Origin of the sequence: Bacillus sp. WMMC1349, from assembly GCF_013155385.1 — a bacterium.
Lineage (GTDB): Bacteria > Bacillota > Bacilli > Bacillales > Bacillaceae > Bacillus.
In genome coordinates this window covers 27,501-71,600 of the sequence record NZ_JABJUQ010000001.1, presented here as the reverse complement: position 1 = coordinate 71,600, position 44,100 = coordinate 27,501, and the positions used below count along the sequence as shown (strand labels likewise).

The 44,100-nt window shown below is 36.7% G+C and carries 51 protein-coding genes, 7 tRNA genes, 1 rRNA gene and 4 pseudogenes (1 of these 63 cut by a window edge); 50 read left to right on the top strand and 13 right to left on the bottom strand.

Annotated elements, in window-relative coordinates; translation table 11 throughout:
* The 13 genes and pseudogenes from HOO54_RS00460 to HOO54_RS00400 form a co-directional block, all read left to right on the top strand.
* Positions 1-699, top strand: a pseudogene (locus HOO54_RS00460) (outer membrane lipoprotein carrier protein LolA); the annotation flags it as partial.
* A 426-nt stretch (positions 700-1,125) separates the two neighbouring features.
* Entirely contained in the window at positions 1,126-2,298 is a 1,173-nt protein-coding gene (gene alr / locus HOO54_RS00455; protein WP_172291972.1) for an alanine racemase, read from the top strand.
* Positions 2,299-2,392: 94 nt separating this feature from the next.
* Positions 2,393-2,674, top strand: coding sequence for a CopG family ribbon-helix-helix protein (locus HOO54_RS00450; protein WP_172291970.1), 282 nt, complete (start codon positions 2,393-2,395; stop codon positions 2,672-2,674).
* A 4-nt stretch (positions 2,675-2,678) separates the two neighbouring features.
* Positions 2,679-3,029, top strand: a complete 351-nt coding sequence (gene ndoA, locus HOO54_RS00445) for a type II toxin-antitoxin system endoribonuclease NdoA (RefSeq protein WP_172291968.1) — start codon at positions 2,679-2,681, stop codon at positions 3,027-3,029.
* 119 nt (positions 3,030-3,148) lie between these two features.
* The gene (locus tag HOO54_RS00440; protein WP_309244850.1) at positions 3,149-3,961 is read left to right on the top strand and encodes an STAS domain-containing protein; all 813 of its coding nucleotides are present in this window, start codon (positions 3,149-3,151) and stop codon (positions 3,959-3,961) included.
* A gap of 2 nt (positions 3,962-3,963) precedes the next feature.
* Positions 3,964-4,329, top strand: coding sequence for an STAS domain-containing protein (locus HOO54_RS00435; protein ID WP_172291966.1), 366 nt, complete (start codon positions 3,964-3,966; stop codon positions 4,327-4,329).
* A 2-nt stretch (positions 4,330-4,331) separates the two neighbouring features.
* Positions 4,332-4,730 carry an anti-sigma regulatory factor gene (locus HOO54_RS00430; RefSeq protein ID WP_172291964.1) on the top strand — a complete coding sequence of 133 codons (399 nt, stop codon included), beginning with the start codon at positions 4,332-4,334 and terminating at the stop codon, positions 4,728-4,730.
* Between the two features lie 13 nt (positions 4,731-4,743).
* Positions 4,744-5,751 carry a PP2C family protein-serine/threonine phosphatase gene (locus HOO54_RS00425; RefSeq protein ID WP_172291962.1) on the top strand — a complete coding sequence of 336 codons (1,008 nt, stop codon included), beginning with the start codon at positions 4,744-4,746 and terminating at the stop codon, positions 5,749-5,751.
* 58 nt (positions 5,752-5,809) lie between these two features.
* Complete coding sequence (locus HOO54_RS00420) at positions 5,810-6,139, top strand: anti-sigma factor antagonist (RefSeq protein WP_172291960.1); 330 nt, start codon at positions 5,810-5,812, stop codon at positions 6,137-6,139.
* Complete coding sequence (gene rsbW / locus HOO54_RS00415) at positions 6,136-6,618, top strand: anti-sigma B factor RsbW (RefSeq protein ID WP_172291958.1); 483 nt, start codon at positions 6,136-6,138, stop codon at positions 6,616-6,618. Before HOO54_RS00420 ends, rsbW begins: the two co-directional genes overlap by 4 nt.
* On the top strand, positions 6,584-7,375 hold the full coding sequence (gene sigB, locus HOO54_RS00410) for an RNA polymerase sigma factor SigB (RefSeq protein WP_172291986.1): 792 nt from the start codon (positions 6,584-6,586) through the stop codon (positions 7,373-7,375). Before rsbW ends, sigB begins: the two co-directional genes overlap by 35 nt.
* Complete coding sequence (locus tag HOO54_RS00405; protein WP_172291956.1) at positions 7,372-7,971, top strand: PP2C family serine/threonine-protein phosphatase; 600 nt, start codon at positions 7,372-7,374, stop codon at positions 7,969-7,971. The genes sigB and HOO54_RS00405 overlap by 4 nt, the downstream gene beginning before the upstream one ends.
* Positions 7,972-8,033: 62 nt before the next feature.
* Positions 8,034-10,196 (top strand): Tex family protein, encoded by a 2,163-nt coding sequence (locus HOO54_RS00400; protein WP_172291954.1) that lies wholly within the window; start codon positions 8,034-8,036, stop codon positions 10,194-10,196.
* A 6-nt stretch (positions 10,197-10,202) separates the two neighbouring features.
* Here the strand turns inward: HOO54_RS00400 and cmpA are convergent, their stop codons facing one another.
* Positions 10,203-10,316: a cortex morphogenetic protein CmpA gene (gene cmpA / locus HOO54_RS00395; RefSeq protein WP_172291952.1), complete on the bottom strand. Its 114-nt coding sequence runs from the start codon at positions 10,314-10,316 to the stop codon at positions 10,203-10,205.
* Positions 10,317-10,409: 93 nt separating this feature from the next.
* Here cmpA and HOO54_RS00390 point away from each other — a divergent pair, with 93 nt between their 5' ends.
* From HOO54_RS00390 to HOO54_RS00355, 8 genes are all read left to right on the top strand, one after another.
* Positions 10,410-10,871, top strand: coding sequence for a SprT family protein (locus HOO54_RS00390; RefSeq protein WP_172291950.1), 462 nt, complete (start codon positions 10,410-10,412; stop codon positions 10,869-10,871).
* Positions 10,872-10,984: 113 nt separating this feature from the next.
* Positions 10,985-11,059 (top strand) — tRNA-Asn (locus HOO54_RS00385).
* Between the two features lie 2 nt (positions 11,060-11,061).
* Positions 11,062-11,152 (top strand) — tRNA-Ser (locus HOO54_RS00380).
* A gap of 17 nt (positions 11,153-11,169) precedes the next feature.
* Positions 11,170-11,241, top strand: a tRNA-Glu gene (locus HOO54_RS00375).
* A gap of 14 nt (positions 11,242-11,255) precedes the next feature.
* Positions 11,256-11,330, top strand: a tRNA-Gln gene (locus HOO54_RS00370).
* 452 nt (positions 11,331-11,782) lie between these two features.
* Positions 11,783-11,858: transfer RNA gene (locus HOO54_RS00365), tRNA-Lys, on the top strand.
* Between the two features lie 8 nt (positions 11,859-11,866).
* Positions 11,867-11,948 (top strand) — tRNA-Leu (locus HOO54_RS00360).
* 16 nt (positions 11,949-11,964) lie between these two features.
* Positions 11,965-12,048 (top strand) — tRNA-Leu (locus HOO54_RS00355).
* A gap of 84 nt (positions 12,049-12,132) precedes the next feature.
* Here the strand turns inward: HOO54_RS00355 and HOO54_RS00350 are convergent.
* The gene (locus tag HOO54_RS00350) at positions 12,133-12,696 is read right to left on the bottom strand and encodes a site-specific integrase (protein ID WP_375335793.1); all 564 of its coding nucleotides are present in this window, start codon (positions 12,694-12,696) and stop codon (positions 12,133-12,135) included.
* A 254-nt stretch (positions 12,697-12,950) separates the two neighbouring features.
* Positions 12,951-13,052 (bottom strand): annotated as a pseudogene (locus HOO54_RS23925) (hypothetical protein); the annotation flags it as partial.
* Positions 13,053-13,361: 309 nt separating this feature from the next.
* Between HOO54_RS23925 and HOO54_RS00345 the strand changes: the two are divergent.
* The 7 genes and pseudogenes from HOO54_RS00345 to HOO54_RS00320 all read left to right on the top strand — a co-directional run bounded on the left by HOO54_RS00345 (position 13,362) and on the right by HOO54_RS00320 (position 18,349).
* On the top strand, positions 13,362-13,841 hold the full coding sequence (locus tag HOO54_RS00345) for a DUF4944 domain-containing protein (protein WP_172291948.1): 480 nt from the start codon (positions 13,362-13,364) through the stop codon (positions 13,839-13,841).
* 567 nt (positions 13,842-14,408) lie between these two features.
* Positions 14,409-15,314: a S8 family peptidase gene (locus HOO54_RS00340; protein WP_172291946.1), complete on the top strand. Its 906-nt coding sequence runs from the start codon at positions 14,409-14,411 to the stop codon at positions 15,312-15,314.
* Between the two features lie 21 nt (positions 15,315-15,335).
* On the top strand, positions 15,336-16,187 hold the full coding sequence (locus HOO54_RS00335; protein WP_172291944.1) for an SAR2788 family putative toxin: 852 nt from the start codon (positions 15,336-15,338) through the stop codon (positions 16,185-16,187).
* An 18-nt stretch (positions 16,188-16,205) separates the two neighbouring features.
* Positions 16,206-16,559: a hypothetical protein gene (locus HOO54_RS00330; RefSeq protein WP_172291942.1), complete on the top strand. Its 354-nt coding sequence runs from the start codon at positions 16,206-16,208 to the stop codon at positions 16,557-16,559.
* A 514-nt stretch (positions 16,560-17,073) separates the two neighbouring features.
* Positions 17,074-17,337 (top strand): annotated as a pseudogene (locus HOO54_RS23775) (SAR2788 family putative toxin); the annotation flags it as partial.
* Between the two features lie 32 nt (positions 17,338-17,369).
* A complete protein-coding gene (locus HOO54_RS00325) occupies positions 17,370-17,732 on the top strand; it encodes a hypothetical protein (RefSeq protein WP_172291940.1) in 363 nt (120 codons plus the stop codon).
* Between the two features lie 233 nt (positions 17,733-17,965).
* On the top strand, positions 17,966-18,349 hold the full coding sequence (locus HOO54_RS00320) for a hypothetical protein (RefSeq protein WP_172291938.1): 384 nt from the start codon (positions 17,966-17,968) through the stop codon (positions 18,347-18,349).
* Between the two features lie 38 nt (positions 18,350-18,387).
* On the opposite strand, the gene HOO54_RS00315 is transcribed toward HOO54_RS00320, so the two are convergent.
* Entirely contained in the window at positions 18,388-18,738 is a 351-nt protein-coding gene (locus HOO54_RS00315) for a lipoprotein (protein WP_172291936.1), read from the bottom strand.
* A 155-nt stretch (positions 18,739-18,893) separates the two neighbouring features.
* Here HOO54_RS00315 and HOO54_RS25010 point away from each other — a divergent pair, with 155 nt between their 5' ends.
* Positions 18,894-19,085: a DUF4944 domain-containing protein gene (locus HOO54_RS25010; protein ID WP_172291934.1), complete on the top strand. Its 192-nt coding sequence runs from the start codon at positions 18,894-18,896 to the stop codon at positions 19,083-19,085.
* A 507-nt stretch (positions 19,086-19,592) separates the two neighbouring features.
* On the opposite strand, the gene HOO54_RS00305 is transcribed toward HOO54_RS25010, so the two are convergent.
* Positions 19,593-20,504: an arginase family protein gene (locus HOO54_RS00305; protein WP_172291932.1), complete on the bottom strand. Its 912-nt coding sequence runs from the start codon at positions 20,502-20,504 to the stop codon at positions 19,593-19,595.
* 105 nt (positions 20,505-20,609) lie between these two features.
* Between HOO54_RS00305 and HOO54_RS00300 the strand changes: the two genes are divergently transcribed.
* The gene (locus HOO54_RS00300) at positions 20,610-20,951 is read left to right on the top strand and encodes a winged helix-turn-helix transcriptional regulator (RefSeq protein WP_172291930.1); all 342 of its coding nucleotides are present in this window, start codon (positions 20,610-20,612) and stop codon (positions 20,949-20,951) included.
* Between the two features lie 414 nt (positions 20,952-21,365).
* Positions 21,366-21,842: a DUF4944 domain-containing protein gene (locus HOO54_RS00295; RefSeq protein WP_172291928.1), complete on the top strand. Its 477-nt coding sequence runs from the start codon at positions 21,366-21,368 to the stop codon at positions 21,840-21,842.
* 215 nt (positions 21,843-22,057) lie between these two features.
* Here the strand turns inward: HOO54_RS00295 and desA are convergent, their stop codons facing one another.
* On the bottom strand, positions 22,058-23,086 hold the full coding sequence (gene desA, locus HOO54_RS00290; protein WP_172291926.1) for a Delta(5) desaturase DesA: 1,029 nt from the start codon (positions 23,084-23,086) through the stop codon (positions 22,058-22,060).
* A gap of 598 nt (positions 23,087-23,684) precedes the next feature.
* Between desA and cspC the strand changes: the two genes are divergently transcribed.
* Positions 23,685-23,888: a cold shock protein CspC gene (gene cspC, locus HOO54_RS00285; RefSeq protein ID WP_172291924.1), complete on the top strand. Its 204-nt coding sequence runs from the start codon at positions 23,685-23,687 to the stop codon at positions 23,886-23,888.
* Between the two features lie 881 nt (positions 23,889-24,769).
* Here the strand turns inward: cspC and HOO54_RS00280 are convergent.
* A complete protein-coding gene (locus HOO54_RS00280) occupies positions 24,770-25,231 on the bottom strand; it encodes a CarD family transcriptional regulator (RefSeq protein ID WP_172291982.1) in 462 nt (153 codons plus the stop codon).
* A gap of 333 nt (positions 25,232-25,564) precedes the next feature.
* On the opposite strand from HOO54_RS00280, the gene HOO54_RS00275 reads away from it, so the two are divergent.
* Positions 25,565-25,786: a hypothetical protein gene (locus HOO54_RS00275; protein WP_172291922.1), complete on the top strand. Its 222-nt coding sequence runs from the start codon at positions 25,565-25,567 to the stop codon at positions 25,784-25,786.
* 171 nt (positions 25,787-25,957) lie between these two features.
* Here HOO54_RS00275 and HOO54_RS00270 read toward each other — a convergent pair whose 3' ends face one another.
* Together HOO54_RS00270 and HOO54_RS00265 are read right to left on the bottom strand one after the other, a co-directional pair.
* Positions 25,958-26,623: a YczE/YyaS/YitT family protein gene (locus HOO54_RS00270; protein WP_172291920.1), complete on the bottom strand. Its 666-nt coding sequence runs from the start codon at positions 26,621-26,623 to the stop codon at positions 25,958-25,960.
* The gene (locus HOO54_RS00265; protein WP_172291918.1) at positions 26,620-27,045 is read right to left on the bottom strand and encodes a GNAT family N-acetyltransferase; all 426 of its coding nucleotides are present in this window, start codon (positions 27,043-27,045) and stop codon (positions 26,620-26,622) included. Before HOO54_RS00265 ends, HOO54_RS00270 begins: the two co-directional genes overlap by 4 nt.
* A gap of 193 nt (positions 27,046-27,238) precedes the next feature.
* Here HOO54_RS00265 and HOO54_RS00260 point away from each other — a divergent pair, with 193 nt between their 5' ends.
* The 4 genes and pseudogenes from HOO54_RS00260 (at position 27,239) to HOO54_RS00245 (ending at position 29,850) form a co-directional block, all read left to right on the top strand.
* On the top strand, positions 27,239-27,946 hold the full coding sequence (locus tag HOO54_RS00260; protein ID WP_172291916.1) for a B3/B4 domain-containing protein: 708 nt from the start codon (positions 27,239-27,241) through the stop codon (positions 27,944-27,946).
* A gap of 260 nt (positions 27,947-28,206) precedes the next feature.
* On the top strand, positions 28,207-28,659 hold the full coding sequence (locus HOO54_RS00255) for a MarR family winged helix-turn-helix transcriptional regulator (protein ID WP_172291980.1): 453 nt from the start codon (positions 28,207-28,209) through the stop codon (positions 28,657-28,659).
* Between the two features lie 19 nt (positions 28,660-28,678).
* Positions 28,679-29,197, top strand: a complete 519-nt coding sequence (gene paiA / locus HOO54_RS00250) for a spermidine/spermine N(1)-acetyltransferase (RefSeq protein WP_172291914.1) — start codon at positions 28,679-28,681, stop codon at positions 29,195-29,197.
* A gap of 15 nt (positions 29,198-29,212) precedes the next feature.
* A pseudogene (locus HOO54_RS00245) lies at positions 29,213-29,850 on the top strand (FMN-binding negative transcriptional regulator).
* Positions 29,851-30,225: 375 nt separating this feature from the next.
* Here HOO54_RS00245 and HOO54_RS00240 read toward each other — a convergent pair.
* Positions 30,226-31,005 carry a DUF4931 domain-containing protein gene (locus tag HOO54_RS00240; RefSeq protein WP_172291978.1) on the bottom strand — a complete coding sequence of 260 codons (780 nt, stop codon included), beginning with the start codon at positions 31,003-31,005 and terminating at the stop codon, positions 30,226-30,228.
* Between the two features lie 266 nt (positions 31,006-31,271).
* On the opposite strand from HOO54_RS00240, the gene HOO54_RS00235 reads away from it, so the two are divergent.
* The 3 genes from HOO54_RS00235 to HOO54_RS00225 all read left to right on the top strand — a co-directional run bounded on the left by HOO54_RS00235 (position 31,272) and on the right by HOO54_RS00225 (position 32,705).
* Entirely contained in the window at positions 31,272-31,850 is a 579-nt protein-coding gene (locus HOO54_RS00235; protein ID WP_172291912.1) for a sigma-70 family RNA polymerase sigma factor, read from the top strand.
* Positions 31,843-32,049, top strand: a complete 207-nt coding sequence (locus HOO54_RS00230) for a hypothetical protein (protein WP_375335792.1) — start codon at positions 31,843-31,845, stop codon at positions 32,047-32,049. Before HOO54_RS00235 ends, HOO54_RS00230 begins: the two co-directional genes overlap by 8 nt.
* Before the next feature lie 386 nt (positions 32,050-32,435).
* Entirely contained in the window at positions 32,436-32,705 is a 270-nt protein-coding gene (locus HOO54_RS00225; protein ID WP_172291910.1) for a CDI toxin immunity protein, read from the top strand.
* A 232-nt stretch (positions 32,706-32,937) separates the two neighbouring features.
* On the opposite strand, the gene HOO54_RS24865 is transcribed toward HOO54_RS00225, so the two are convergent.
* A complete protein-coding gene (locus tag HOO54_RS24865) occupies positions 32,938-33,723 on the bottom strand; it encodes a phospholipase A2 family protein (RefSeq protein ID WP_172291908.1) in 786 nt (261 codons plus the stop codon).
* A gap of 194 nt (positions 33,724-33,917) precedes the next feature.
* Between HOO54_RS24865 and HOO54_RS00215 the strand changes: the two genes are divergently transcribed.
* The 8 genes from HOO54_RS00215 (at position 33,918) to HOO54_RS00180 (ending at position 40,385) form a co-directional block, all read left to right on the top strand.
* Positions 33,918-34,148 (top strand): hypothetical protein, encoded by a 231-nt coding sequence (locus HOO54_RS00215; RefSeq protein ID WP_172291906.1) that lies wholly within the window; start codon positions 33,918-33,920, stop codon positions 34,146-34,148.
* A gap of 252 nt (positions 34,149-34,400) precedes the next feature.
* Positions 34,401-34,562: a YvrJ family protein gene (locus HOO54_RS00210; RefSeq protein ID WP_172291904.1), complete on the top strand. Its 162-nt coding sequence runs from the start codon at positions 34,401-34,403 to the stop codon at positions 34,560-34,562.
* Between the two features lie 159 nt (positions 34,563-34,721).
* Positions 34,722-36,005 (top strand): IS110 family RNA-guided transposase, encoded by a 1,284-nt coding sequence (locus HOO54_RS00205; RefSeq protein ID WP_172291902.1) that lies wholly within the window; start codon positions 34,722-34,724, stop codon positions 36,003-36,005.
* A 402-nt stretch (positions 36,006-36,407) separates the two neighbouring features.
* Positions 36,408-37,040, top strand: a complete 633-nt coding sequence (locus tag HOO54_RS00200; RefSeq protein ID WP_172291900.1) for an SMI1/KNR4 family protein — start codon at positions 36,408-36,410, stop codon at positions 37,038-37,040.
* 31 nt (positions 37,041-37,071) lie between these two features.
* Positions 37,072-37,956, top strand: a complete 885-nt coding sequence (locus HOO54_RS00195; RefSeq protein WP_172291898.1) for a leucine-rich repeat domain-containing protein — start codon at positions 37,072-37,074, stop codon at positions 37,954-37,956.
* Positions 37,957-38,049: 93 nt separating this feature from the next.
* On the top strand, positions 38,050-38,493 hold the full coding sequence (locus HOO54_RS00190; protein ID WP_172291896.1) for a DUF2521 family protein: 444 nt from the start codon (positions 38,050-38,052) through the stop codon (positions 38,491-38,493).
* A gap of 63 nt (positions 38,494-38,556) precedes the next feature.
* The gene (cwlD, locus tag HOO54_RS00185; RefSeq protein ID WP_172291894.1) at positions 38,557-39,270 is read left to right on the top strand and encodes an N-acetylmuramoyl-L-alanine amidase CwlD; all 714 of its coding nucleotides are present in this window, start codon (positions 38,557-38,559) and stop codon (positions 39,268-39,270) included.
* A 68-nt stretch (positions 39,271-39,338) separates the two neighbouring features.
* Positions 39,339-40,385, top strand: coding sequence for an Mrp/NBP35 family ATP-binding protein (locus HOO54_RS00180; protein ID WP_172291892.1), 1,047 nt, complete (start codon positions 39,339-39,341; stop codon positions 40,383-40,385).
* A 33-nt stretch (positions 40,386-40,418) separates the two neighbouring features.
* On the opposite strand, the gene gerD is transcribed toward HOO54_RS00180, so the two are convergent.
* Positions 40,419-40,994, bottom strand: a complete 576-nt coding sequence (gerD, locus tag HOO54_RS00175) for a spore germination lipoprotein GerD (RefSeq protein WP_172291890.1) — start codon at positions 40,992-40,994, stop codon at positions 40,419-40,421.
* A gap of 114 nt (positions 40,995-41,108) precedes the next feature.
* Between gerD and HOO54_RS00170 the strand changes: the two genes are divergently transcribed.
* Complete coding sequence (locus HOO54_RS00170) at positions 41,109-41,711, top strand: KinB-signaling pathway activation protein (protein ID WP_172291888.1); 603 nt, start codon at positions 41,109-41,111, stop codon at positions 41,709-41,711.
* On the opposite strand, the gene pdaB is transcribed toward HOO54_RS00170, so the two are convergent.
* Entirely contained in the window at positions 41,705-42,469 is a 765-nt protein-coding gene (gene pdaB / locus HOO54_RS00165; protein ID WP_172291886.1) for a polysaccharide deacetylase family sporulation protein PdaB, read from the bottom strand. The two genes, HOO54_RS00170 and pdaB, sit on opposite strands and share 7 nt — an antisense overlap.
* A gap of 363 nt (positions 42,470-42,832) precedes the next feature.
* Here pdaB and HOO54_RS00160 point away from each other — a divergent pair.
* Positions 42,833-44,100 (top strand): 16S ribosomal RNA (locus HOO54_RS00160); it runs 282 nt beyond the window's last position.

The following is a 44,100-nucleotide window of genomic DNA, read 5'->3' as shown; positions in this document are numbered from 1 at the left end:
TTCCGTTTTCATAGTGATTGGCCTAACAACAGCAGCCAAAGTATACTTATTTGAATCACTTGTAAAGGATATTAAAAATGATGGTGGAAGCTAACTTTTCAACAAAGGATTCAAAGTATTTGTTTGAAACGAAAAACGAACTATCAGCATAATCAAATGTTACCGACACAAGAAATTGTATTTAACAAGAAAAACCTGACCCCTTCATCAGTGAAAGTGATGGATACGGATCGAAAAGCGATGGTCACAGTAGAATTCAAAAGTTTTGAATTTGATAAACCTTTAGATAAAAGCTCGTTTGATGAAAAGAAAAATATGACACTATCGCAAATCGATGTGACGACAAGTGCTGAACCGTCAGAATCCTTTGCGGTGAAAACGCCTCTTGACCTTCCGCAAGGTGTGAAGAAGCTAGAAGAGAAGGAAATGACAACAGATGACGGCAAAAGGATTGTCATCACATATGGCGGCGAAAAAACATTTACATTAATTCAGGAAAAAGCTCGAGTCGCCAAAACATCAGCTTCTGTTTCCATGAGTGGTGAGCCGGTTAACCTCGGATTCACAGTCGGTGTTCTTCAAGAAAAATCACTGTCTTGGACATACGATGGAGTTGACTATCTCCTCTCTTCAGAAGATCTTTCACAAAATGAACTTCTAATGGTTGCCAAAAGTATGCAAGGTCAGTCATCCAAGTAAATATGGCCATTCAGGTGGGGCTGTCCAATCGTCGAAAAATCGACTGATTGGACGCCCTTTTTCACGTTAAGTCATTCGTGGAAATTTCACTGCGATTTGCATTTTTACTAGTTCCCTCTTGATCACTTCGTTTATTGAGGAGTTTACTAGAAAATGATGTTATTAGATTTCGGAATTCGTAAACTGATTGATTTGTTTTGGAATTCCCTATATATATTTTGGCAAAATCAAAAAAATATTCTTCAATCCGACCGCTACTAGACTTTCGCTTCAAAAACCATTTTTACTTTTTTATAATCCGGTGTATGTTTTGAACCATTTCTTCGTAAAATGTGTTTTAAATCGATCTGTACAAAATTTCTTTTTAACAACATTTTTAGTATGATAAAAAGGATGATTTGAAACAATTGAATAGGAAGTGTCAGCATGAGATTAAAACCATTTTACAGAAAAACTTGGGCAGAAATCGATTTGACAGCTTTAAAAGACAATGTGCGTCATATGAAACAGCATATTGGCGAGGATGTTCACCTGATGGCAGTTGTGAAAGCAAATGCTTATGGACATGGAGATGCTCAAGTCGCTAAGGCGGCATTGGCAGAAGGAGCGTCCATTCTTGCTGTAGCTTTCTTAGATGAAGCAATCTCATTAAGAGGACAAGGGATTAAAGCACCGATCCTTGTGCTTGGTGCAGTCCCACCTGAATACGCCCATATTGCAGCCGAATATCGGATTACGGTTACGGCTTATTCAGTGGGCTGGGTAAAAGAATCACTTGGTTTCCTTAGTGATGACGAGACCGCTCTTGATGTCCATCTCAAAATCGATACCGGCATGGGACGGATCGGATGTCGAACAGAAGAAGAAATAAAAGAGATTATGGAGTTGGCCAAAGCGAGTGGTAAAATAAACTGCAGAGGCGTGTTCACCCATTTTGCGACAGCAGATGAAAAGGAGACGGACTATTTCCGTATGCAACTTGAACGGTTTAAAAAACTGATTAAACCTCTCCCGCTTGACCGTTTGATGGTCCATTCATCAAATAGTGCTGCAGGATTGCGGTTCAAGGAACAGCTTTTTAATGCGGTCCGTTTCGGGATCGGTATGTACGGTTTGTCTCCTTCACCAGAAATAAAAGACGAGCTCCCATTTCCATTACAGGAAGTGTTTTCACTGCAAACTGAACTTGCTCATGTCAAAAAAATTGAAAAAGGTGAAAGTGTCAGTTATGGAGCTACATATACGGCAGAGCATGATCAATGGATTGGAACTGTACCTGTCGGGTATGCGGATGGATGGATGCGCAAGCTTGCCGGTAGTGAAGTGCTGATTGACGGCAAACGGCAAAAAATGGCCGGGCGAATTTGCATGGATCAGTTTATGATTGCTCTTGATCAAGAGTATCCTGTTGGCACAAAAGTCACTTTGATTGGAAAACAAAAAGACGAATCGATCTCAGTCGACGAAATAGCAGAAAGACTGCAAACGATTAATTACGAAATTACGTGTATGATAAGTTCTCGTGTCCCCCGTATGTTTTTAGAAAATGAGCGTATAATTGGAGTAAGGAATCCGATTTTACCAAATGATAAAGAATGAGTAGAAAAACAGCTTTGCTTACGAAAAGAATAATGATATGATTAACATGGAATGAATAAAGTAGTATTCGTAAGTTTGGTGGAGGTGTATGTTTTTGTCTGAATCCAGCGCTACAACTGAAATAATGATTCGGTTGCCAGAAGCATTAATATCTGAACTTGATGGTGTTGTCATGCAAGATAACGGAAGTAGGAATGAGCTGATTTATCAAGCTACAAAAATGTACTTGCGCGAACGCAAAAATCGACAAATACGGGAATCGATGAGACGCGGCTATATGGAGATGGCCAAAATCAATTTAAACATCTCTTCTGAGGCGCAATTTGCAGAATTTGAGGCTGAAAACACCGTAGAGCGCTTAGTAAGCGGAGGATAATCATTTGATTGTGAAACGCGGCGATGTTTATTTTGCTGATCTATCTCCTGTTGTTGGCTCAGAACAAGGCGGGGTGCGCCCGGTTTTAGTGATTCAAAACAACATCGGCAATCGCTTCAGCCCAACTGCTATTGTTGCAGCCATAACAGCCCAAATACAGAAAGCAAAATTACCTACCCACGTCGAAATTGATGCGAAACGCTATGGTTTTGAAAGAGATTCCGTTATATTGCTGGAACAGATTCGAACGATCGATAAGCAAAGACTAACGGACAAAATCACTCATCTTGATGATGAGATGATGGAAAAGGTTGATGAAGCCTTACAAATTAGTTTGGCACTTATTGATTTTTAATAAGGGAAAAGAAGTTGCTCACAGAGGAAAGAGCAACTTTTTTTGTGTTCCAAAAAACCCCACGATATAATGGTGATATTGAAGAAAAATTTTATTGTTTTCGTCATAGGGGGATCAATGTGTCGAATGATGTGATTTTAAACTATATCATGGAACACCAAGATGAACTAGCTGAACATTGGGCAGACATTTTAAAAAACCTGGATAATAGGGAATCTTTAAACGATCAGATATATCAAATGATGAGCCGGGATTATCTTGAGCTTTTAATGAATGATTCAAAAATTGAAACTGAAAAAGCGGCCGCTATTGGCAAATTTTCTTCAAAATCGGTCCAAATCGGTGTTTCCTTTAAACTTTTGTCATCTAGTTTATCGGCATTTTGGAAACATCTTTATCATGAAATAGACAACCATACTGAAGATGATCGGTGCAGCGATTTGATTTGGCAAATTGATCAGTTTATTGATCCGATTAACAGCGAGATCCTTCATCAATATGCTGTTTCTTGGGAAAAAACCGTTGCATTGCAAAAAGTTGCTTTACAAGAGCTTTCAGCACCACTCATTCCGGTTTTTGAAAACATATCGGTCATGCCACTTGTCGGGACAATTGATACTGAACGTGCCAAAAAAATGATGGAGAACCTCCTCAACGGAGTAGTGAAACATCGTTCTGAAGTGGTCTTAATCGATATCACAGGTGTACCTGTTGTCGATACAATGGTTGCTCATCACATTATTCAAGCTTCTGAAGCTGTTAGACTTGTTGGCGCAAAATGTCTGCTTGTCGGCATTCGGCCCGAAATTGCACAAACCATTGTCAATCTAGGCATTGATTTAACACAAGTGGTGACAAAAAATACGTTGCAAAGAGGAATTGAAACCGCATTAGAAATGACAAATAGAAAAATTGTTTCGTTGGGGGAATAGTGGTGAGGACACCTAAAGTTCCAATTTTGAAACTTGGTCATTACCTGCTCGTATCTATCCAAGTAGAACTTGATGACCAAACAGCGCTCCAATTTCAAGAAGATTTGCTCAATAAGATCTATGAAACAGGTTCGAGCGGAGTGGTCATCGATCTGACATCAGTAGATATCATCGATTCTTTTATTGCTAAAGTGTTAAGCGATGTGATGACAATGTCAAAACTGCTCGGGGCTAAAATGGTCCTGACAGGTATACAACCATCTGTTGCGGTGACATTAATTGAACTCGGTGTTTCATTAGCAGACATGTCAACAGCAATTGATCTTGAAAAAGGGCTTGAGACATTGCAGCGTGAATTGGGGGAATAGTCATGAAAGACCGGTCCTGTGTAAAGATTTTGACAGAATGGGATATTGTAGCTGCCAGACAACTTGGGCGAAACATTGCCAAAGAACTTGGATTTGGTACAGTAGATCAAGCAAGAATTACGACAGCTATTTCTGAACTGGCCCGAAATATTTACCTATATGCTGGAGAAGGTCAAATATGCATTGAAGAGGTCCAAGAAAAAGCGAAAAAGGGGCTGAATATCATTGCAGAGGATCATGGCCCGGGTATAGCCGACATCCGCAAAGTGATGGAAGATGGCTTTTCAACATCGGGTGGATTAGGGGCCGGTCTTCCAGGAGTAAAGCGTTTAATGGACCAATTTGAATTACATTCAGATGCAGAAAATGGAACGAAGATCAAGGCCGTAAAGTGGCTTTAGTAGGAGGGAACGAATGGAGTTCAAGGAAATGATCACGCAACGTTATCAACAACTACTTAGCCGTTATTTATCTGAATTAACTGAGACATCTTTATATCAAGGACAAAAATTCAGCAGAAAAACAATTGAGCAGCAAGTGCCGCCAGAAGAGATCATCAGTATCCATCGAAAGGTTTTGTCTGAGTTGTATCCAGATTTGCCAATTCAAGTGTTCCACTCGCTTGATTTTTTAATTGAAGTGATGATTGGGTATGGTCTTGCTTATCAAGAACATCAAACATTAAGAGGCATTCAGCAGGAAATCAAATCAGAAATTGAGATTGCTGCAAATGTCCAGCAAACACTGCTTGAGACAACAATACCGAAGGATAAAACGCTCGACATTGGGGCTATAAGTGTCCCGGCAAAGCAAATGAGCGGTGACTACTATCATTTTGTTCGTGATCAGGACTCGATCAATATTGCTATTGCTGATGTGATTGGAAAAGGGATTCCAGCGGCTTTATGTATGTCAATGATCAAATATGCGATGGATTCTTTACCGGACTCTGGCGCACATCCTTCAAAGGTACTGAGAAGCCTAAATCGAGTAGTGGAACAAAATGTTGATGCAAATATGTTTATTACGATGTTTTATGGAAATTATCATCTGCAACATCACCTATTCAAGTTTGCCTCTGCCGGTCATGAACCAGGCTTTTATTACTGCTCTAGCGAACGTAAATTCTACGATTTACTGGCGAAAGGTCTCGTTCTCGGGATTTCATCTGATTATGACTATAAACAATACGAACAAAAGCTACATGTTGGTGATATGATTATTCTTTTTTCTGATGGTGTGACCGAAAGTAGAAAAGATAGCGGGTTTTTGGAACGGTCAGACTTAAAAAAATTAATTGCCTTACATATGTCAGAACCAGCACAACAAATGGTTGAAAACATCTATGAAAGTTTGCTCAAACTGCAAGACTTTAAGCTCCATGATGATTTTACCCTTATTATTTTGAAAAGAAAGGTTTAGAGCTTTTTTTTGAGGGGTATTGAAACAATAGCTAGAATGGAAACCTGAGGTGATACTGTTGAACTTGAAAATCGGTACAAAAGAATATGATCATGTAGTAAAAATGAAAGTAGCAGGAGAAATAGATGTGCAATCCGCTCCGTTATTGCGCGATTCTTTAATGGAATTTGCGGAGGAGGGAAAGTGTCTAGAGGTTTGTCTTGAGGACGTTTCATATATGGACAGTACAGGATTAGGTGTGTTTGTAGGGATTTATAAAACGGTAAACAAAACAGGAGGGTCTTTAGTGCTTAGGAATCTGTCTGACCGTTTACTCCGATTATTTGATATCACAGGTTTAAAAAATATCATCGATATTTTTGGAAAGTCTGAGGGTGAATTATCATGAAGCGAATAGCTGATCACATTGAAATGAAGTCACCTGCTAAACCCGAATATGTAGGAATTATTCGTTTGACACTATCTGGAATAGCAAGTAAAATGGGGTATTCTTACGATGATATTGAAGACTTGAAAATTTCTGTCAGTGAGGCCTGTACAAATGCTGTGCAGCATGCTTATCGAGCAGACAAAAATGGCGAATTTTCCGTGAAATTTGGTATGTTTGAAGATCGTCTAGAAATCACTGTCACTGATCAGGGTCAAAGTTTTGATATTGAAAAAGAACAGAAGAACATCGGTCCATACTCCTCAAAGTATACGGCAGATCAATTAACAGAAGGAGGGCTCGGGTTATATTTAATTGAAACGCTTATGGATGAAGTCAACGTACAAATTGACCCAGGTGTAACTGTATCAATGATTAAGTTCTTAAACAGGGAGCGAGTTGATGATGACACAACCGTCCAAAAATATAAAGCTTACTAAAGATGACGTAGCCCGGCTCATTAAAGAATACCAGAACGACCAGAATGAAAACGCCCAACTGACTCTCGTCCAGCATTATACGAATTTAGTGGAAAAGTTAGCAAATAAATATTCTAAAGGAAAGAACTTCCATGAAGATTTACAACAGGTCGGAATGCTTGGTTTACTCGGTGCGTTGAAACGCTATGATCCTGAGATGGGGAAATCATTCGAAGCCTTTGCCATTCCAACGATTATTGGGGAAATCAAGCGGTTTCTCCGCGACAAAACATGGAGTGTACATGTCCCGAGAAGAATTAAGGAATTAGGACCGAAGATCAAATCGGCGGTTGATCATTTAACCGCAAAAACACAACGATCCCCACGGGTCGATGAAATTGCTGAATTCTTAAATGTAACTGAAGAAGATGTACTAGAAACAATGGAAATGGTAAAAAGCTATCATGCTTTATCTGTCGATCACAGCATTGAAGCAGACACAGATGGGAGTACAGTCACGATCCTTGATATGGTTGGCACCCAAGAACAAGGTTATGAAAAAGTAAATCAAAAGCTGATGCTTGACAGTGTGTTAGATGTCCTGTCAGACCGTGAAAGACAAATACTCGATCTGACTTATATTCAAAACAAAAGTCAAAAAGAAGCCGGCGAACTACTAGGAATATCACAAATGCATGTATCAAGACTTCAGCGCAAAGCTGTAAAACGATTGAGGGAAGCATTAGCGGAAGATCCTTTTATGGAGTTGAAATCATGATCTGGACCGAAGCAAACCGGTATATCCGTGCTCTCGTTTATCAAATACCTAAAGAAGGGAAAAGGATATGCGGAGACAGTTTTTATTTTCATACAACTAATAATGGTATGATATGTAGTGTAGCTGATGGACTTGGGAGCGGTGATCTGGCTCACGAATCTTCTTCAACAATAAGCCAAATGATCGAAAAGTACCGTGATGATGATATCCAAAACTTAATGGAACGCTGTAACCAAGCTATGAAACATAAACGGGGTGCGACCGTAGCTATTTTAAAAGCGGATTTTAAAACAAAGACATTAACCTACACTTCTGTTGGAAATATTCGCTTTATTTTATATCATCCTTCAGATCAATTCTTTTCTCCAATTCCGACCAAAGGATATTTATCAGGAAAACCGCATACTACTAAAAAAACATTCACCTATTCTTATCAACAGGGATCAAAGTTCATGATCTATTCAGATGGACTGTCGGTTCCTGCTCTTCGACATGAACTGAAACATCATTCTCCAGAGACGATTTCACAGAAACTAGAAATGTACACTACACATGGTAATGACGATTTAACCTATATCATTGGGCAGTTTTGTTAAACTGTTCAGTTTGGTATAGGTTTTTGGTACACTTAAGAAAGAACATCTATATGGAGGCTATCATGGATAATTTGGCATTGATCGTCAAGCAAATTGCTAAGGAAACCGGACTGACATCCAAACATGTCGAAAATGTAATTCAGTTGTTAGAAGGCGGAAATACCGTACCGTTTATTGCGAGATATCGTAAAGAACAAACAGGTTCGATGGATGAAGTGCAAATTCAAACAATTTCTGAAAGATGGGGATACATTCAGCATTTGAATCAGCGAAAAGACGAAGTGATTCGCTTAATTGCGGAGCAAGATAAGCTGACAGACGACTTAAAGCTGAAAATTGAAAAAGCGGAAAAACTGCAAGAAATTGAAGACTTATACCGTCCATATAAGCAAAAAAGAAAAACGAAAGCAACAATTGCTAAAAGCAAAGGGCTTGAGCCATTGGCTGACTATATCATCACACTTCCGCAAAACAGGGAAATCTTTGCTGAAGCCCAACAATACATAAATGAAGAAAAAGAAGTTTTCAGTGCTGAAGAAGCACTTGAAGGTGCAAAACATATTCTTGCTGAACGAATCTCTGATGAACCGGAATTTAGAAGATGGATTCGACAGGAAACGTTTAAAAAAGGAACGTTAAAATCGGTAGTCAAAAATATTGAAGCGGATGACAAGAAATTATATGAGATGTATTACGAATATGAAGAACCCATTCTAAAAATTGTCCCTCACCGTGTACTTGCTGTCAATCGTGGTGAAAAAGACGAGATTTTAAAAGTGTCTGTTGAACCGCCTGTGGAACATATTCTCGGTTATTTAGAGAAGCAGATATTAAAACATAAACAAACAACAGCAAAAGACGTTTTGATCAGCGTGATCGAAGATAGCTTTAAACGTCTGATCCAGCCATCGATTGAACGGGAGATTAGAAAAGAGCTGACAGAAAAAGCGGAAGATCAGGCCATTCACATTTTTGCCGAAAATTTACGCAAGCTGTTGCTTCAGCCGCCGATGAAAGGAAAGCTTGTTCTAGGTGTGGATCCAGCATTTCGAACGGGCTGTAAACTGGCAGTTGTTGATGAAACTGGAAAAGTGCTGAAAATTGATGTGATTTATCCACACCCGCCAGTCAATAAGAAACATGCGGCAAGTGAAAAAGTGCAAAATATCATTGAAAAATTCGGTATTGAAGTGATTGCGATCGGAAACGGAACCGCTTCGAGAGAAACGGAACAATTTATTGCCGAATTATTAAAAAAAATTGATCGGCAAGTCTACTATTTAATTGTTAATGAGGCTGGGGCAAGTGTCTATTCTGCTTCAGAGCTGGCAAGGGAAGAGTTTCCCGAGTTACAGGTTGAAGAACGAAGTGCAGTGTCGATTGCGCGGCGCCTTCAAGATCCGTTAGCCGAACTTGTCAAAATCGATCCTAAATCAGTTGGTGTCGGTCAATATCAGCACGATGTCAGCCAAAAAAAATTAAACGACTCTCTGCGATTTGTAGTTGAAATGGTCGTCAACCAAGTCGGTGTCAATGTAAATACAGCCTCAGCTGCACTATTACAATATGTAGCAGGACTATCCAAAGCAGTCGCTACTAACATCGTGAACAAGCGCGAAGAAATTGGGAAATTCACAACTAGGAAAGAACTAAAAAATATCCCGCGGTTAGGTGCAAAAACATATGAACAATGCATCGGGTTTTTACGAGTGCCAGATGGTGACGAAGCGCTTGATAGAACAGGAATCCATCCGGAAAGCTATAAAGAAACAAGAGAGCTCTTAAAGAATCTTGGTCTTTCAACAGATCAAATTGGTTCGTCCGAACTAAAAACAAAAATTAAAGAACTGAATCATACTGAAACCGCTGAACAACTCGGAATAGGCGAAATCACACTAAAGGACATTTGCGGACAGCTAACAAGACCTGAACGTGATCCAAGGGATGAAGTGCCAAAACCCCTCTTGAAAACCGATGTGCTTCAATTGGAAGATTTAAAAGAAGGCATGGAGCTGCAGGGCACTGTACGAAATGTAGTTGATTTTGGTGCATTTGTGGATATTGGAGTCAAGCAAGATGGGCTGGTTCATATTTCTAAACTCAGTCATACCTTTGTCAAACATCCACTTGATGTTGTATCAGTCGGCGATATTGTAACAGTTTGGGTGGAGCATGTAGATACGGCTAAAGGAAGGGTTGCTTTATCAATGATGAAAGAAAAATAGCACTGCTCATAAGCAGTGTTTTTTTCTGTAAAAATACCAACATTGGTTCAACAGTTTAATTTGGTCATGATTTTTTTCATAAAAAGCTTTTTGCATTTGGTTTTTGAGCCAATTTGGCATTGTTTATCCCTCCTGAGGCTCTGATATATTTAAGTTTATGCGGACTAGAAATTGTCCCGTTCGGTTTTTTTCAAAAGAGAGGTGAATTCACTAATGGACGATCAACAACTACAAAAACTGACACAGCAGCTGTCCTTGCAATATTTTCATAAGCCTTTTCAACATAAGGCATACTTTAATCAACGACTTAAAACAACAGGAGGAAGATATTTACTTCATTCCCATCATATCGAGCTCAATAAGAAATATTTAACAGAATATGGTCAAAAAGAACTTGAAGGTATTATTAAACATGAACTTTGTCATTACCATCTTCATTTAGAAGGTAAAGGTTATCAACATCGGGATCAGGATTTTAGAGCCCTCTTAAAGAAAGTCGGAGCGCCGAGATTTTGTACACCATTGCCGACTATGAAAAAAACGACACGAAAAACGAGAACATATGAATGTAAAGAATGTGGCCAATCATTTTTAAGAAAGCGTGCTATGGATATAAATCGCTATGTTTGTGGGAAATGCGGCGGAAAAATAAAAGAAATTGTAAAAAAGGGTTGACGGATACAGCTTGTCTATGATAAATTATAAAAGCCGTCGCAATAATATCATTCAAACAAATTGTCCTTGACACATTTTGTCGCTGAATTTATAATAAAGAAAGTCTGATTTATTCCACAGTAGCTCAGTGGTAGAGCTATCGGCTGTTAACCGATCGGTCGCAGGTTCGAATCCTGCCTGTGGAGCCAATGGAGAAGTACTCAAGTGGCTGAAGAGGCGCCCCTGCTAAGGGTGTAGGTCGTGTAAGCGGCGCGAGGGTTCAAATCCCTCCTTCTCCGCCATAAGAAATGAAACATAAGGCCCGTTGGTCAAGCGGTTAAGACACCGCCCTTTCACGGCGGTAACACGGGTTCGAATCCCGTACGGGTCATTTCATAGATTTGTTGGGCTATAGCCAAGCGGTAAGGCAACGGACTTTGACTCCGTCATGCGTTGGTTCGAATCCAGCTAGCCCAGCCATTTTATTTTTTATTTTGAGCCATTAGCTCAGTTGGTAGAGCACGACCGAATATGCTTCGGAGAATTTGCTTCAGCGTACACATCGAGAGACATCTTGAAAAAGCTTTCTGAGATGTGGACGTCGTTACGTTTAGATTAAATCTAAAGGTGTCATTTAATCTTGAGCCATTAGCTCAGTTGGTAGAGCACGACCGAATACGCTTCGGAGAATTTGCTTCAGTGTACACATCGAGAGACATCTTGAAAAAGCTTTCTGAGATGTGGACGTCGTTACGTTAGGTTAAATCTAAAGGTGTCATTTAATCTTGAGCCATTAGCTCAGTTGGTAGAGCACGACCGAATACGCTTCGGAGAATTTGCTTCAGCGTACACATCGAGAGACATCTTGAAAAAGCTTTCTGAGATGTGGACGTCGTTACGTTAGGTTAAATCTAAAGGTGTCATTTAATCTTGAGCCATTAGCTCAGTTGGTAGAGCATCTGACTTTTAATCAGAGGGTCGAAGGTTCGAGTCCTTCATGGCTCACCATGTTATATGCGGGTGTGGCGGAATTGGCAGACGCGCTAGACTTAGGATCTAGTGTCTTACGACGTGGGGGTTCGAGTCCCTTCACCCGCATTTTAAAATCTTATACGCGGTCGTGGCGGAATGGCAGACGCGCTAGGTTGAGGGCCTAGTGGGTGAATAACCCGTGGAGGTTCAAGTCCTCTCGGCCGCATACTAGTAATCCCAAGGGTTGCCCTTGGGATTTTGTTATTTGTTCGATTATTTTATTTTTTTACTCCACTTTTACTCCAGTTACTTAAAGTAAGTCGTCTAAACGGTCAGCCATTACCCTTTGTTTGTTTGGGAAAAGGTGTCCGTAAACATCAATTGTGGTTTTTATAGAAGCGTGCCCTAAACGTTCTTTTATGGTTGCATAATCTTCCTTCTGATGTATCAGTAAAGCGACATGAGAGTGCCTTAAATCGTGTAATCTGATTGGTTTAATGGAACCTCTCTCACAAATTTTTTTAATACGTCTACTAAATACATCTTTTGAAGGAGGCAGGTCTTTATATTGAAATATATAAATGTTTTCTGAATACTGAATATTAAGTTGTTCGAACAACTTCCTTTGTTTTTCTTTCCATTGATCTAATAGGCTAATTAACTTTGGATTAACACTAATCCTGCGAATAGAGTTTTTTGTTTTTGGTGTCGTAATCTTATATTCACCTTTGTTAAAAGACAATGATTTATAAACATTGATTTCTCTTCTGAATTTATCCAAGTCTGTCCAGTTTAAAGCAAGCATTTCACCGCAACGCATACCTGTTAAGTAACTTGTTGTGTAAAAGGCTTTAAATAAAAATTCTTCTTCGATATCTAATAAATGCTTGAAATGACGGGATTTTGTAATAGATAATAACCTTTTACTGTATTGAGGATCGGTCCAATAGTGAATATCCCCTTAGCTCCTTTGGCAGTGTACCAGAGATACCAAGGGTTCAAGTCCCTCGGTGTATTGTCAGTTATTTTGTTTTTTGTGCCCACATAGTGCCCATTTTTCTAACCCCATTGGGATTTAGTTATTTAATCGATTATTTTATGTTTATACTCCACTTTTACTCGAGTTACTTAAAGTAAGTCGTCTAAACGGTCGGCAGTTTCCCTTTGTTTGTTTGAGAAAAGGTGTCCGTAAACATCAATTGTGGTTTTTATAGAAGCTTGTCCTAATCGTAATTGTTATGTAATTTTAAACCATGTTTTAAAGTTTACTAAATAGGTATTATTGCGGAATGGATTTTTCACGAATAGACATTTTGATTGGAAAGATCCACATGAGTTGACAATCTGCAGATAAATTAGAAAAAATTAAATGATATGTTTATAATAAAAATTATCTGGACATGTTTACACAATCCATAGCTCAAATATTCTTTTAATCGACCTCCTTTAAACTTGTGGAGAGAAAATCTTATTGAAGATGGGATTCATATTGGGGAATCAGAATATTATATTTTTGGAAAAAATATAGGGGTGAAGTTTGTGAAAAAAAGAAAGTGGACCATAATATTGATTCCGATAGTCATTTTAGCTCTCATTTTTGTTGTTTTTTATGCAATCTACGACCAAAAAGATCTTTATAAAGGTACAAGTAAAGATGATAATTGGAGAGTATCAATTGAAAAATCAGAAAAAACATCTATTGGACCGAACTATTTTCTTAATTTATATTGGCAAGGCAGTGAAAATAATAAGAAAAAAATTACGGTTAAAAACATTAAATTGATAGTTGATGGGGAAGTATATGAAGAGAATGGTCCATACAATCTTTCAGAATATACAGGAGAACATTTTAAAGATGGTGGGGAAGAACCTGATCATATTTCAACTTTTAGCTATATGCTAGAAGAAGATATTAAAGATCATCAATTAGAGGTAAAAATAGAGTGGAACGATAAATCAAAAGACAAAACAACTGTCTTTAAATTAGAGCAGAAGAGTTTATTTGACATAACGTTTTAAAGCCAAGAAGTCTATTAATATTTGGTTAAACACAGTGCCCATTTTGTGCCCAAAACAAATACAAAATGGTGAAAAAACATGTAATCAGTAATTTCAAATGCTTGAAATAACGGGGTTTTGTAATAGATAATAAGCTTTTACTGTATTGAGGGCCTAGTGGGTGAATAACCCGTGGAGGTTCAAGTCCTCTCGGCCGCATATTAGTAATCCCAAGGGTTTGAGTGCCCTTGGGATTTTGTGTATACTCAAATTTTCGTTTTGGTCAGTGCCCAAAAATGCCCACTAACTTAAAGTAAGTCGTCTAACTAATCTTTCAGTTCTTTCTGTTTACTGTAATATTCATATTCTATAGACTTGTCATAAAATAGAATTTATATCTGTGTATCTCTTATAAAGTCAAATAAATCGTTCTCTATCTTATACCTTACGTTATCAATCTTCTTATTATTTATCTAAGAAAACGTTTTAAAAAAATAAAAATTTAATATTTACTTTTGAATAAGAATAAAGTAATATTTCCTTGTGCATATAATAACAGGTTGAAGCGGTAAAAAAAGAGGTTGTTAGATGAAAAATGTTATTTTTAATTTGATATTAGTTTTGTTTTTATTACTAGTAGGATGTTCAAATAACTACAAGGAAATTACTCTTTCAAAAAGTGATTGCCAAAAAAATTGGGCACTTTGCTCTATTTCTCCGAATGGAAAAACCAAACTTTATTCTTCTCATGACCCTATAAAGGTAGCATTATTGGATAGCGGGGTTAGCCACTCTCTGCCGATTTTTAAGAAGAGTTCAATAACTACATATGATGCTATAACCAATAAACCTACCACCACGGATTCTTTAGGTCATGGTACAGCCGTAGCTAGTATTATTATGGCTCCCCCAAATAAGCATACAGTTCAAGGAGTAGCCCCCAAAGTAAAATTGTTCGATGTTAAGGTACTTAACGATAAAGGGGGTGGTGATGTTAATGATGTAGTTGATGGAATTAATTGGAGCATTAAGCAGGACGTTGACATAATTAATCTCAGCTTTGGATTTCAAAAAGATGATCATAGATTAAAAAATGCTATTAACAAAGCAATTGAGAACGACATTTTAGTAATTGCTTCTGCTGGCAATACATTGGGTCTTTCAACTGATTATCCAGCAAGATATCAAAATGTTATATCTATTTCTTCTATTGATAAAAAATTAAAGAGAGATCCATTAGCTGCAAAAGGTAAGATAGACTTTGTCGCACCGGGGGTTCAAATTCCTGTTTTTACGCCTAAAGGTGAATTAAAAACCGTTAATGGAACATCTTTTGCAACAGCTTATGTAACTGGTGTGGTATCAAATATCCTATCTGAAAATCCAGAATTTGAAAGGGAAGATGTCTTAAAGGCTTTAAAGAACACAGCAAAAGATTTGGGGAAGAAAGGCCCTGATAAAGAATATGGTTATGGGTTAATTCAATATAACTAGTACATAGGAGGAAAGATTAATTTGAAATATTTCGTTAGCTTTTTGGTAGCCATTTTTGTATTCTATAGCTTAGGGACTGATGTTACTTCAGCTTCAACAACGCAGCTTGAATCCACAAATGAAGAAGTAATTGATAATGAGGAAATAAACTCTGAAACAGAAGAGATATTTGGTGAAACTGTTGATGGAAATAATGTTGAGATAAATTCCGAAATCGATGGTGATAAAGCAACTGTTGAAACTGATATTGCAACAGATGACTTATCTGTTGACGGGGAATTAGAATTAGATTTAGAAACTGGTGACATGGTAGTTACTGCAGAAGCAGAGAATGAATCAGGAGAATTACCACAAAAAGAATTTGAAGTTCAACTACATGAAGTTGATGGGGATGATTTCACTGCTACATTGAAAGATGTCGAAACAGGAGAAGAGTTTGAAGTAAATACTACCCAATTACAAGCATCATGGTATCCAGTGATTATTATTGCTATACATGTAGCTAGATATGGTATAAAATATGCAATGAAAAAATTCGGTAAAACTGCCGTGAAAAAAGCTACTAAAAAATATGGAAAGAAAGCTACTGCGAAAGATTTAAAGAAATTAAAATTTAGAAATGCCGATTTATTTGATGAACATTACAAAAAACACAAGCGTGAATATGGAAATATATCTAAAAGTAAATATTTAAAAAAGGCTCAAGCTCTAGCAGGAACTACAGGAAAACATATACTTACTAAAAAACGCAAAAATGGAGATATTTTAAAGTACAATACAAAAACAAATGATTTTCTTTCAATGACTAAAAATGATGTCATAAAGACATTTTTTAAACCTAAAAGAGGTAAGGCGTATTTTAAAGAACAATAAAAATCAAGAGGTGCTTAAATGAGAAGTTATACTTGTCCTGTTTGTGGTTTTAATGGGTTAGATGAACCACCATATGATGAATACAATATAGGATCATATGATATTTGTCCATGTTGTAATTTTGAGTTTGGTTATAGTGAAGATCATGATGTGAGGTTAGGCTATATTGTCACTCCAGATCATTTAATTGAGGCTGCATTTCAATTGTATCGCAAACAATGGATTGAGGCTGGAATGAAAATTCAAACCCCTGAAAATATTCCAGAGGAATTAAGAAATGGTGATAGCTTAAAACCTGAAGTGTTGTTGAAACAACTGAAAAGCTTGAACCTTAATTTAAATAATTTTGATATCGATGGTTTTAATGAATAATAAAGCAAACCCTAATTTTCACATTAGATAACCCTGTAGGAAGTTTTTCTATGTAGGGGCTCGTTTTAGCTTTCATTGATTTAAAAAAGGTTGGCGATTTGGATTTAGAAAGGTTCTTATTGTCAGCCTTCTCAACAGAACAATAAAGTGAAATTTCAACGGTCTGAAAAGCCTATACTTGCTTCTTGCAACTACTTATCCAATAAAAAACTTACTCCATTTTTACTCCATAAATAATGAAAAACAAACAAATTGTGAGTAATGTAAAGAAAAGAGTGCAATGAAAACAAGCTTTTGTAACAGATAATAAGTTTTCAATTTATTGAGGGCCTAGTGGGTGAATAACCCGTGGAGGTTCAAGTCCTCTCGGCCGCATACTAGTAATCCCAAGGGTTTGAGTGCCCTTGGGATTTTGTGTATACTCAAATTTTCGTTTTGGTCAGTGCCCAAAAATGCCCACTAACTTAAAGTAAGTCGTCTAACTAATCTTTCAGTTCTTTCTTTTTACTGTGATACTCACAAAAAAGAACTTGGTAATATTTCTAAATCTCAATATTTGAAAGCACGAACTTTTTTAGGAAAAGCCACTAGCAAAACAGTGCTTACAAAAAGAAGTAAGAAAAAATTTAATGGTAAATACCGATACTATAAATATAATAAAAAGACCAATGAATTCTTATCAGTCGAACGACAAGAAGGTAGGGATGTAATTATGACTTATTTCAAGCCAAAACACCCAAATAAACAAAAGGGTTATGATTATTATAAGAACCAATAAATAAAAAAAGTGAGAGAAAAGAGGGATTAATTGTGGGGAATAAACTTTATAGATGTATAGTGTGCGGGTATAAAGGGTTAACAGAAAATCTTTTGTATAAGGGTGAGTACCAACAAACTTTTGATGTTTGTCCATGTTGTGATTTTGAGTTTGGCTACAGTGAAGATCATGATGTGAGATTAGGCTATATTGTCACTCCAGATCATTTAATCGAGGCTGCATTTCAATTGTATCGCAAACAATGGATTGAGGATGGAATGAAAATTCCAACCCCTGAAGATATTCCAGAGGAATTAAGAAATGGTGATAGCTTAAAACCTGAAGTGTTGTTGAAACAACTGAAAAGCTTGAACCTTGATTTAAATAATTTTGATATCGATGGTTTTAATGAATAATAAAGCAAACTTTGTCACACTAGATATCTTGTAGGAAGTATTCCATGTAGAGCTTATTTTAGCTTCTATTAATTAAAAAAAGGTTGACGATTTGGACTGATTTAGAAAGGTTCTTATTGTCAGCCTTCTCGGGTTAGGGTACTGAGAACCTAGCCGAAAGAACTCCACAAAAACACCAAAGTTCCAATGTTTTAAATGATAAGAAGGCATTAAATAGGCAACCTCAAAACTTATTGAAGACAGATCAACAAAACAATTTATCCAAAAAACAAGGAAATAATGATGAAAAGATAACAGATGAGAATCCGAGTTCTAATATTGATACGACTAAAGAGAATAATAATTCGAGATATTCGCCTGTATTACAGGATATAAAAAGTGAAACTGACCAACCTGACCTAAAAGAATTTGGTGAAAGAATTCAGTTGAATGATTCACAGAATAGGGTTGAAGATCAGAGCAATACTGCTGTTGCTGTACAAAAGAAACAAGATGGTGATCAAGTAAGAAAAGCACCAAATGTAGAAGGTAACATAATGGAAACTGAAAGTACAAACCGATTTTTCACAGGAGATCATAAGGGATTAAAAAGTAAAGCAGGCAAACGCCTGCTTTAAATTTGATAAAAAAACTGAGTTTTTCCCCGACTTTTCATTTATTCTTTACTTGGTGATAACGTCAAGTCTCCATATTCATCTTTAATAGCTTTAGTAGTCGCTTTGAAGTTATACTCATCGCCATCTTGTTCAATTTCAAATACAAGGGGCTTTTCCCCATCTTCCTCTAAACTAATTTCATCTTTGTTGATTTTATAGGTAAACCCTTTAGAAAGACTCCCCAACTTGATAGTAAATTTATTTTTACTGAATTCAGCTGTAAATGATTCGCCATTTGTAGAAACCACATTCCACTTTTTAGATTGCAAGTCATCTGCTGTGTTTTTACCGCAAGCACTTAATCCCAAAACTGCTGTGACTATTAATAAAACATAAATGATTTTTCGCATCTTCTTCTCCTTTTTTCATGAACTGGCCGTTTTAAAAGTAAACTCTTTTTTCTTAAAATGAAATTATTTATCAAAAAAACATTTTAAAAACAACAAACAAAAAAACTTTAAATCGACCATGTGAACAACAGTAATTATTGTAACTAATTCTTTGAATGTCATCAAGATCTATTTCTTTTAAAGATGGTGGGGAAAAACCTGATCATATTTCAACTTTTAGCTATATGCCAGAAGAAGATATTAAAGATCATCAATTAGAGGTAAAAATAGAGTGGAACGATAAATCAAAAGACAAAACAACTGTCTTTAAATTAGAGCAGAAGAGTTTATTTGACATAACGTTTTAAAGCCAAGAAGTCTATTAATATTTGGTTAATTACAGTGCCCATTTTGTGCCCTAATACAAAATGGTGAAAAAACACGCAATACATAATATAAATAACGGTTGAGGGTCCAATAAGTGAATATCCCCTCAAGGTTCAGCCCCTTTGGCAATGTACCAGAGATGAGGCTGTCCTGAAAGTCGTGTGGATGAATAAAAATTGGGGAATTTGCTCGCTTTCCGCGGGCGATCCGCGAGTCTCCTCGGAGCTCGTTCCTTGCTCCTATGGGTCTCGCCTGGCTCGCTGTTTCCGCAGGAGTCTCACAATTCCCCTTAATTTATTAAAGGACTTTTTAGACAGCTCCATTTTTTGTTAGGCTATAAATTATTCGTAGACTTTAATCGTCATTCTCCACGGAAGCTAGTGTCTAGACGTTCCATGCAATTTACATCGTCTTATGAAAACGGCAATATGTGAATTCGGAAACCATGTAAAGGTCGGGACTCAACTCTATTATAATGTTTAAGAGTTTTATTTATTTAAAATAGGTATCTTATCAAGCAAATTTTTTAAATAAATAGAATCCCATGGTAAGTGCTCGGTTATTCCTAAGCCAACTATATCTGTTTCTTCAGATAGTTCTTCAATCAGATGAATCAGTTGAGGTATTTGCATTGTTCCCTCAGGAGAATAATTTACAGGTACTTCAGGGTTGGCAAATAATATAGAACGAAATGTCTGTGGGTCAAGTACGTCTAAATCAAGGTGAATAGCTAGGTGCTTAATGTTGCTTTCGTTAAGCCACTCTTTTATAGATCCAGTACTGTTTATTAATTCTTTAGTTCCAGCGGTTTTAATACCTAGTCTTTGAATCACTTCGGTGTCTTGTTCTACCGGAGCGATACCTAGTCTTTGAAACTCTTCTGACATCACTTTCGTTTCTTGTTCTGTAGGAACTACTAATCCCGCGATAAAGACATTTTCAGGTTTAAGTGGGATTTTCACATGTTTTGTGAACTCCTCATCTCCTTCACCTAAAAGATTTCCGAGAGGTAATGTATGTCCATTATCATACCCGACATATCTGACTAAATCACTGTGAGCATCGATCCAAATTAAACCTAACTCTCCATCGTATCGTTCGTTTAAATAGGCAAAAGGGGCTTGTTCGACTAAGCAGTCACCGCCAAACACGACAATGCGATCTGGCTTATGAGCATCAATTATATGATGAGCAGATTTTAATTGTTCAAGCAATTGTTTTCTCCCATTCATACCGTTCTCGTTTTCAAGTGGGGTTCCATCATAAGTTTGAACTGGAACCTTAATAAGGGGATGGTCATTGTCTGGAGCTAGCCAAGCAAGCAGTTCGGCTCCAAATGAGTAGTTAGGATTGTTTCCACCTTGCCATTGTGGCATTAAAAGCCGTATTGTTTTAGTCATGTTTTTCTCTCCTTTACTTTAAAGTATGGTTAGTATAAACTGAACGCAACTAAAATAGTAGTACGCACTTTTTTGATAGGTGCTACCTGAAAGGATAGTGTAATTATGGGTATGGCTGAATATAAAGGGAAAATTAAAAATATTCAAGATACGCCTTTTGGTTATACAATGTCAGTTATAGGAGGAAAATGGAAGATGGTTATTATTTACCTTCTAGCAGAAAACCAACCAATTCGCTTTAATGAACTAAAAAGACAGATAGGAGATATTACATATAAAACATTGAGTTCACATCTAAAAGAATTGGAAGCGGATGGTCTCGTGAAACGTAAGGAATATCCTCAAATTCCCCCTAAAGTTGAGTACAGTCTCACAGATAAAGGTGAAACTTTATTACCGGTTTTGGAAGGATTATGTGAGTGGGGCGTAAAAAACCAAAATACCTGATTGTTTGTATATGACAAAAAAGATAAATAGGTTAATAGATCATTAATCTGTCAGTTGTCCTCTGTTGTTAATAAGGAAAAGAGAGTTTATGAAAAAAAGAAAATTAATCATTATTCCAATATTTTGTTGTTTAAATTGATGTATGCCATAAACGTTGTGCAATTGTTATGTCATTTTCTAATGCGATTGTGGTTGGGGCGTGAGATCTATGCCCGCTTTTCGTCTTCTATATCTGTTATTGCTAACCGGATTTTTCTCATGGTGGAGATGAATTGTCGTGAAAAAACACGAGTCATTCAAAACTAAAACCTCAGTTTCATTAATTTTTTGAAGTCACAGCAAACAAAAAATGTGATATTATTAAACGATATTTCCTATTAAAGAAAAAATCAACATTTTTTGGAGGCTGCTTCAATGGAAGAACACTACAAATACCCGATCATTTTTATAGGAAGTATTTTACTAGTCACTTTAGTGATATTCGGAGCCTTTAAATTATTTGATTATAGTCGTTCGGAGGATATCCCTGAATGGGAAGGGAAGAGTAAGGGTCAGAATTGGGAAGTAATTTTTAAAAAACATGATGATCATTCAAAATATAGCGGAGATTTATATTGGATTGGAAGTAAGAAAAATATTGAAAAAACTTACTTAAAACAATTGGTTATCAAAATTGATGATGAAATCGAACTTGATTCTAAAATTGAAATACCTATGAAAGATTATTCCGGAGGCACTACTAAAAATGGTGACCTGAATGAAGAATCAGTTTCATTTTTATCATTTACAGAGTTATCACAATTAGAAGGGCATACAATAACAGTTTATCTAGAGTGGAGACAAGGGAATAAGAGCTGTGATACTCAGTTTACTCTTGAGAAAAAACCGTAAAGATTTTTCAGTGCCAGTGCTCAAACTAAATAAACATGTAATCTATAATTTCAAAAGGGGTTTTCTAACAAAGCATTAGTGCTACATCATCTTTGATATTGTGGAGTCTGCAAATGGCAATAAAAAAGTGCTGACCTCTGCACAAAACCGTTGCGCGAGTCTGCACTTTTATTCTGCAAGATACACGGCCCCTTATCACATTATAGAGAGTATATTTAATCCGTTCTTAGCCGTGCTGATACTTGGCTTTTAGAAACCTTTTTTAAGTGGCTAAAACCAACAAATTGTTTGCCTTCTTCATCCCATAGGCGGAACTTTAACGACTTAAGGCTTGTTGCCAGTGTAATGGTCGGAACATTTTGCAATGGTTCAGTGTTGTTATGCACTTTTTCAAGCTTATAGTTTGGAATTCTCGGACTTAAATGATGAACATGATGGAAACCGATATTGCCTGTTAGCCATTGCAAGACTTTTGGAAGCTTATAAAAAGAACTTCCTTCAACTGCTGCTTTTACATATTCCCAATGCTCATCTTCTTCAAAATAAGAATCCTCAAACGTATGCTGAATATAAAACATCCAAATTCCAAGGGATCCTGATATCATAAAAATTGGAACCTGCACTAGCAAGAAGTTTTGCCAGCCAATAGTCCAACATAAAAGTGCTGCCAAAGCGACGATCCCCAGGTTCGTTACATACGTATTCATCCGTTCTTTGCGTTTTGCCCCTTTACGATTAAAACGATTGGTAACCCCGAAGACGTAAATCGGTCCAATAATAAACATAACAACCGGATTTCTGTACAAACGGTACATTATTTTTGTCTTAGTTGAGGCTTCCTTATATTCTTCAACGGTCAGTACCCAAATATCGCCTGTACCGCGTTTGTCCAGGTTGCTGCTTGTTGCATGGTGGACAGAATGGTCGTGTGCCCAATGATCAAGAGAATGCAGAGTTAAAATTCCTGTTATTGTTCCAAGGATTCGATTCGCCTTTCTGTTCTTAAAAAAGGAGTAGTGACAGCAATCATGAAAGATGATGAAGGTTCTCACTAAAAAACCCGCCGCAACGACAGAAATCGCTAATGTAAGGAAATAAGAAATCGACAAGTACTTATATGCCAAACACCATAACAGAAAAAATGGTACCAATGTGTTAATGATTTGACAAATACTTTTTTGTAAATCGGACTTTTCATAAGGAGTAACCAGTTTTCTCAAAGTCCTTAGGTTTTGTTCTTGCATTTTTTAAAGTTCCCCCTTCCCTAATGATCTTAATCTAAGTATAGAAAACGTTTTTTGCCTTTGATGTCCCAACTGCTGTATATATAATAAGTATCTTTCCCATTCCTCTGTGAAATTATTGGAAATGTAAGAATGATTTCAAAAGTGGTAATGAAGGAAAAGGATTTTATGAGCTTCTTATATGATGAGTGACCATTTAGAAACATCTGCAGAAATAAAGACTTACCAGTGAACAGCCTGTATTTAAAAGAATATCTTGCACTGAAACAAGAAACAGCTGAGCTGTTTATAGAAGTTTTTAACAATCAATCATGAATTACTGTTCATCAAAGAATTTCACTGTGTTTTCAAATCATAGTGATTGATAGGTCTTCTTAGACATGTTATAAAATCTATACTTACCGCTTCTGCACTGGTATCCGCACGTTTTGAATAAAATAATAATATAAAATTGCAATTATTTCCGTTTCGTGATATGATGAAGAGGAATTATTTTTGTTCGGTGTAAAGGATAGTATGAATATTGACTTTTCGTCTTGATGATACTTTGGGCAAGGATAGTAATACAATGTGTGTAACGCACTAGGAGGCAACAAAAATGGAACAAGGTACAGTTAAATGGTTTAATGCAGAAAAAGGTTTTGGCTTTATCGAACGTGAAAATGGAGACGATGTATTCGTACACTTCTCTGCAATCCAAACTGATGGATTCAAATCTTTAGACGAAGGTCAAAAAGTAACGTTTGACGTTGAGCAAGGTCCTCGTGGAGCTCAAGCTGCTAACGTTCAAAAAGGTGCTTAATCTTAAATCGTTTAAAAAAACAGGCTCATATAGGGCCTGTTTTTTTATGTTCTCTGAATAATTCCAATAAAAAACCCTACTCAACGTTCGAGCAGGGTGATGGCAGAAGGTAATAGAAAAAGATTTAAAGCTTCAAAGGTTTGTTTACAGTATAACATACTGGATTGACAATATGCGGAATATATATAAATAATTTATTTTTCTTTTCTTTTCTTTTTGAATACACAACTACATTATCAGCCCGTTAATTTAAGTACAAGTCTTCACGATCTAAACTCCTACAAACCATTATCAATCAGCTAAGATCTTTTCTTGTTCCAAATGCTTGGTAGCGTTATTTGGAACCTATTCAAAAAACATTTGCGAAATCAAAAAAATAGCCAACAAATGTGTCGTGTACCATCCGCCCAAAGGGTCACGCTAGACGAAGCACCATAAAATAAATTCTGATACTCTCTTTCCTTTTGAATCCACCACATCAGATGAAATTCATGAATATCCAATTAATACCATGAGTAAACAAAAAGGATCATCCTTTTTATCGTTGACCATATATTTAGATGGATAAACAATTACTATTCACTGTTGCAGCGGATATAAGAAATGATTAAACTCAGATGAGATTGATTGTTTTTTTTGTAATTAATCACTTCTTCAATCCTTACGGCTCCTTGTGCCAGTGTGAATCAGGATTAAATAAAATTTCAAATGTTCGTAGAAGAAAGTGAAATAATAAAAATGAATTAGTTTGTAGGAATAACAAAAGAGGTTAATGTTCTAAAAGCAGTTGAAGAAGTTAAACACCTTTGAAATGATTTACTTTTAATTATAATATTCCTGAAGAATATTTTTTAGACTGCAATACATGATCTATCATTAACTTAACAGAAACTTTTTATTTGATTTTCAGTGATTCCTTTAATGACTTCCAGTTCACTAATCAAAAATTTATATGCATGATCCAACATTTTTTTTTCACTTGCATTAAGTGCTTTTTCTTTCTTCATACGCATTAAATCACGTACAACTTCAGCGCTTTCTTGTATTTCACCCGTTTTTATTTTGTTCGTGTTTACTTTAAACCTTTGTTTCCACGGCAGTAATTTATCTGATTCTCCATGCTGAAAAATGTGTATAATATGTTTTAATGCAAGTATATCAGTAACTGGTCGTATACGTAAACTCGATATTTTACACGTTGGAATCATAACTTGCATATTACTGATTGACATTTTTATGACATAATACTGTTGTTTTTCCCCTAAGAATTCTTTTTCTTCTATGGCTTCAATTATACCTGCTCCGTGCATTGGATAAAAAACGTTATCGCCAATTTGAAACATATAATCCACCTCCATAAATGGTAACCTTCTTAAGGTTACCACATATCGATTTTTTTATCAAATATTTAATAATAACATGGTCATATTTTCAGTGTCAATACTTTTTTAAAAAAATAAATCAAGCAAAAATAACATCAAATAATAGGGAACGTGTCGTAATTCTAATAAACGAAAGGTCTGTGTATATCCTGAAACCTCGACTAATTTTTTCGGCGTTCTTTTCTAACCTCATTTGGAAGTTGTATCATCAGAATAAAATTGAAAGTATAGCAATTACTCTTTGAAAAGGATAAACTATAACTATATAAAATTTAACAAAGGTGGTAATTTAAAGTGGTTATATTTGCTTCTAAAGCCTTTCAAATGTTGGGGATTATCGGTTTTATGATAGCTTTTATGTGGCAAATGTCAGTAGGCTGGTTCATAGGATTTTTCTTTACCGGTCTTTTCTACATGATGTTAGTAAAAGAAGATAAACAAAAAAAATATACTTTTTTCGTGGGAGCGATATCCTTCTTGTATTCATTTTATTGTTTATTTACTCAGGTTTTATAATTCTTTCATGTCATTTCAATTTAAAACAGGCATAGACTGTTAAACCTCTTTAGGAACATCCATGACATTGCATGTAGCTACCCGCATAAGCTATACCTAAGCAGATCGTTTCCGCCTTTTTTGATTTTGTGAATAATAACTAAATATCAAAAAGGAAGAGGTCTTTTAAAGTTAACCTCTTCTGTTTTTCCTTTTAGTTAGTGAATGATAATTCCTGTTTATAAGAGACAGATGACAATTTACATGGCCTGATGATAGAATTCGCCATTCAATAAAAGGCATAAAAAAGTGAAGGATTATTCCTCCAAAACAAACAGTTAAAAGGGTTCCAATACCGATAGGACCTTTAAATAAAAAGGCTAATAATAAGAAAAGAGCATATACCGATGTTCTTGAAAATAGGATCGTTTTTTTAAAAATATCTCGGATAATGAGTGTTAAATGATCAATTGGAGTGGATGCAAATTTCGTCTGAAGATACATTGCTGTTCCAAGACCAATGAACACCAAACCGATTCCGAAACAAGTGAGCTTGCTTAACCACATGTTTGGCTCCATGACATGATGAAAGGAAAACATCCATAGATCAATGCTTATCCCAGTAATGAAGGCTGTAATCAAGCCCAACAAAATAGGTTTTTTTCTCGTTAATATAGAATTAAAGATTAACAGGATAACAGAAATAAGGACCTCCCAACTACCTACGGTAAGACCGACTTCTTCGGAAAGACCAACCAAAAGGGCATCAAAGGGAGATGTACCTAGTCCTGATTTTATTGTTAAGGAAATGCCTAAACTTAATATGAGTATACCTAATCCGTAATAAACATACTTCATTTTATCATCAAGATATGTGGGATGCCGTCTTCCATAAATTCTTGTGAAGAAGTCTGATAGCCTAGTTTTTTATAAAAGCCTGCTGCTTGTGTTTGCCCATGCAGCTTAAAGTTAGTCATTCCTTTTTCTATCATAATTTTTTCTAACTCTCCTATGATGACTTTTCCCAATCCGTACTTACGGTAAGGTTTGAGGACGCAAATTCTTTCCAGTTTTCCTGTGTTGTCAACGATACGTACACGACCAGTGCCAACAGGCTGATTTTCATGATATACCAAGATATGCTGGCATTGTTCATTAAGCGTATCAAATTGATCAAACTCATCAGACTCAGGTACATTTTGTTCCTCAATGAAGACTGTTTTTCTAATACTGAGAGCTTCATGTAAATCAGATTCAGTTGTCATTCTTTTTATATTCATGATTGATCAATCCTTTCCTTTTTTTAAAAAAATATTGCAAATGCAACAAAATTAAGGTATGTTAAATGTACGTCATTTTTGTTGTATTTGCAACAAAAAGTTGTATTGTACCTTGTCAGAGAAAAATACAGCGCTGTGTATACGAGAATAAAACCTGGGAGATCCTTTTTTAATGTTGAGGAGGCATATTTAAATGAAAAAGTTTGTTATTGCAGATGATTTTTGGGGTTTATTTCCTAATGCAAGAATTGGTATTGTTGTTTGTAAGGGGATAGATAACTCTATAAAAGATACAAATAAATATAAAGATATTATAGAGCATTCAAAAAAGGAAGCCTTACAATATTTACAGAATGAAGAATTTAGCAGTAACGAAGTAATCAAAGTATGGAGAGAGGCATTTCAAAAGTTTAAAACCAAAAAAGGTGCAAGGTCATCTATTGAGGCATTACTAAAACGGGTGGATAAAGGAAACCATATAGGGACCATTAATCCATTGGTTGATATTTACAATTCTATTTCTTTAAAATATGCATTGCCTTGTGGCGGTGAAGATATAGACACTTTCAATGGTGATATTCGATTGACTAAAGCAATTGGAAATGAAGATTTTGTTACATTAGGGACGGATAAAAATGAACCCCCATATGAAGGTGAAATCGTATATAAAGATGCTAGTGGTGCAATCTGCAGGTGCTGGAATTGGCGTGAATCAGTAAGAACAATGCTTACTGAAAATACAAAAAATGCTTTTTTGTGTATTGAATTAGTTGATGAGAAACGAGTAAATGAGTTTGAGAATGCTTTAAAAGACTTAGCATCATCAGTACAAGATCACTTAGGGGGAACATGTAACATTTCAATTCTTGATATGAACAATAAAGAAATATCAATCAGGTAATCGTCTGATTGCATACAAGTCTCTAAACTGGATCATAATAGATTCAGTTTGGAGACTTTTTTGTTTAGTTGGTGGTCTATTTTACGACATGATCAATGATAAGATCCACTGGAATCGGTGTGAATTTGCTTAGCCTAATCACATTTAAAGTAAACCACGCATTTATGGACAGTTATTGCAAACTCAACAAAATTAGGGTAAGTTTTATATATGAATTTTATTGCATTTACAACAAATATATGTACATGGGGATGTTAATGATGAAGGAAATTCTTCGTGAAATTGGTATGATCGCAAGGGCATTAGATTCTATCAGCAATATTGAATTTAAAGAACATGATCTTACAAAAGGGCAGTATTTGTACCTTGTCCGAATATGTGAACACCCTGGCATCATTCAAGAAAAGTTAGCTGAGATGATTAAAGTAGACCGAACAACTGCAGCTCGTGCGATCAAAAAACTCGAAATGAAGGGCTTTATCGAAAGAAAAGATGATGAACAAAACAAAAAAATAAAAAAACTGTTTTCAACCCAAAAAGGAAAAAAGGTATTTCCTTTTATAAAAAGAGAAAATGATCATTCGAACAGTGTCGCATTAAAGGGATTTTCCGAAAGAGAAGCGGAAACCATGTTTAATCTTCTTCAAAGAGTAAGGGAAAATATAGAAAAAGACTGGGAATCTGTAAAAAAGGGAAACAAAAGAAAATATTGATGTTATAAAGGAGCGACATATGACAATAAAATTAAAAAAGTGTACGCTTGAAGATTTGCGCAAACTTCAAGACATTAGTTATGAAACATTTAAAGAGACATTTAAGCATCAAAATTCACCCGAAAGTATAAATGCCTATTTAGAAAAGGCATTTAACTTAAAACAATTAGAAAGAGAATTATCAGATGCTTTTTCACAATTCTTTTTTGTTTATTTTGATCATGAAGTCGTTGGCTATTTAAAGGTCAACACTAATGATGCTCAGTCTGAAAAAATGGGTGATGAATTACTTGAAATCGAGAGGATTTACATAAAAAATAAATTTCAAAAACATGGGCTTGGTAAGTCTCTCCTAAATAAAGCTGTGGAAATTGCGCAGGAGCATAATAAAAAGAAAATTTGGCTAGGTGTATGGGAAAAAAACGAGAATGCGATTGCTTTTTATAAGAAAACGGGTTTTATCCAAACTGGAGCCCACTCTTTTTATCTGGGTGATGAAGAACAAATCGATTACATCATGACAAAAACTCTGATCTAGAAAAGGAGGATGACGATGTCTATTCCAAAATATTTTAAGGTCGCAAATGTTGGATTTTGTTCAAAAAAACTCTCTTGGCACGATCGTTACAACAGAAAAAGGGAAACCAATTGCCATTGGGATTAAATAAACAAGGTGATGATTACTATATTAGCGGGCATATCGGTATGGAAATTCTCAGTGGAGAACATTTGAAACGTGTGAAGATGTACTTGTTATGTTTCAGGGACCGCACGCTTACATTTCTTCATGGTATGGGCATGAAGAAGTTCCAACACGGAATTATCAAGCGGTCCTGTAGATGGGAAAGTAAGTATTTTAGAGAAAGAAGAATTAATAGAAGAGTTAAAAAGTATGATGGAAAAATACGAAGAACATCGAGAAAATCCAATTTCATGCGAGAAACTTTCTCTCTCTCCTCATCTCTTACAAAGTGAACTAAAAGGTATAGTTGGATTTAAGATTAAGGTGGGAGAAATTCAGCCTGCATATAAATTAATCAGAATCGAAATGAAACGGATTATCTTAACATCATTGATCAATTAGAAAATGAAGGAAATCCAAATGCAAAACAAATGGCATTACTGATGGAAAACAGACTAAAAAAATATAAGCTGATCATCACTGAAGAGCCACGCCAGAAGCCCCACTAAAAACGTCTAGTGTTCCTAAAACTGTCATACGAGTGAAAGAATCCACTTGTCAATAACAAGTATAGGACGTGTAAAGGATATTGATTAATAGATTAGAATCTGTTCAGTGGATGCTTGAAACAACGGGGCTTGTGTTTTCATAAAAACTGCAAAAATTCTAAGTTTATCGGACGCATACTAGACAAGGAGCTGTCTAAAAAGTCCTTTTTCACATAAATCAGGGGGAATTGCGAGACTCCTGCGGAAACAGCGAGGCAGGTGAGACCCAAGAGGAGCAAGGAACGAGCTCCGGGGAGGCTCGTGGATCGCCCGCGGAAAGCGAGCAAATTCCCCAATTTTTATTCATCCACACGACTTTCAGGACAGCCCCTTTTGTTATTTCGTTTCATTTATTTTTTTAACCAGCTGTGTTCTAATTTCATTTAATCGTTGATCTACAGATACTTGCGGAATTTTATAGCCAATGAAAAAAGGAGAAGCGATAAATCTGGGCACGATTTTGCAAATGATTTTTAAGTTAGTGTGATAAAAAAACATATTATAGCTAGAACATTTTTGGTTAAAATCATGTAAAACATATTGTACTGTTTTTTGAATATAGTCGGCGAGTTTATCGGTGTGCTCTAAAGTATCGCTGATGATAATATTAAACTCTGTAAAGCCTATAATTGGGTTGGTTGACAAGTTAAGTTCTATTTCAGACGGCTTCTCTATTACCTTTATTCCTTGAAAATGTTCGGGTAAGAGTTCTTTCATATAATCAACTTGCTTTAGCCCGACAATTTGCATGTGCGCATGTTTAATGCTTCCTCCGGAAAACGGACCATAATTTTTATACAAAATCACACTTTTATAGCAATCTTGGGCCTCCATGTTTAGCCATTTTTCTAAACTGAAGCGGATGAGTTTTCTCATTTTCGCTTTACGATATACAGCGATGTCTTCATTACAATGATCCGTCTCAATAATGAGCGTTTGATACGTGTTTTGTATCGTTGGGTATTTATTCTCCAGCCAAATCATTTCCTCATCCGTTTCCAAAATGCCTGTTAATTGATCACGCTCACAAAAAGGGCAGGCACTTTGCCTATTGATGATCGTCTCTGGTTTTTTTTCACCGATATCACTTGAAAAATACAGTTTGTGCATATTCAGCTAACGCTCCTTTGAATAACCATTACTCAATATCTTTGAATATTCTAAACGAATGAAAAATAGTATGCAATATTTTTTATATGCTGTTTACCTCTTTACGCAATCAAGGGTTTTAGTATCTTTGGGATGTTGTTTTGATAAAAAATATCAAATTGTCGATGCTTCTGGTTCGAATAAATTCACACAAACAGAACATTTGTTCTCGTTTTTGTTTTATAATTGATGAAGAGATATCTCTTTATGAAGTGAGGAGGGATATTTTTCAAATGGATGAAAAACGTATATTAAGGTCTTTTTTTGAAGAAAATCGAGACAAACTAGAAGAACCTATCATTGCGCTTTTTTTAAAGAAAAAAGAGAATTTTTCTTTACTAAAAAACGTAATAAATAACCCTACTTATGAAAATAAAGAAGAGTTGGATCAAGCTTTTAGAAATCATTATTACAATGTAAAAGTCATCAATTATGTGAGCAAGTTAATTCATTTTTACTCAATTGATTATGATAAAAGAATTTCGGCAGACAAAAAAAGGACTCCAATATATTTTGAAGCAACTGAAAATCCGGAAAAACTTTATTATAATCTTCAATCAGATCATAAAACTGAAAAGATTTTTGAAGAGACACAAACAGCACTTGAAGAGATGATAACGAATCAGAGCTTATATCATGCTCTTCAGACACTCAATAAAACTCAAAAAAAAGTAATTGAATTAATATATTTAAACGAATTAAGGAACAAAGAAATAGCTAATATTTTAAACTTATCAGAACAGATGGTTTCTTATTATCATCGTACCGCCTTGAGAAAGTTAAAATCGAAAATAAATTTGGGGTGTGATTAAAGTGAATAAATGTAATGAACTAACATATGATGAGGTTATTGACAAATTTTTACCAAAAATAAAAAAGAGTCTAAAAAACACATCTATTCAGGAAAGGGAGGACTTAGAGCAGGAGATTAAAATAAAGATTTTCGAAAAATTAAAAGTGTTAACAGAAATTAAAGCACCAGGTTTCTTTGAATTTTTAGATAAGAAATAAAGGAACTGTCAAAAAATCCTTTAGGGGGAATTGTGAGAACTTGCAATCACCGCGGAAAGCGAGCAAATTCCCCGATTTTTATTCATGTATACTACTTTCAAGATATCTCTAACCTTAACAACCTTTCATTTTCCTTTAAGGGTTTAAACAATCGAACAAGCTAGAAAAAACGGACTAGATCTAGGTGGGAATTTTCGGAGTAAACGCTTAACCATATACAGGTACGCTTGATATGGTAATGTTGTTTGAAAGATTGTCAATGATGGAAAAGTAAGAATGAGATTAGATTATGACCAGAAAAGGTTAATTTTCGTAAACCGCTATCCCGTTTAAGGGTTACGAATGTACAGTTCAATCTTTTTAAACGATTGATAAGGGGAATCTTGATGAGTTTATTTGATGAATGTATTAAAGCTATTGGTGAGGATGTAAATGTTTTATCAGATATTAATAAAAAACAAGTATTAAATGATTTTGAAAGGTTTTTTCCATTTACTGATTGGGGGTGTATAGAATGGGAGAAAATATCTAATCATGCTAAAGTATATACAGTTGATGAAATAATTATTTTTTTAAAGCGACACAGTAATCAATACAGTCATGTTGTTTATATGATTTGGGACGAAAGGACATTAGGCTTAAATATAGAACCGTAGGAATCTACGGGGATAGCTTGGTCAATAAGAGAAACCTCTGTTGGCAAAGAAATACGTCAACAAGTACGCTCTGTTCCCAAGAATCTCCCACTTCAATCAGATCGCAAGGTCGATAAGTGGGGGTAGTTCAATTTTATGGCGTTTTCAAGTTTCAATCATCCTTAAGTAAAGAAGCTGCCCGAAAAGAGGAAAGGTGTCCAATAGTCAACAGATTGACTATTGGACAGTTTTTTTAACAACCCATCGCGATCATTTTTGCTGCAAAAGCTGCGATGACTCTATCTGTGCCAGCATCATCTGTTGTGCTGGCACAGTTTCTTAGATTTTGGTCACAGGAACAACGAGCAGGATAATCCTCATGCTCCCCGTAACACTCATCATGAGCTTTACAGCATCTATCTAGAGCATTTACTGGTGTTCCACTTCCGCAATTCTCTCCGCACCATTTGTATTTAATCAATGGGTTCCAAGGAAGACCATTATATCTAAATTGACAACAAGTACCCGAACCGTCTAATCGAAAACATAAAACGGTAGCCTGTGTTTTGAACAGTTTGTTCTCCTCTGATTTTTGAATCGCGTCTGTTGGAATTTGATCAATTTCTTCAGGAAGAGTGAGTTCTCGCTCTGAAATAAGTGCATTGTATTCACCAATAAACTCTCCCCCATCATATGTTACTACTCTCATCGTATTCTGTGCTTCATTTGCTTGCTTTGTTAAAGATATGACTCTTATTAAAGTACTTTCATTATTTTTTTCAACGGACTTACTTTTTAGGATATGGAAATACAACTGCGGGTGAAACTTAATATACATACTAAGTTGGGTGACAATTAGTTGTTCAGCTTCATCACCTGCGTAATAATTAATTTCAAATGCTCGAGTGTCCTTGAAAGCTGCTTCATCAAATGAAAAATAGTCTTTAGTCTCCTCTAGAACAGGCAGCAGTACAGGTGATTTTAATCTCTTTTGAAATTCAGCTTTCTCCAACATGATTTCTTTGGATATGATATTCACTTCACATCTTCCTCTCAGTCGTTTTGAGATCCTACATGATTAAAAAGAGAAAATGGTTTTAAAAAATCAAACCAATTTGTTGAAAAAATACTTTTGTTTTTGGCCACTTTACATTCTCTTTAAAAAACATAAGGTTAAGGGAATCCCTTTCACAGGCTTTAATAAAAATAAATAAGAAATTAGGGGGATTAGTCATGAGCTGTTTAGAAAAATCGATTAACGAATACCACCAATTGAAAATTGATTTACTCAAAGTGGTGAAGCGGTTAGACACATGTCCTTATGACGGGCAGAAGGGAATGTATCAAGACATCGCTAGATGCTATAGCAATGAAGTGAAAGAACTGCAAAAAGTGCTTTGTAGAAAATATCATCTGAAGTTTTGTTACGACAGAAATGAAGATGAGGGCAAGTCACAGCAGTGAGTAGATACTTAGGTGGGATGATTTTAAATCTTGTTGATTATGAATCGCGACCGGGTGTTCTTTTCGATTTACCTTTTGTTAATTGGTTGTTGTTGCACTTGTATAGGAGTAGTGGAACAAAGGGTGTCGGTGGAATCAAGTTTCCCGCTAAGATACTCATTTTAGAATTGCAGCAAGAATCAGCCAAAACATGTTTTAACATCCAGAAGACAAGCTCACTTTCTATAGATAAGAAAGGAGAGTAAATGTAAAATGAGTATGCTAGAGTTAGAACAAATACTATCACAAATTGGAAATTTTGGGTTTCCTTTAATATTAGCCATCTATCTGTTATTTAGATTTGAGAAAAAGATAGAGAAGTTAACTGAAGTGATTTCAAAGTTGGAAAGCAATATAAAAGATCTCAAAAAATAATTGTCTTTTTTAACGTTCCTCCTGTGGAAATAGGAGCATTCCTGTAATGAAGAAATTTGAGAGTTGAACAAAAAAAGAGCCCCTTGGTATCATACGAGGTGTCCAAAGCTTCGAAGCAAAAATGGACCCTTAATTTAAGTAACCAAGGAGGACTCAATAATGAATTATACACAAAATCATAAAATCTCTCAAATTACACCTTTAACTCTTATTGTTGGCATTGATATTGCCAAGGATAAACATGTAGCACGTGCACAAGATGACCGAGGTATCGAGTTCGGAAAACGCTTGATTTTTGAAAATCGAAAACATGGCTTTCAAAAATTAGTGACTTGGGCGGAAAGTCTTCGAAAAGAAAATGGCAAGAATCACGTCATTCTTGGCGTAGAGCCGACTGGTCATTACTGGTTTAGCCTCGCTTATTTTTTGGTAGAAAAAGGGTACGATTTTGTCATGGTAAATCCAATGCATGTAAAGAAAAGTAAAGAACTAGATGACAATTCCCCTACCAAGAATGATACAAAGGATGCTCGAGTAATAGGGCAGTTGATTAAGGATGGGCGATACTCCGTACCAAACCTCTTAGATGGCGTTTATGCCGAATTAAGAGAAGGCGTCAAATTACGAGATCAGCTCACAAAGCAACTGATGACCACAGAAGGTCGCATCCAAAATCATATACAACGCTACTTCCCTGAATTCTTTGATGTGTTTAGAGATTGGGAAGGAAAAGCAGCTTTTTGTACGTTGCGTATGTTTCCATTTCCGTCTCAAATTAAAGAAATGTCAGCGGAAGAGGTGCTTAAGAAATGGAAACCATTTGTTCAACGAGGAGTGGGAATAAAACGAGCGAGGAAGCTAGTAGAAGCTGCGAAGAAGAGTATTGGTATTCAAATTGGTATTCAGTTTGCCCAGCGTGAACTAGATTATTTACTCGACCAATATGAGCTTTATAAGCAACAGTTAGCACAGTTAGACAAAGAGCTAGAAGCTCTAGTAGAAACACTTCCAGGAGCCAAACAAATGATGGAGATACCAGGATTAGGATCTACGACAATCGCTCTGTTTTTTTCAGAGGTAGGTGACATGACAAAATATAGTCATCCCCAACAGCTAGTAAATTTAGCAGGTCTCTCTTTACGAGAACATAGCTCTGGTAAATTCAAGGGTCAAACACGAATTACGAAAAGAGGACGAAGTCGTTTGCGACGAGCTTTATATTTGGCTATTCGCCCATTAGTCGCTCATAATCCGACGTTTAAAGCATTGCATCAATACTATACAATGCGATCTGAAAAGCCATTGAAAAAGCAACAATCACTCATTGCCTTGTGTTGTAAGTTACTACGTGTATTATTTGTCATTGGGCAAAAACAATGTCAGTTTGATGGTTCTAAACTATTAAGAGGATTGCCTCGAACCCAAGAATTACAGGTTGTTTAAAGTCTTTAGAAATACACTCTAAAGACCAACAATTTCTCATACAAACACCAATAGTGCAGAGTTGGAGCTTATTTTCACCATTCGGGCTTTAGACCCAGCATAGGAGCATTTCCAACCTCCACCTCATGGATACGCAGGACGAAGGAAAGTATGGATACGATCCGGAGAGATATGGGAGGGTTAGCGACCGTGATTTGTGTGGAGAATTCCTAGCACGGTTATACACTTGTTTTCCAAACTAATCCAGTTTGGTAGATAGGATGGCTTATTCCTTGTAAATATTTTATATATATTAAAAAGATATCCAGTAATATTGGTGTGTCAACTATATGGTGGTTATGAAATAGTGAGAATGCATGAGTATTTGGAAGAAAAACGAACTTTATTGAGGGAGAGCCAAACATGATCTTATCTGTTATCAAACATTTAAAAGAAGAACTAAATCAACATTTTCAGCCGTTTTTAAACCCACCTGCAACTGTGAAAGAAATTGAAGAAGTTGAAAAAGAAATGAATATCACGTTTCCCGAAGATCTCCGAACATTATATCTTACACATAATGGTGAGAAAGAACTGGGACCTGGGTTGTTTTTTGGACTTTCTTTTCTCTCTTTGGAAGAAATGGTTAGAGAATGGAGAACGTGGAAAGAAATTGCCAGTGATGAATGGCAAGATGAGGTTGATGCATACTCTGTTCCGCCAGTTTGGATTAAAGAAAAATATGCTAATCAATATTGGATTCCGATTAGCAGTGACGGTAGCGGAAACCATATTGGTATCGATCTTGATCCTGATAAAGAAGGTAAAGTTGGACAAGTCATTAATTTTGGAGCTGATGAAGAAGTAAAATATGTCATCGCCTACCAATTAAAAGATTTCCTAATACATATTACAAATACCCTTAAAGAAGGATTTTATACAATTGATGAATATGAAGAAGATTTTATCAGTTGGAGTTATGGAGAGGAAGAGGAGCTTCACTTTTTAGACGCTATTCGCTCCATGGCACTGCCAGCCGCAATCACCAAAGCATGATCAAGAACATGCTGATTTATGGTTTAGTCAATTGGATGACCATTGGACTTCGATTGTTCAGAAGATCTCTGAAAACCCGCAAAATTTTAGCCGAATGAAGAAACTGCTTTTAATCGATAAAGATTTAAGGGGAATTAAACCATTGGTGATTTGTTCCGATGTTCGGGAGTTGATTTTAAGCGCTAATCATATTGAAGATTTAACACCATTACAACAGATGGTGTCTTTGAAAAAGCTTTATCTTGGCGGTAATCCAGTCCAAGACTTAAAACCAATTGTCCAATTAAGAAATTTGAAAAACATAAATTTGGAAGACACAAAAGTAATCGATTTACAGCCACTTGCAGATTTATCATCCCTAAAAGAATTGGATATCACCGATATTCCGGCTGCTGACTATCAACCATTGCAGTACTGCAAAAATCTTGAGATTTTGAAAGTAACCATTTCTAACGCAGAACAATTAAAAGACGTTTCTAACATTGGTTCATTAAAGAAATTGCACCTTCAAGGATTGAAAAACATAAAGGAAGAGGATTTACAACCATTAGCAAATTTAAAAAAATTAAAGTCGTTGACAATTGAAAATATCTGTTTAGAAAACCTTGATTTTTTGCGTGCCCAAAATAAGCTTCAAACGCTTATTTTTGAAGACTCTGTTATTCAAGATGGTTCGGCACTCGTTCAATTAGAACGTTTATCGGAATTAGAATTGAGTGGAACCTCAATAACCAATCTAGAAGTAATCGCACGTTCTGCTCCCTTAAAAAAATTTGCCGGGTCTTTTGCACAATTTCATTCATTAAAAGATTTATGTAAGGGAAAAGTGGATTTTTCCAAAATGATTGGGGAAATGTCTGAAGAAGAGGAAGAGATATGGAGTGATTATCTACACGAACAGTGGGAACTTTTCTAATTTTTTCGGATTCTTCCTCTGTTTCCCTCCGCTGCTTTTAGCATGATTTCCGGCCCCTCATTACACAATACAGGGTAAAAAGGAGGCGGAGTTATGGGGACAGTGGTATCGTTCATCAGTGAAAAACAAAAAAAACAGGTAATTCTCGAGAAGAAACTACTTCGAGAGCTTTCTCTTGAAAAAATTATTCGGACAGCAGAGGTTTGTTTTTCTCCTCTTTTTTATTTTGTTCCAAAGCAGACGGACATTTTATATGATGGGTGTATTGATTTTGCGATTGAAGCATATTTATTAGGTGCTCAATTTGGTAAGTTCGGTTTTTATGGAGAACCCATTCAAAAAGCAAGGGGACGGTCTGAAAAAGAAGAGACCCAGCTTTTGTTTGAACTTTATGATTATGCTGTCAGCTGGACGGATGTCTTCAATCTAACAATTGCCTCTGAACCGCTATATCATGCTTGTGAACACTTTATTCACAGCTGGTGGAAGGAAGGTTTTAGTCAACGAATCAAGCGTTTTAAGCTGCGCCTTCAATAATCAGTTCATATTTCCCTTTCTTGTCCCATATCTTTGTAGTAAGGACAAGCGGGAGGGAAAGGGATGAAGAAAAAAATAAAATGGATTGGGTTGTTATTCGGTTTTATCGTTTTATTATGTTTGTTTCAGTACCAATTCAATAATGACGATTCTTGGAAGTCGTGGAACTTACCGCTTAGTGGAAAAATCATTTATATTGATCCGGGGCACGGTGGTGTTGATGGAGGTGCCTCAAGTGGAGATCTGCTTGAAAAAGATGTCGCCTTAGATGTTTCATTAAGAATACGGGACTATCTTCAGGAACAAGGCGCTCTAGTGATGATGACACGGGAGGGCGATCATGATCTTGCAGCTAAAGAGACAAAAGGTCTTAGCAGAAGAAAAGCTGAAGATTTACGAAAAAGAGTGGAAATGATTAATAATTCCGAAGCGGATTTTTACCTTAGCATTCACTTGAATGCGATACCTTCAGCAAGGTGGAGCGGTGCGCAAAGTTTTTTCTACGGACAATATGAAGAAAATGAGCGGGCGGCGAAATTTATTCAAGATGAACTAAAGCGTAACCTTGGGAATACAATGCGAAAAGCAAAGCGGGTACACGGTATTTATTTAATTCAAAATATAAAAAAGCCAGGGGCTCTTGTTGAACTCGGTTTCTTATCTAACCCTGAGGAGGCAGAACAACTTGGCAAACCTAAATATCAAGACAAAATCGCAGCTTCTGTTTATAAAGGAGTTTTGCGATACTTCACAGAAGATAAAGATCCTCCTGGATAAGGGGGATTTTTACATGATCTATGATATACTTAGTTTGCAAACGAATACAACAGGGGTGAGATTCAATCATGTTGGGAGAAGATGATGTAAAAAAAATAGTTGGTGATTTGGACGAGCCGTTTTTACATAAACCACTTCGAGAGCTGAATGCGATCAAAGACATTAAAGTGAAACCTGAAAAACAGCATGTTAGTGTAAAAGTAGCGCTTGCCAAAACGGGATCTGCCGAACAAATCCAGCTTCAACAGGAGATTGTAAACCTGCTTAAAGAGGCTGGGGCGGAAACAGTTGGTTTGCGATTTGAAGAGTTGCCTCAAGAAGTTATTGCAAAATATCAAGAGCCTGCTGCTCAAGGGGAGAAGAAAACACTTTTAAACAGCAACAAACAGCCTGTTTTTTTAGCAGTTGCCAGTGGTAAAGGTGGAGTCGGTAAATCAACGGTTTCTGTTAATTTGGCAGTTTCTCTTGCTCGGCTTGGAAAAAAAGTCGGTCTTATTGATGCTGATATTTATGGCTTTAGTGTACCCGATATGATGGGGATTACCGTCAGACCCAAAATAGCAGGAGACAGAGTCATTCCTGTCGAAAGGTTTGGTGTGAAAGTGATTTCGATGGGTTTTTTCGTTGAAGACAATGCACCTGTGATTTGGAGAGGACCGATGCTTGGTAAAATGCTCAATAACTTTTTCAATGAAGTTGAGTGGGGCGATGCTGAATATATTATTTTAGATCTCCCACCAGGGACTGGTGATGTGGCGCTTGATGTCCATACAATGCTTCCAAGCTGTAAGGAGATTATTGTCTCGACACCGCATCCGACAGCTGCTTTTGTTGCTGCCCGAGCAGGAGCAATGGCTTTAAAAACCGACCATGAAATCATTGGGATCGTCGAAAACATGGCTTATTATGAAAGTGTCAAAACAGGTGAAAAAGAGTATGTTTTTGGAAAAGGCGGGGGCGAAAAACTTGCAGAAGAACTCGGTGTCCCTCTATTGGGAAAGATTCCATTAAAACAGCCTGATTGGGATGATCATGATTTTGCGCCATCAGTTTATAAAGAAGACCACCCGACAGGTCTCATTTATTTGGATATTGCAAAAAAAATCGCTGAATGATAAAAAGCTTCTTCTCAAAGAAGAAGCTGGGTGTTAACTTTGTTTGCCGTCTTTCATTTCTTCTTTTATAGTCTCGGTTGCTGCTTTTTTAAGCTCATCTTCAAATTGTTTTTTATAAAGTGGGCTTGTCAAAGTGTCAGTAATAACCTCTTGAAGATGGGTGCGAAATTCCTGGCTCTTGACGAGCTCACCATATTTTTTGGCCATTTCTGGATCTTGCATGACCTGAATGAGCATTTTTTGATATTGGGGATCTTTCATTAGCTTTTTCAGCACTTTCTCGTGCTCAGTTTGAAGCGTTTTGGCAAAACTCTCAGAAAACTTTGGGTCTTCAAAGACTTTTTTCCAAAACTCAGTTCCTTGTTTGGAAGTCATTGTTTTTTCAACGGTTTCTTTAACAGTTTTTTTATCCATTACAAGTGTTTGAGTCAATTTGTCATCATTTAGAATTTCTTGAATCGCTTTTTTTCCATCATCGGTTTTTAATATATCGACAACCATTTTTTTTGTTTCCTCATAGTCCATTTCGGCTGCTTGGTCTGCGGGAGCACAAGCTGTTACAGATAGGAACAAAACACAGCTTATCCATAGCATTGTGGTTTTTAACATGCTTAAGCTCCTTTCGTAAACTCTTCATACTTTTAATATGAATGTCTTTAGGGAATTTATACATAACAAAAAATCGCTATTTTTAGCGAAAAATTAGGGGTTGGAAAGTCTGAAATGAAAAGCCGTGATCTTGTCCGATTCTTTTTTTCTGTACTAGGTATTGGTGCTATAACTACAAGTATTGTCGGTTTTGCTGTTGAGTGGGGAAGATACAAGGAGTTGTTTCTTTCATTTGAGGTTTTGGAAATTCTTTCAGTCCTCATATGGTTTATTGGGGTAGGGATGATTTTTAGTGTCATTGCCCAAATGGGATTTGTTATATTTTTAACCATTCACCGATTTGCGCTGGAAATATTCCGGTCTCATTCTTTATGGAATTCAATTCAGTTATTTCTTATTCTCTTTGTCACTTTCGATCTTGTTTATTTACGGTTTTTATTTTTTGAAACAGAAGGCGGATCGTTAATTCCATATCTTTGGTTCCCGTTATTTATATTAGTTGTTGGTGTGGGTGTAGCCTTTTTGAAACAAAAACAGTCCTCCAAAAAAACGTTCATTTCTGCACTGTTTTTAATGGTTGTATATACCATTATGGAGTGGTTTCCAGCGTTAAGAGTAAATGAAGAGGACTGGCTCTACTTTATGCTGTTTCCTCTATTAAGCTGTAATGCTTTTCAGTTGTTGATGCTGCCAAGGTTTCAAAGCCATGTTCAATGAACTTCAGAAGATTTACTTTCTGTATTTGCAATTAACTCGCTAGCAGGAACATTTCTGAGTCCCTTGCTTCGCAGATGGTGAATAATATCAGGCAGGGCTCTTTTTGTTTGTTTTGCGGAATCAGAAGCATGGAACAGAATAATGTCTCCAGCATTCACAGATTTATTCACTTTTTGAACGATCTGTGCTACACCGGGATTTGTCCAATCATCAGAATTAATACTATAATGAACAAATGTGTAATTAAGTTTTTTGGCAATAGCGAGGACATCTTTATTAAATTGGCCAGTTGGTGCTCTAAGCAATGTAAGATCCTCAATACCTAATTTTTGAAAGGAATTTTCCGCTTTGACAAGGTCCTTTTTAATTTCACTTTTTTTCATCTGAGAATAGTTTTTATAAGCATAACCCATACTGCCAATTTCATGACCGTCTTTTCGGATCCGTTCCACAATATCGGGATGACGTTCAGCCCAAGAAGCTGATAAAAAAAAGGTTGCATCTTTTATTCCGTTTGTTTTTAATGTATTTAAAATAGGTATTGCCTTTTCATCTCCCCAGCTAATATTAAATGTAAGGGAAACTTCTTGAGAGTCCGCATCTCCTCTATATATTGCTTTTAAACTGTCATCTTTCAAAAACACTGGAAGAGGAAGCAGGTTTTGCATATAAAAAAAACTTGCTGTAGCAAAAGCGGCAATCACAATCACAACCAGTTGTTTTATTCGTTTGATGTGCCACACATAAAAATGATTCACAAAAAAACTCCTCCTTGTCCATGCTGCTTTGTTTTACATCCTATGCTCGTATAAAATAGAACATGTTTAAATTTTTATAAAAAAATAATTGACTTGTTATTTACATACATGGTATATTTATATTCGTCGCTGATGAACAGCTGACATGAAAAAGCTCTAATGAATAACATTTAAAAAAAGTGTTGACAATAATACGAGCTAAATGTTATATTATTAAAGCCGCTGAACGAGGCGGGACATGATCTTTGAAAACTAAACAAGACAAAACGTACCTGTTAATTCAAGAAATAAGAAATACAAAGCACATTTAGTGCAAGTCAGGGCAGATGTCGTCACAAGTGACGAACTTAATCTGCACTCCATTTTATGGAGAGTTTGATCCTGGCTCAGGACGAACGCTGGCGGCGTGCCTAATACATGCAAGTCGAGCGGACCATAGGGAGCTTGCTCCCGAAAGGTTAGCGGCGGACGGGTGAGTAACACGTGGGTAACCTGCCTGTAAGACTGGGATAACTCCGGGAAACCGGGGCTAATACCGGATGCTTGATTGAACCGCATGGTTCAATCATAAAAGGTGGCTTCGGCTACCACTTACAGATGGACCCGCGGCGCATTAGCTAGTTGGTGAGGTAATGGCTCACCAAGGCAACGATGCGTAGCCGACCTGAGAGGGTGATCGGCCACACTGGGACTGAGACACGGCCCAGACTCCTACGGGAGGCAGCAGTAGGGAATCTTCCGCAATGGACGAAAGTCTGACGGAGCAACGCCGCGTGAGTGATGAAGGTTTTCGGATCGTAAAACTCTGTTGTTAGGGAAGAACAAGTACCGTTCGAATAGGGCGGTACCTTGACGGTACCTAACCAGAAAGCCACGGCTAACTACGTGCCAGCAGCCGCGGTAATACGTAGGTGGCAAGCGTTGTCCGGAATTATTGGGCGTAAAGCGCGCGCAGGCGGTTCTTTAAGTCTGATGTGAAAGCCCCCGGCTCAACCGGGGAGGGTCATTGGAAACTGGGGAACTTGAGTGCAGAAGAGGAGAGTGGAATTCCACGTGTAGCGGTGAAATGCGTAGAGATGTGGAGGAACACCAGTGGCGAAGGCGACTCTCTGGTCTGTAACTGACGCTGAGGCGCGAAAGCGTGGGGAGCGAACAGGATTAGATACCCTGGTAGTCCACGCCGTAAACGATGAGTGCTAAGTGTTAGAGGGTTTCCGCCCTTTAGTGCTGCAGCAAACGCATTAAGCACTCCGCCTGGGGAGTACGGTCGCAAGACTGAAACTCAAAGGAATTGACGGGGGCCCGCACAAGCGGTGGAGCATGTGGTTTAATTCGAAGCAACGCGAAGAACCTTACCAGGTCTTGACATCCTCTGACAACCCTAGAGATAGGGCGTCCCCTTCGGGGGCAGAGTGACAGGTGGTGCATGGTTGTCGTCAGCTCGTGTCGTGAGATGTTGGGTTAAGTCCCGCAACGAGCGCAACCCTTGATCTTAGTTGCCAGCATTCAGTTGGGCACTCTAAGGTGACTGCCGGTGACAAACCGGAGGAAGGTGGGGATGACGTCAAATCATCATGCCCCTTATGACCTGGGCTACACACGTGCTACAATGGGCAGAACAAAGGGCTGCG

Coding starts and splice junctions, on each gene's coding strand:
- alr (WP_172291972.1), top strand. CDS start 1,126: ATGAGATTAAAACCATTTTACAGAAAAACTTGGGCAGAAATCGATTTG.
- HOO54_RS00430 (WP_172291964.1), top strand. CDS start 4,332: ATGAAAGACCGGTCCTGTGTAAAGATTTTGACAGAATGGGATATTGTA.
- HOO54_RS00425 (WP_172291962.1), top strand. CDS start 4,744: ATGGAGTTCAAGGAAATGATCACGCAACGTTATCAACAACTACTTAGC.
- rsbW (WP_172291958.1), top strand. CDS start 6,136: ATGAAGCGAATAGCTGATCACATTGAAATGAAGTCACCTGCTAAACCC.
- sigB (WP_172291986.1), top strand. CDS start 6,584: ATGACACAACCGTCCAAAAATATAAAGCTTACTAAAGATGACGTAGCC.
- HOO54_RS00405 (WP_172291956.1), top strand. CDS start 7,372: ATGATCTGGACCGAAGCAAACCGGTATATCCGTGCTCTCGTTTATCAA.
- HOO54_RS00400 (WP_172291954.1), top strand. CDS start 8,034: ATGGATAATTTGGCATTGATCGTCAAGCAAATTGCTAAGGAAACCGGA.
- cmpA (WP_172291952.1), bottom strand. CDS start 10,316: ATGCCAAATTGGCTCAAAAACCAAATGCAAAAAGCTTTTTATGAAAAA.
- HOO54_RS00390 (WP_172291950.1), top strand. CDS start 10,410: ATGGACGATCAACAACTACAAAAACTGACACAGCAGCTGTCCTTGCAA.
- HOO54_RS00340 (WP_172291946.1), top strand. CDS start 14,409: ATGAAAAATGTTATTTTTAATTTGATATTAGTTTTGTTTTTATTACTA.
- HOO54_RS00330 (WP_172291942.1), top strand. CDS start 16,206: ATGAGAAGTTATACTTGTCCTGTTTGTGGTTTTAATGGGTTAGATGAA.
- HOO54_RS00315 (WP_172291936.1), bottom strand. CDS start 18,738: ATGCGAAAAATCATTTATGTTTTATTAATAGTCACAGCAGTTTTGGGA.
- HOO54_RS25010 (WP_172291934.1), top strand. CDS start 18,894: ATGTCATCAAGATCTATTTCTTTTAAAGATGGTGGGGAAAAACCTGAT.
- HOO54_RS00305 (WP_172291932.1), bottom strand. CDS start 20,504: ATGACTAAAACAATACGGCTTTTAATGCCACAATGGCAAGGTGGAAAC.
- HOO54_RS00300 (WP_172291930.1), top strand. CDS start 20,610: ATGGGTATGGCTGAATATAAAGGGAAAATTAAAAATATTCAAGATACG.
- HOO54_RS00295 (WP_172291928.1), top strand. CDS start 21,366: ATGGAAGAACACTACAAATACCCGATCATTTTTATAGGAAGTATTTTA.
- desA (WP_172291926.1), bottom strand. CDS start 23,086: ATGCAAGAACAAAACCTAAGGACTTTGAGAAAACTGGTTACTCCTTAT.
- cspC (WP_172291924.1), top strand. CDS start 23,685: ATGGAACAAGGTACAGTTAAATGGTTTAATGCAGAAAAAGGTTTTGGC.
- HOO54_RS00280 (WP_172291982.1), bottom strand. CDS start 25,231: ATGTTTCAAATTGGCGATAACGTTTTTTATCCAATGCACGGAGCAGGT.
- HOO54_RS00270 (WP_172291920.1), bottom strand. CDS start 26,623: ATGAAGTATGTTTATTACGGATTAGGTATACTCATATTAAGTTTAGGC.
- HOO54_RS00265 (WP_172291918.1), bottom strand. CDS start 27,045: ATGAATATAAAAAGAATGACAACTGAATCTGATTTACATGAAGCTCTC.
- HOO54_RS00260 (WP_172291916.1), top strand. CDS start 27,239: ATGAAAAAGTTTGTTATTGCAGATGATTTTTGGGGTTTATTTCCTAAT.
- HOO54_RS00255 (WP_172291980.1), top strand. CDS start 28,207: ATGAAGGAAATTCTTCGTGAAATTGGTATGATCGCAAGGGCATTAGAT.
- paiA (WP_172291914.1), top strand. CDS start 28,679: ATGACAATAAAATTAAAAAAGTGTACGCTTGAAGATTTGCGCAAACTT.
- HOO54_RS00235 (WP_172291912.1), top strand. CDS start 31,272: ATGGATGAAAAACGTATATTAAGGTCTTTTTTTGAAGAAAATCGAGAC.
- HOO54_RS00225 (WP_172291910.1), top strand. CDS start 32,436: ATGAGTTTATTTGATGAATGTATTAAAGCTATTGGTGAGGATGTAAAT.
- HOO54_RS00215 (WP_172291906.1), top strand. CDS start 33,918: ATGAGCTGTTTAGAAAAATCGATTAACGAATACCACCAATTGAAAATT.
- HOO54_RS00210 (WP_172291904.1), top strand. CDS start 34,401: ATGAGTATGCTAGAGTTAGAACAAATACTATCACAAATTGGAAATTTT.
- HOO54_RS00205 (WP_172291902.1), top strand. CDS start 34,722: ATGAATTATACACAAAATCATAAAATCTCTCAAATTACACCTTTAACT.
- HOO54_RS00200 (WP_172291900.1), top strand. CDS start 36,408: ATGATCTTATCTGTTATCAAACATTTAAAAGAAGAACTAAATCAACAT.
- HOO54_RS00190 (WP_172291896.1), top strand. CDS start 38,050: ATGGGGACAGTGGTATCGTTCATCAGTGAAAAACAAAAAAAACAGGTA.
- cwlD (WP_172291894.1), top strand. CDS start 38,557: ATGAAGAAAAAAATAAAATGGATTGGGTTGTTATTCGGTTTTATCGTT.
- HOO54_RS00180 (WP_172291892.1), top strand. CDS start 39,339: ATGTTGGGAGAAGATGATGTAAAAAAAATAGTTGGTGATTTGGACGAG.
- gerD (WP_172291890.1), bottom strand. CDS start 40,994: ATGTTAAAAACCACAATGCTATGGATAAGCTGTGTTTTGTTCCTATCT.
- HOO54_RS00170 (WP_172291888.1), top strand. CDS start 41,109: ATGAAAAGCCGTGATCTTGTCCGATTCTTTTTTTCTGTACTAGGTATT.